This window comes from Shinella agrisoli, assembly GCF_046557955.1.
Classification (GTDB): Bacteria; Pseudomonadota; Alphaproteobacteria; order Rhizobiales; family Rhizobiaceae; genus Shinella.
The window spans coordinates 1-57671 of record NZ_JBJIEP010000028.1; the positions used below are offsets into that span (position 1 = coordinate 1).

At 65.3% G+C, this 57671-nt stretch carries 42 protein-coding genes, 1 tRNA gene and 1 pseudogene; 28 read left to right on the top strand and 16 right to left on the bottom strand.

Annotated elements, in window-relative coordinates:
- Positions 1 to 522, top strand: a pseudogene (locus ACIIOY_RS22975) (bifunctional methylenetetrahydrofolate dehydrogenase/methenyltetrahydrofolate cyclohydrolase); the annotation flags it as partial.
- Between the two features lie 131 nt (positions 523 to 653).
- On the opposite strand, the gene ACIIOY_RS22980 reads toward ACIIOY_RS22975, so the two are convergent.
- Positions 654 to 1682, bottom strand: coding sequence for a substrate-binding domain-containing protein (locus ACIIOY_RS22980; RefSeq protein ID WP_411036999.1), 1029 nt, complete (start codon positions 1680 to 1682; stop codon positions 654 to 656).
- A gap of 309 nt (positions 1683 to 1991) precedes the next feature.
- Here ACIIOY_RS22980 and ACIIOY_RS22985 point away from each other — a divergent pair, with 309 nt between their 5' ends.
- From ACIIOY_RS22985 to ACIIOY_RS23010, 6 genes are all read left to right on the top strand, one after another.
- On the top strand, positions 1992 to 3350 hold the full coding sequence (locus ACIIOY_RS22985) for an ABC transporter substrate-binding protein (RefSeq protein ID WP_411037000.1): 1359 nt from the start codon (positions 1992 to 1994) through the stop codon (positions 3348 to 3350).
- A gap of 192 nt (positions 3351 to 3542) precedes the next feature.
- Positions 3543 to 4553 (top strand): carbohydrate ABC transporter permease, encoded by a 1011-nt coding sequence (locus ACIIOY_RS22990; protein ID WP_411037001.1) that lies wholly within the window; start codon positions 3543 to 3545, stop codon positions 4551 to 4553.
- Position 4554: 1 nt separating this feature from the next.
- Complete coding sequence (locus tag ACIIOY_RS22995) at positions 4555 to 5700, top strand: carbohydrate ABC transporter permease (RefSeq protein WP_411037002.1); 1146 nt, start codon at positions 4555 to 4557, stop codon at positions 5698 to 5700.
- A 75-nt stretch (positions 5701 to 5775) separates the two neighbouring features.
- Entirely contained in the window at positions 5776 to 7428 is a 1653-nt protein-coding gene (gene bglA, locus ACIIOY_RS23000; RefSeq protein ID WP_411037003.1) for a beta-galactosidase BglA, read from the top strand.
- Between the two features lie 28 nt (positions 7429 to 7456).
- Positions 7457 to 8548: an ABC transporter ATP-binding protein gene (locus ACIIOY_RS23005; protein ID WP_411037004.1), complete on the top strand. Its 1092-nt coding sequence runs from the start codon at positions 7457 to 7459 to the stop codon at positions 8546 to 8548.
- Positions 8549 to 8675: 127 nt separating this feature from the next.
- Positions 8676 to 9089, top strand: a complete 414-nt coding sequence (locus tag ACIIOY_RS23010) for a hypothetical protein (protein WP_411037005.1) — start codon at positions 8676 to 8678, stop codon at positions 9087 to 9089.
- 29 nt (positions 9090 to 9118) lie between these two features.
- On the opposite strand, the gene edd is transcribed toward ACIIOY_RS23010, so the two are convergent.
- The 5 genes from edd to ACIIOY_RS23035 all read right to left on the bottom strand — a co-directional run bounded on the left by edd (position 9119) and on the right by ACIIOY_RS23035 (position 16161).
- Entirely contained in the window at positions 9119 to 10939 is a 1821-nt protein-coding gene (gene edd, locus ACIIOY_RS23015) for a phosphogluconate dehydratase (RefSeq protein WP_411037006.1), read from the bottom strand.
- Between the two features lie 120 nt (positions 10940 to 11059).
- Positions 11060 to 11758 carry a 6-phosphogluconolactonase gene (gene pgl, locus ACIIOY_RS23020; RefSeq protein ID WP_411037007.1) on the bottom strand — a complete coding sequence of 233 codons (699 nt, stop codon included), beginning with the start codon at positions 11756 to 11758 and terminating at the stop codon, positions 11060 to 11062.
- Positions 11759 to 11767: 9 nt separating this feature from the next.
- Positions 11768 to 13240, bottom strand: a complete 1473-nt coding sequence (gene zwf, locus ACIIOY_RS23025) for a glucose-6-phosphate dehydrogenase (RefSeq protein ID WP_411037008.1) — start codon at positions 13238 to 13240, stop codon at positions 11768 to 11770.
- Positions 13241 to 13336: 96 nt separating this feature from the next.
- A complete protein-coding gene (locus tag ACIIOY_RS23030; protein ID WP_411037009.1) occupies positions 13337 to 14623 on the bottom strand; it encodes an NAD(P)/FAD-dependent oxidoreductase in 1287 nt (428 codons plus the stop codon).
- 98 nt (positions 14624 to 14721) lie between these two features.
- Complete coding sequence (locus ACIIOY_RS23035; protein WP_411037010.1) at positions 14722 to 16161, bottom strand: glutamine synthetase family protein; 1440 nt, start codon at positions 16159 to 16161, stop codon at positions 14722 to 14724.
- Positions 16162 to 16328: 167 nt separating this feature from the next.
- Here ACIIOY_RS23035 and ACIIOY_RS23040 point away from each other — a divergent pair, with 167 nt between their 5' ends.
- The 4 genes from ACIIOY_RS23040 (at position 16329) to ACIIOY_RS23055 (ending at position 22564) form a co-directional block, all read left to right on the top strand.
- Complete coding sequence (locus ACIIOY_RS23040) at positions 16329 to 17510, top strand: BaiN/RdsA family NAD(P)/FAD-dependent oxidoreductase (RefSeq protein ID WP_411037011.1); 1182 nt, start codon at positions 16329 to 16331, stop codon at positions 17508 to 17510.
- Positions 17511 to 17673: 163 nt separating this feature from the next.
- Positions 17674 to 17811: a hypothetical protein gene (locus tag ACIIOY_RS23045; protein WP_411037012.1), complete on the top strand. Its 138-nt coding sequence runs from the start codon at positions 17674 to 17676 to the stop codon at positions 17809 to 17811.
- Between the two features lie 243 nt (positions 17812 to 18054).
- Complete coding sequence (locus ACIIOY_RS23050) at positions 18055 to 20583, top strand: methyl-accepting chemotaxis protein (protein WP_411037013.1); 2529 nt, start codon at positions 18055 to 18057, stop codon at positions 20581 to 20583.
- A 133-nt stretch (positions 20584 to 20716) separates the two neighbouring features.
- Entirely contained in the window at positions 20717 to 22564 is a 1848-nt protein-coding gene (locus ACIIOY_RS23055) for a methyl-accepting chemotaxis protein (protein ID WP_411037014.1), read from the top strand.
- Between the two features lie 33 nt (positions 22565 to 22597).
- On the opposite strand, the gene ACIIOY_RS23060 is transcribed toward ACIIOY_RS23055, so the two are convergent.
- On the bottom strand, positions 22598 to 22765 hold the full coding sequence (locus tag ACIIOY_RS23060) for a hypothetical protein (protein WP_411037015.1): 168 nt from the start codon (positions 22763 to 22765) through the stop codon (positions 22598 to 22600).
- 161 nt (positions 22766 to 22926) lie between these two features.
- On the opposite strand from ACIIOY_RS23060, the gene ACIIOY_RS23065 reads away from it, so the two are divergent.
- Positions 22927 to 23799, top strand: coding sequence for a LysR family transcriptional regulator (locus ACIIOY_RS23065; protein ID WP_411037016.1), 873 nt, complete (start codon positions 22927 to 22929; stop codon positions 23797 to 23799).
- Positions 23800 to 23855: 56 nt separating this feature from the next.
- Here the strand turns inward: ACIIOY_RS23065 and ACIIOY_RS23070 are convergent, their stop codons facing one another.
- Positions 23856 to 24095, bottom strand: a complete 240-nt coding sequence (locus tag ACIIOY_RS23070; RefSeq protein WP_023516665.1) for an SMc00767 family acetate metabolism repressor — start codon at positions 24093 to 24095, stop codon at positions 23856 to 23858.
- A gap of 48 nt (positions 24096 to 24143) precedes the next feature.
- The gene (gene aceA / locus ACIIOY_RS23075) at positions 24144 to 25433 is read right to left on the bottom strand and encodes an isocitrate lyase (protein WP_411037017.1); all 1290 of its coding nucleotides are present in this window, start codon (positions 25431 to 25433) and stop codon (positions 24144 to 24146) included.
- Between the two features lie 218 nt (positions 25434 to 25651).
- Between aceA and ACIIOY_RS23080 the strand changes: the two genes are divergently transcribed.
- The 5 genes from ACIIOY_RS23080 (at position 25652) to ACIIOY_RS23100 (ending at position 31306) form a co-directional block, all read left to right on the top strand.
- The gene (locus ACIIOY_RS23080; RefSeq protein ID WP_411037018.1) at positions 25652 to 27067 is read left to right on the top strand and encodes a helix-turn-helix domain-containing protein; all 1416 of its coding nucleotides are present in this window, start codon (positions 25652 to 25654) and stop codon (positions 27065 to 27067) included.
- A gap of 187 nt (positions 27068 to 27254) precedes the next feature.
- Positions 27255 to 28346, top strand: coding sequence for a polyamine ABC transporter substrate-binding protein (locus ACIIOY_RS23085; RefSeq protein WP_411037050.1), 1092 nt, complete (start codon positions 27255 to 27257; stop codon positions 28344 to 28346).
- A gap of 79 nt (positions 28347 to 28425) precedes the next feature.
- Complete coding sequence (locus ACIIOY_RS23090) at positions 28426 to 29568, top strand: ABC transporter ATP-binding protein (protein WP_411037019.1); 1143 nt, start codon at positions 28426 to 28428, stop codon at positions 29566 to 29568.
- A gap of 4 nt (positions 29569 to 29572) precedes the next feature.
- Positions 29573 to 30484, top strand: coding sequence for an ABC transporter permease subunit (locus ACIIOY_RS23095; protein ID WP_411037020.1), 912 nt, complete (start codon positions 29573 to 29575; stop codon positions 30482 to 30484).
- A 3-nt stretch (positions 30485 to 30487) separates the two neighbouring features.
- Positions 30488 to 31306 carry an ABC transporter permease subunit gene (locus tag ACIIOY_RS23100; protein WP_411037021.1) on the top strand — a complete coding sequence of 273 codons (819 nt, stop codon included), beginning with the start codon at positions 30488 to 30490 and terminating at the stop codon, positions 31304 to 31306.
- A gap of 8 nt (positions 31307 to 31314) precedes the next feature.
- On the opposite strand, the gene ACIIOY_RS23105 is transcribed toward ACIIOY_RS23100, so the two are convergent.
- The gene (locus ACIIOY_RS23105; protein ID WP_411037022.1) at positions 31315 to 33159 is read right to left on the bottom strand and encodes an AsmA family protein; all 1845 of its coding nucleotides are present in this window, start codon (positions 33157 to 33159) and stop codon (positions 31315 to 31317) included.
- 179 nt (positions 33160 to 33338) lie between these two features.
- Here ACIIOY_RS23105 and ACIIOY_RS23110 point away from each other — a divergent pair, with 179 nt between their 5' ends.
- The gene (locus ACIIOY_RS23110; RefSeq protein WP_411037023.1) at positions 33339 to 35291 is read left to right on the top strand and encodes an acetoacetate--CoA ligase; all 1953 of its coding nucleotides are present in this window, start codon (positions 33339 to 33341) and stop codon (positions 35289 to 35291) included.
- A gap of 237 nt (positions 35292 to 35528) precedes the next feature.
- Here the strand turns inward: ACIIOY_RS23110 and ACIIOY_RS23115 are convergent, their stop codons facing one another.
- Complete coding sequence (locus tag ACIIOY_RS23115) at positions 35529 to 37106, bottom strand: ABC transporter permease (RefSeq protein WP_411037051.1); 1578 nt, start codon at positions 37104 to 37106, stop codon at positions 35529 to 35531.
- Between the two features lie 191 nt (positions 37107 to 37297).
- Positions 37298 to 40783 carry an ATP-binding protein gene (locus tag ACIIOY_RS23120; protein ID WP_411037024.1) on the bottom strand — a complete coding sequence of 1162 codons (3486 nt, stop codon included), beginning with the start codon at positions 40781 to 40783 and terminating at the stop codon, positions 37298 to 37300.
- A 245-nt stretch (positions 40784 to 41028) separates the two neighbouring features.
- Between ACIIOY_RS23120 and ACIIOY_RS23125 the strand changes: the two genes are divergently transcribed.
- The 6 genes from ACIIOY_RS23125 to bcsN all read left to right on the top strand — a co-directional run bounded on the left by ACIIOY_RS23125 (position 41029) and on the right by bcsN (position 49476).
- On the top strand, positions 41029 to 41478 hold the full coding sequence (locus ACIIOY_RS23125) for a phasin (protein ID WP_411037025.1): 450 nt from the start codon (positions 41029 to 41031) through the stop codon (positions 41476 to 41478).
- Positions 41479 to 41625: 147 nt separating this feature from the next.
- A tRNA-His gene (locus ACIIOY_RS23130) sits at positions 41626 to 41702 on the top strand.
- Between the two features lie 291 nt (positions 41703 to 41993).
- A complete protein-coding gene (gene bcsA / locus ACIIOY_RS23135; RefSeq protein WP_411037026.1) occupies positions 41994 to 44255 on the top strand; it encodes a UDP-forming cellulose synthase catalytic subunit in 2262 nt (753 codons plus the stop codon).
- Entirely contained in the window at positions 44248 to 46599 is a 2352-nt protein-coding gene (locus tag ACIIOY_RS23140) for a cellulose biosynthesis cyclic di-GMP-binding regulatory protein BcsB (protein ID WP_411037027.1), read from the top strand. The genes bcsA and ACIIOY_RS23140 overlap by 8 nt, the downstream gene beginning before the upstream one ends.
- Positions 46596 to 48545, top strand: coding sequence for a hypothetical protein (locus tag ACIIOY_RS23145; RefSeq protein ID WP_411037028.1), 1950 nt, complete (start codon positions 46596 to 46598; stop codon positions 48543 to 48545). Before ACIIOY_RS23140 ends, ACIIOY_RS23145 begins: the two co-directional genes overlap by 4 nt.
- A gap of 7 nt (positions 48546 to 48552) precedes the next feature.
- On the top strand, positions 48553 to 49476 hold the full coding sequence (bcsN, locus tag ACIIOY_RS23150; RefSeq protein ID WP_411037029.1) for a cellulose biosynthesis protein BcsN: 924 nt from the start codon (positions 48553 to 48555) through the stop codon (positions 49474 to 49476).
- Positions 49477 to 49479: 3 nt separating this feature from the next.
- Here bcsN and ACIIOY_RS23155 read toward each other — a convergent pair whose 3' ends face one another.
- Positions 49480 to 50361 (bottom strand): LysR family transcriptional regulator, encoded by an 882-nt coding sequence (locus tag ACIIOY_RS23155; protein ID WP_411037030.1) that lies wholly within the window; start codon positions 50359 to 50361, stop codon positions 49480 to 49482.
- A 105-nt stretch (positions 50362 to 50466) separates the two neighbouring features.
- Here ACIIOY_RS23155 and ACIIOY_RS23160 point away from each other — a divergent pair, with 105 nt between their 5' ends.
- From ACIIOY_RS23160 to ACIIOY_RS23170, 3 genes are all read left to right on the top strand, one after another.
- Entirely contained in the window at positions 50467 to 51963 is a 1497-nt protein-coding gene (locus ACIIOY_RS23160; protein WP_411037031.1) for a CoA-acylating methylmalonate-semialdehyde dehydrogenase, read from the top strand.
- A 135-nt stretch (positions 51964 to 52098) separates the two neighbouring features.
- The gene (locus ACIIOY_RS23165; protein WP_411037032.1) at positions 52099 to 53184 is read left to right on the top strand and encodes a YjgN family protein; all 1086 of its coding nucleotides are present in this window, start codon (positions 52099 to 52101) and stop codon (positions 53182 to 53184) included.
- On the top strand, positions 53174 to 54250 hold the full coding sequence (locus tag ACIIOY_RS23170) for a M48 family metallopeptidase (RefSeq protein ID WP_411037033.1): 1077 nt from the start codon (positions 53174 to 53176) through the stop codon (positions 54248 to 54250). Before ACIIOY_RS23165 ends, ACIIOY_RS23170 begins: the two co-directional genes overlap by 11 nt.
- A 49-nt stretch (positions 54251 to 54299) precedes the next feature.
- Here ACIIOY_RS23170 and ACIIOY_RS23175 read toward each other — a convergent pair whose 3' ends face one another.
- Positions 54300 to 55343: a Fe(3+) ABC transporter substrate-binding protein gene (locus ACIIOY_RS23175; RefSeq protein WP_411037034.1), complete on the bottom strand. Its 1044-nt coding sequence runs from the start codon at positions 55341 to 55343 to the stop codon at positions 54300 to 54302.
- 181 nt (positions 55344 to 55524) lie between these two features.
- Here ACIIOY_RS23175 and rirA point away from each other — a divergent pair, with 181 nt between their 5' ends.
- A complete protein-coding gene (gene rirA / locus ACIIOY_RS23180; protein ID WP_411037035.1) occupies positions 55525 to 55989 on the top strand; it encodes an iron-responsive transcriptional regulator RirA in 465 nt (154 codons plus the stop codon).
- Between the two features lie 12 nt (positions 55990 to 56001).
- Here rirA and ACIIOY_RS23185 read toward each other — a convergent pair whose 3' ends face one another.
- Both ACIIOY_RS23185 and ACIIOY_RS23190 read right to left on the bottom strand, forming a co-directional pair.
- Positions 56002 to 56415, bottom strand: a complete 414-nt coding sequence (locus ACIIOY_RS23185) for a response regulator (RefSeq protein WP_411037036.1) — start codon at positions 56413 to 56415, stop codon at positions 56002 to 56004.
- Between the two features lie 130 nt (positions 56416 to 56545).
- Positions 56546 to 57265, bottom strand: a complete 720-nt coding sequence (locus ACIIOY_RS23190; RefSeq protein WP_411037037.1) for a helix-turn-helix transcriptional regulator — start codon at positions 57263 to 57265, stop codon at positions 56546 to 56548.
- Between the last annotated feature and the right edge of the window lie 406 nt (positions 57266 to 57671).

The following is a 57671-nucleotide window of genomic DNA, read 5'->3' on the forward strand; positions in this document are numbered from 1 at the left end:
GCCGGCAAGGTGGCGACGGGCGATCTCGACGGCGGCCTCGTCTCCTGCACGCCGGCCGGTGCCATGGTCTTCGTGCGCCGCACCCATGGCAACGACCTGTCCGGCCTCAACGCCGTGGTGATCGGCCGTTCCAACCTCTTCGGCAAGCCGATGTCGGCGCTGCTGCTCGCCGCCAATGCGACGGTGACGACCGCCCATTCGCGCACGAAGGATCTCGCCGGCGTCTGCCGCAACGCCGATATCCTCGTTGCCGCCGTCGGGCGTCCGGAAATGGTGAAGGCCGATTGGGTGAAGCCGGGCGCGACGGTGATCGACGTCGGCATCAACCGCATTCCGGCGCCGGAAAAGGGCGAAGGCAAGTCCCGCATGGTGGGCGACGTCGCCTTCGAGGAATGCGCCAAGGTCGCGGGCGTCATCACGCCGGTTCCCGGCGGCGTCGGCCCGATGACCATCGCCATGCTGATGGCCAACACCGTCATCGCCGCCTACCGCAAGGCCGGACGCACGCCGCCGAGGTTCTGATCGCTTGCAGGCCTGGAGGCGGGCGCGATAGCCGGGCCCGCTTGCTCCTCCATCGTCAGGCCGGGCCCGGCCCGAGGATGACGGCGTGTGCGGTAAACGGCTTCCCGCCCCTCGGGTACCCCAAGGCGTTCTCACCTTCCCGCCGGCGCCGGCCCGGTCGAGGCGCGCACGATGAGGTCGGTCTTCCAGAGCTCCTGCTGCGGCAGGGTCTCGATCTGGAGGATTCCGGCGATCAGCCGCCGGGCGATGCGCTGGCCGGCGGCGCGCAGCGACGAGCGGGTGGTCGTCAGCGGCACCATGAAGTTCTCCGGTTTCAGCATCGGCAGCACATCGTCGTGGGCGATGAGGGAAATGTCCGTGCCGAGCTTCAGCCCCGCCTGGTTGATCGCCCGCACGGCGCCGAGCGCCAGCACCGTGCTGGAGCAGAGCACGGCCGTCGGCGGCGTCTCGAGCTGGAGGAAGCGCTCCATCGCGCGAAAACCGTGTTCGTCCGTCATCTGCGAGTGGTGCACGCACTCCTCGCGCAGTTCCAGGCCGTTCTCGGTGAGCGCACGCACGACGCCTTTCTTGCGGCGGATGGCGAAGGCGAGGTATCCGGCCCCGTTGATGAGGGCGAAATGCCGGTGGCCAAGCTGCACGAGCAGGCGCGCCGCATCGTAGAAGGCTCCGGTATTGTCGATGTCGAGGAAGGGATAGTCCGTCGGTATGCCGATGGAGCGCCCATGCACGACGAAAGGCATCTTGAGCGATTTCATCATGGCGATGCGCGGGTCCTTCTCGCGCATGTAGGCGAGGAACAGCCCATCCACATTGCCGCTCGCCACCAGCCGCCGGCAGGTCGCCGCTTCGTCCTCCGGGTGGCTCGGATTGATGACGAAATGGAAATCGTGCTTGACCGCCTCGTCGCCGAGGCCTGCGAGGAATTCGCCGAAATGCACGTCGGACTCGATCCCGTCGGCCGTCGGCATGACGAGGCCGATCGAGCCCGCCCGTCCGGTCGCAAGACGCTGAGCCGCCCGGTTCGGCCGGTAGCCGGTCTCCCGCACGGCTTCCAGCACGCGCCGGCGCGTTTCGGCATTGACCTCCGGATAGCCGTTCAAGGCCCTGCTCACCGTCGTCTGAGATAGGCCCAGCAATTGCGATAACTGCTTGAGATTCACATGCTTAGCTTTCCTGAAACATTCGAAGCGCTTTGGATACCCGGCTTTTGTTCCCTGAATTTTCTCCAAAGCGCTTTCGGCATCTAACATCAGCAAAACTGGCAGGAAAAGCGGTTTTGCCCGTTTTGCGCCGCAAAACTACGCTGCACTGCGTCAGTCGTGGCGTTTTGCGTTCAAATGATTTGGAGGCACTTGACGAGGGTGAGGGGGAAATGGGATGAAAGGAAATCCAAAGCGCTTTGAATTTTGGGGTATTTTAGAGAATTCCTGCCCCGGCTGCGGGCGGGTTTGCTATGGGAGGCAAATCAGGTGAAAAAGTCTTTGTTGATGACGGCCGCGCTCGCTCTCGTGATGGCGGGCAGCGTTGCTGCCGCCGACTTGAAGTTCAAGCCCGGCGAGGATTCCAAGTTCAACTGGCAGAGTTTTGAGGATTTCAAGAAGGCCAACGATCTCAAGGGGCAGACGCTCACCATCTTCGGCCCCTGGCGCGGCGAGGACGAGGCGCTGTTCAAGGTCGTCTATGCCTATTTCACCGAGGCGACGGGCGTCGAGATCAAGTATTCGTCGTCGGAAAACTACGAGCAGCAGATCGTCATCGATACCCAGGCCGGCAGCCCGCCGGACGTCGCCATCCTCCCGCAGCCCGGCCTGATCGCCGATCTTGCCTCCAAGGGTTACCTGACGCCGCTCGGCGACGAAACCAAGCAGTGGCTGCTCGACAACTATGCCGCCGGCCAGTCCTGGGTCGATCTTTCCACCTACAAGGGCAAGGACGGCAATGCCGCGCTCTATGCCTTCCCCTACAAGATCGACGTGAAGTCGCTCGTCTGGTACGTGCCGGAGAACTTCGAGGACGCCGGCTACGAAGTGCCCAAGACCATGGAAGACCTCAAGGCGCTGACCGAGCAGATCGTCGCGGACGGCGGCACGCCCTGGTGCATCGGCCTTGGTTCGGGCGGCGCCACCGGCTGGCCGGCGACCGACTGGGTCGAAGACCTGATGCTGCGCACGGCGACGCCGGAAACCTACGACAAGTGGGTCCGCAACGAGATTCCGTTCACCGACGCGGCCGTGGTCGGCGCGCTCGACGAGTTCGGCTGGTTCGCCAAGAACGACAAGTTCGTCGACGGCGGTGCGGCAGCGGTCGCCTCCACCGACTTCCGCGACAGCCCGAAGGGCCTCTTCGCCTCTCCGCCGAAGTGCTACCTGCACCACCAGGCATCGTTCATCCCGTCCTTCTTCCCGGAAGGCACGGTTGTCGGCGAGGACGCGGACTTCTTCTACATGCCGCCCTATGCCAGCAAGCCGGAGCTCGGCAATCCGGTTCTCGGCGCCGGCACGCTCGCCATGATCACCAAGGATACGCCCGCCGCGCGCGCCTTCATCGAGTTCCTGAAGACGCCGATCGCCCATGAGGTCTGGATGGCGCAGACCAGTTTCCTCACGCCCTTCAAGAGCGCCAACAAGGACACCTATGCCAATGCGCCGATGAAGAAGCAGGGCGAAATCCTGCTCAATTCGACGACCTTCCGCTTCGACGGTTCCGACCTGATGCCCGGCAAGATCGGCGCAGGTGCGTTCTGGACAGGCATGGTCGACTTCGTCGGCGGCAAGTCCGCCGCCGAAGTCGCGGACGGTGTCCAGAAGGCCTGGGACGCAGTGAAGTAAACCTGGCAAACCGGCCGGCATCCGCCGGCCGGTTTTCCCAAGCATGCCGACGTGCAGCCGGACCATGCGGGTGCAAGGCCGCGTGAGCGGTCGGTGTGGGCCGGGGCCAGCCCAAGCGCCTGCGGGCCCACGCGCATCCGGAGCGGCACGAAGAAAGAGCGGTAGGGGAAGCATTCCTGGGGAGGGACTGCCATGCAGCAATTGTTATTCGCCGTCTTCACGATGGTGGCGGGCGTGCTCGCCTGCATCGTCTATTTCTTCGGAACGAACTGGCTGCTCGACAGGATGTTCCCTTCCAAGGGGCTGACGGGCGCCCAGGCTTCCCGTAACCTTCGGATTACCAATGCCATCCGGCCCTGGCTGTTCATGGCGCCGGCGCTCTTCGCGCTCGCGGTCTACCTCGTCTATCCCGTCTTCGAGTCCGTGCGGCTCTCCTTCAACGACCGGTCCGGCCAGCAATTCGTCGGCCTCAGAAACTATGTCTGGATGCTGGGCGACGGCGAGTTCCGCCAATCGATCTTCAACAATTTCCTCTGGCTGCTGGTGGTGCCGGCGCTTTCCACCTTCTTCGGCCTCGTCATCGCGGCGCTCACCGACCGCATCTGGTGGGGCAATATCGCCAAGACGCTGATCTTCATGCCGATGGCGATCTCCTTCGTCGGCGCCGCGGTCATCTGGAAGTTCGTCTACGACTACCGCTCCGAGGGCACGGAGCAGATCGGCCTCCTGAACGCCATCGTCGTCGCCTTGGGCGGCACGCCGGAGGCGTGGATGACCATTCCCTTCTGGAACAACTTCTTCCTCATGGTGATCCTGATCTGGATCCAGACCGGTTTTGCCATGGTCATCCTCTCGGCGGCGCTGCGCGGCATTCCGGAAGAGACGATCGAGGCGGCCGTCATCGACGGCGCGAACGGCATGCAGATCTTCTTCAAGATCATGGTGCCGCAGATATGGGGCACGATCGCCGTCGTCTGGACGACGATCACCATCCTCGTCCTGAAGGTCTTCGACATCGTGCTCGCCATGACCAACGGCCAGTGGCAGACGCAGGTTCTGGCGAACCTGATGTTCGACTGGATGTTCCGCGGCGGCGGCGATTTCGGGCGCGGCGCGTCCATCGCCGTCGTCATCATGATCCTCGTCGTCCCGATCATGATCTGGAACATCCGCAACGCCACCAAGGAAATGGAAGGCCGCTGAGATGATTGCTACGTCCCGTTCGCCGCTCATCGTCGTCGTCCACCTCTCCGTCCTGCTGATCGTCGCTCTCTGGACGCTGCCAACCGCGGGCCTCCTGATCTCGTCGCTGCGCGACAAGGACCAGCTCGCCGTCTCCGGCTGGTGGACGGCGCTGTCCACCTCCTCGCAGAACCTCACCGGCCGCGCCGCCTCGCCGGAGGCGCAGGTCGAGCGGGACGGCAAGTTCGTGATTTCCGGCAACCTGCTGGAAGGTGGCGACACCAAGGTTTCCGCCTTCGGTTTCCGCCCGATGCAGCCAGCCGCTTTCGAGGCCGGCACGACGGCCGATATCGTTGACGGCCAGACGCTGACCGTCAACGAGGACGGCAGCTACGAGATCGTCTCGCCGACCCGCATGGAGGGCACGCGCGGCCAGCGCATCTTCTACACCGCCGCCGTCCCGCCGCGCTTCACGCTCGACAACTATCGCGAAGTGCTCGGCGCGGCTGGCATCGGTGCCTCCTTCATCAACTCGCTGACGGTCGCGATCCCGTCCACCATCATCCCGATCCTCGTTGCCGCCTTCTGCGCCTATGCGCTGGCCTGGATGCCGTTCCCCGGCCGGGCGATCCTGATCGCTGTCGTCGTCGGCCTGCTCGTCGTGCCGCTGCAGATGTCGCTGATCCCGCTGCTCCGGCTCTACAACGGCGTCGGGGCGTTCTTCGGCGTGCCGGCCAAGACCTATGTCGGCATATGGCTTGCCCATATGGGTTTCGGCCTGCCGCTCGCCGTCTATCTCCTGCGCAACTACATGGCCGGCCTGCCACGCGAGATCATGGAATCCGCCCGCGTCGACGGCGCTTCGGATTTCGACATCTTCGTGAAGATCATCCTGCCGCTCTCCTTCCCGGCGCTCGCCTCCTTCGCCATCTTCCAGTTCCTGTGGACGTGGAACGACCTGCTCGTCGCCATGGTCTTCCTCGGCACGGGCAATGACGAGCTGGTGCTGACCGGGCGCCTCGTGAACCTGCTCGGCTCGCGCGGCGGCAACTGGGAAATCCTCACGGCCTCCGCCTTCATCACCATCGTCGTCCCCCTCATCGTCTTCTTCAGCCTGCAGCGCTACCTCGTGCGCGGCCTGCTGGCGGGTTCGGTCAAGGGCGGCTGACAAGGCAATCCCGGCAAGAGTGCGAAGCGGCTTGCATCCGGCATAAACCAAGACTTCAAGACAGGACAAACAGGAATGACGACGTCGAGTTCAACGCTTCTTGTGCCGGACAAGGACTGGTGGCGCGGCGCGGTGATCTACCAGATCTACCCGCGCTCCTTTCAGGACACCAACGGCGACGGGATCGGCGACCTGAGGGGCATCACCGAGCGCCTCGCCCATGTCGCCTCCCTCGGGGCGGATGCGATCTGGATCTCGCCGTTCTTCACCTCGCCGATGCGGGATTTCGGCTACGACGTCGCGGACTATCTCGACGTCGACCCGATTTTCGGCGAGCTTGCCGATTTCGACGCGCTGATCGCGGAGGCGCACCGCCTCAACATCCGCGTCATGATCGACCTGGTGCTGTCGCATACCTCCGACAGGCATCCCTGGTTCGTCGAAAGCCGTTCCAGCCGCTCCAATCCGAGGGCGGACTGGTATGTCTGGGCCGATTCCAAGCCGGACGGCACGCCGCCGAACAACTGGCTGTCGATCTTCGGCGGTTCCGCCTGGCAGTGGGACCCGACGCGCCTGCAATACTACATGCACAACTTCCTGACGTCCCAGCCGGACCTCAACCTGCACAATCCCGAGGTCCAGGACGCGCTGCTCTCGGTCGCCCGCTTCTGGCTGGAGCGCGGCGTCGACGGTTTCCGCCTCGATACGATCAACTTCTACTTCCACGACAAGCAGCTGCGCGACAATCCCTCGCTCGCGCCCGAGCGCCGCAACGCGCAGACCGCGCCGGCCGTGAACCCCTACAATTACCAGGAACATATCCACGACAAGAACCAGCCCGAGAACCTGGAGTTCCTGAAGCGGTTTCGCGCGCTCATGGAGGAGTTCCCGGCCATCGCCGCCGTCGGCGAGGTGGGCGACAGCCAGCGCGGCCTGGAGATCGCCGGCGAATACACGTCCGGCGGCGACAAGATGCACATGTGCTACGCCTTCGAGTTCCTGGCGCCCGATCCGCTGACGCCGGCCTTCGTCGCCGAGACGCAGCACGCGCTGGAAAAGGCTGCGCCGGAGGGCTGGGTCTGCTGGGCCTTCTCGAACCACGACGTGGTGCGCCATGTCAGCCGCTGGGGCGGCGGCGTCACCGACCACGACGCCCACGCCAAGCTGCTCGCCAGCCTCCTGCTGTCGCTGCGCGGCTCGGTCTGCCTCTACCAGGGCGAGGAGCTTGCCCTGCCGGAAGCCGAGCTCGCCTACGAGGACCTTCGGGATCCGTACGGCATCCAGTTCTGGCCGGATTTCAAGGGCCGCGACGGCTGCCGCACGCCGATGGTCTGGGACGGCCGCCAGCAATCCGGCGGCTTCAGCCTCGGCAAGCCCTGGCTGCCCGTTCCGGCTGCGCACCTGGAGCGCGCCGTCAGCGTGCAAGACGGCGACGAGGCTTCGGTGCTCTCGCACTACCGGCGCTTCCTCGCCTTCCGCAAGGAGCATGTGGCGCTGGTCAAGGGCGAGATCGAATTCCATTCGGCGGAGGGCGCGATCCTGTCCTTCGTGCGCACGCACGGCAATGAGAAGGTCTTCTGCGCCTTCAACATGAGCCCGGTCGCGCGCCTCGCCGACCTGCCGCCCGGCACGCTGGAAGTGCTGGAAGGCCACGGGTTCGAAAGCGTGATGCATGAGGAAAACATAGAGCTTCCGGCCTGGAGCGGGTTCTTCGCCCGCTTTGCATGATCGGTCGAAACTTTTAGGGGAGAGAGACATGGCAGGGCTGGTACTCAAGGATATCCGCAAATCCTACGGCGCGGTGGACGTGATCCACGGCATCGATCTCGATATCAAGCAAGGCGAGTTCATCGTCTTCGTCGGCCCGTCGGGCTGCGGCAAGTCGACCCTCCTGCGCATGATCGCGGGCCTCGAGGAAATTACCGGCGGCGACATGCTGATCGATGGCGAGCGGGTCAACGACGTGCCGCCGTCGAAGCGCGGCATCGCCATGGTCTTCCAGTCCTACGCGCTCTATCCGCACATGACCGTCTACGACAACATGGCCTTCGGCATGCGCATCGCCGGGGAGAGCAAGGAGGAGATCGACCGCCGCGTGCGCTCGGCCGCCGACATCCTCCAGCTCACCAAATATCTCGACCGCCTGCCCAAGGCGCTCTCGGGCGGCCAGCGCCAGCGCGTCGCCATCGGCCGCGCCATCTGCCGCGACCCGAAGGTTTTCCTCTTCGACGAGCCGCTGTCGAACCTCGACGCGGCGCTGCGCGTGGCGACCCGCATCGAGATCGCGAAGCTCTCCGAGCAGATGGCCGACACGACGATGATCTACGTGACGCACGACCAGGTGGAGGCGATGACGCTCGCCGACCGCATCGTCGTGCTTTCCGCCGGCCATATCGAACAGGTCGGCCCGCCGCTCGAGCTCTACGAACGCCCGGCGAACCTCTTCGTCGCCCGCTTCATCGGCTCGCCGGCCATGAACATCATCCCGGCCAAGATCACCGCGGCGGGCGAGACGACGTCGCTGGAGCTGACCGGCGGGCGCGTGTGCTCCGTGGACATCCCGACCGCGGCTTCCGAGGTCGGCAAGATCGCGAGCTTCGGCGTGCGGCCGGAAGACCTCCAGATCACGACGGGCGACGATTTCCTTTTCGAGGGCACGGTGTCGATCGTGGAGGCGCTCGGCGAGGTGACGTTGCTCTATATCGAGGGCCTGGTGCAGGGCGAGCCTATCATCGCCAAGATCCCCGGCATCCTCGACGTCAAGCGCGGCGACAAGGTCCGCTTCACGGCGGACAGGGCGAAGCTTCACCTTTTCGATGCGGCGGGGACGAGCTATCGCCTGTCTTGAGGCCCGGCAGTTCCCGCGAAAGCGTAAGGCGGCCAAGCGGCAGGATTTGGTCCTGCCGCTCAACCCGATGTTAAGCGTTGCTCCCTAGGCTTTTCCGGAGAATGGCAGTGCCGGGGACGTCGGGCAGATGGGTATTCAGGATTCCGTATCGCGTAGCAATTACCTGAACAAGGAAGAGTCCTTCATGTACGATCGGGAAAAGACCTTCCCGATGGAGGACACCTGCAACGAAGCGCGCATCGAGTTCACCGAGAACGGCGGCCTCGTCAACCTCGTTTCCCGCCGCGGCTTGATCCTCAAGCTGTCGAGGAGCGGCGCCGTCATCACCATGACGTCGAAGTTCAAGCTTCCCCGGAATTTTTACCTCGACATCGTCAGCGCCCGCATTCCCATGATCGGCTGCCTGACGCAGCGCGTCTATCCCAACGACGTGGTGGAGGCCCGCTTCCTGCGCCTGCTCTCCGACAAGGACCTGCAGCGCATCTTCGTCTACTCGACGCACCGCAACCACCAGGGCCGGACGCTGGACATCTATAGCTGAGAAAGAAGGGCGGAACGCCCTGCCTCTCTTCATGCAAACAGCACGCTCGCTCCGTGGTCGGCCGGTCCCGCGATGGCGCGGAAGGGGGCGAAGAGTTCGCGGCCCATGCCGAATTCATTGCCGGAAAGATCGGCCGTCGCGGGCGGGCGGGCGGAAAATTCGGCGGCGTCCACCAGAACCTCGATCGTGCCGTTGACCGCATCCAGCCGGATGATGTCGCCCTCGCGGATGCGGCCGATCGGGCCGTTGTCGACCGCTTCGGGCGTCACGTGGATCGCGGCCGGAACCTTGCCGGAAGCGCCCGACATGCGCCCGTCGGTGAGAAGCGCCACGCGCTGGCCGCGGTCCTGAAGGATGCCGAGCACGGTGGTCAGCTTGTGCAGTTCCGGCATGCCGTTCGCCTTCGGCCCCTGGAAGCGCACGACGGCGATGAAGTCGCCCGTCAGCTCGCCGTTCTTGAAGGCGGCGTTGAGCTCCAGCTGGTCGTGGAAGACCTTCGCCGGCGCCTCGATGACGTGGCGTTCCGGCTTCACGGCCGAAATCTTGATGACGGCGCTGCCGATATTGCCGGTCAGCATCTTCAGGCCGCCGGTCGGCTGGAAGGGGGTCTCGATGCTGGCGAGGATCTTCGGATCGTGGCTGACCTTCGGCGCCGGCTCGCGGCGCACGGTGCCGTCTTCGCCGAGCTTCGGGTCGATCGTGTAGGCCTGCAGGCCCTGGCCGTAGACCGTGCGCACGTCGTCGTGCAGCATGCCCTGCTTCAGGAGCTCCTGGATGAGGAAGCCCATGCCGCCTGCCGCATGGAAATGGTTCACGTCGGCAAGGCCGTTCGGGTAGACGCGCGCGAGCAGCGGCACCACGTCGGAGAGGTCGGAAATGTCCTTCCAGGTCAGCACGATGCCGGCGGCGCGCGCCATGGCGATGAGGTGCAGCGTGTGGTTCGTCGAGCCGCCCGTGGCGTGCAGGCCCACGACGCCGTTGACGATGGAGCGCTCGTCGATCATCTCGCCGGCCGGCGTGAACTCGTTGCCCTGCGCGGTGATGGCGAGCGCGCGTTTTGCCGCTTCCTTGGTGAGGGCATCGCGCAGCGGCGTGCCGGGATTGATGAAGGAGGCGCCGGGCATGTGGAAGCCCATGATCTCCATCAGCATCTGGTTGGAGTTGGCGGTGCCGTAGAAGGTACAGGTGCCGGGGCCGTGGTAGGACTTCGATTCGGCTTCGAGCAGCTCGGCGCGGCCGGCCTTGCCCTCGGCATAGAGCTGGCGCACGCGGGCCTTCTCGTCGTTCGGCAGGCCCGAGGTCATGGGACCGGCGGGAATGAAGACGGCGGGCAGGTGCCCGAAGGTCAGCGCCGCGATGGTCAGGCCCGGCACGATCTTGTCGCAGACGCCGAGATAGACGACCGAGTCGAACATGTTGTGCGACAGGCCGACGCCCGCCGCCATGGCGATGAGGTCGCGCGAGAAGAGCGAAAGCTCCATGCCCGGCTGGCCCTGGGTGACGCCGTCGCACATGGCCGGCACGCCGCCGGCGACCTGCGCCACGCCGCCCGCTTCCCGCGCGGCCTCGCGGATGAGCGCCGGATAGGTCTCGAACGGCTGATGGGCCGAGAGCATGTCGTTGTAGGAAGTGATGATGCCGAGGTTCGGGACGCGGTCGCCGGCGAGCGCGTCCTTCTCGGCGGGGGAACAGACGGCAAATCCGTGCGCGAGGTTGCCGCAGGAGAGCACGGCACGGTGCACGCCCTTGGAGGCGGCGGCGCGCACGCGGCCGAGATAGGGTTCACGCAGCGGTTTCGAGCGTTCGACGATGCGGGCTGTAATGGCTTCGATGCGTTTGTCGGCGGACATGGGAGTATCCTGACTCTCTCGATTGCATTTTTTCACGGCAAGGCGGGCGGGAGAGCTGCGCCATCCGCGGGTAACCGGCGTCTTGCGCCGGGTAGAGCCGGCATCGGCCGGCGGGGCCTTTCAGGGCGCCCAGTAGATATCGACCGGCGTTGCCGCACGCCGCAGAATGGCCCGGATCGGCATCTCGGCTTCCCGCCCGTCCCCTGTCGCGGCGGCAAGGACGTCCTTCTTGCCCTCGCCCTCGATATGCAGCACCAGAAGGCGCGCATCCTGAAGGCTCGAAAAGGTGAAGGTGAGGCGTGTCTCGCCCGCGCCGTCCGCCTCCATGGTGATCACGCCGCGCGGCGTCTGCGCCGAGATCGCCTCGGCAAGCCGGCTGCCGCCCGGGAAGAACGAGGCCGTATGGCCGTCCGTTCCCATGCCGAGGATGACGACGTCGAAGGGTGCCCCGAGCGCGGCGGCATCCGCCGACGCGATCTCCGCCGCCTCTTCCGCGCTGTCGGCTTCCCGGAAGAGCGGCAGGAAGTTCGCCGCCTTCGCCTTGCCCTGAAGCAGGTTTTCGGCGACGAGCAGGTGGTTCGAGCGCGGGTTGTCCGCCGGCACGAAGCGTTCGTCGACCAGCGTGATCGTCACCTTGGGCCAGTCGATGTCGCGGGCGGACAGGGCCTTGAAGAAAGCCTTCGGCGTCGAGCCGCCGGATACGGCGATGGTGGCCTTGCCGCGCGCGGCGACGGCCTCGGCAAGCGCGGTGGAAACCCGCTCCGCAAGCCCCTCGGCCAAGGCCGCGCCGTCCTTGAATTCATGCAGTCTCGCGCTCATCGGCCTTCCTTACGTTTCATGCCAGGTGCGGCCGTCGCGCTCGATGAGGGCGATGGCCTGGCTCGGGCCCCAGGTGCCGGCGGTATAGCCCTGCACCTGCTGGCCGGTCGCTTCCCAGGCTTTCAGGATCGGGTCGACCCAGCGCCAGGCGGCCTCGACCTCGTCGCGGCGCATGAAGAGCGTCTGGTTGTTGCGGATGACGTCGAGCAGCAGGCGCTCGTAGGCGTCGGCATTGCGCGCGTCGAAGGCTTGCGCGAAGCTCATGTCGAGCGAGACGTTGCGAAGGCGCATGCCGCCCGGGCCGGGGTCCTTGATCATCAGCGACTGCTTGACGCCTTCGTCAGGCTGGAGGCGGATGATGAGCTGGTTGGCCTCGATGCGGCCGGCGGAAGGGTCGAAGATCGAGTGCGGGATCGGCTTGAAGGTGATGACGATCTCCGACATGCGCGTGGCAAGGCGCTTGCCCGTGCGGATGTAGAAGGGCACGCCCGCCCAGCGCCAGTTGCCGATCTCGGCCTTGATGGCGACGAAGGTCTCCGTGTTGGAAACGCCGCCTTCCAGCTCTTCGAGATAGCCCTTGACGGGGCCGCCCGCCGAAGCGCCGGCGCGGTACTGGCCGCGCACGGTGAGGCGCTCGACATTGTACTGGTCGATCGGCTTCAGCGCGCGCAGCACCTTGAGCTTCTCGTCGCGCACCGCTTCCGCATCCATGGAGGAGGGCACTTCCATCGCCACGAGGCAGAGAAGCTGGAGGATGTGGTTCTGCACCATGTCGCGCAGCGCGCCCGCCTTGTCGTAGTAGCCGGCGCGGCTTTCAAGGCCGACCGATTCGGCGACGGTGATCTGCACATGGTCGATATGGGCGGAGTTCCACAGCGGCTCGTAGAGCGCATTGGCAAAGCGCAGCGCCATCAGGTTCTGCACCGTCTCCTTGCCAAGATAGTGGTCGATGCGGAAGATCTGCTCTTCGCGGAAGACCTTGCCGATCGTGTTATTGAGCTCGTTGGCCGAGGCGAGGTCGCGGCCGATCGGCTTTTCGACGACGATGCGGGTCTGCTTGGTGATCAGCTTGTGGTCGCGGATCTTTTCCGAAATGTCGCCGAAGATGGCGGGCGCCACGGCGAGGTAGAAGGCGCGCACGCGTTCCTTGCCCTCGTCGAGGAGATCCTTCAGCTTGTCCCAGCCCTGTTCCGACTTGGCGTCGACGGCGACGTAGAACAGCCGGTCGCAGAAGGTCTTGACCTCGGCTTCGTCATATTCGCCCTTTTTCAGGTGCTCCTTCAGCGCATCGACGGCGAACTTGCGGTATTCCGCGTCCGTATAGGCGGTGCGCGATGCGCCGATGATGCGCGTCGGGTCCGAAAGCTGGCCGGCGAGCTGCCGGTGGTAGAGGGCCGGAAGGAGCTTGCGTTCCGCAAGATCGCCGGTTCCGCCGAAGACGACATAGTCGAAGGGTTCAACGGGAATGATCTGGCTGCTCATCGGATATCTCGATCTCGTTCTGTTGCCGGGTGTTATAATCTAATCGATTTAAAAACGCCAGAGTGCAACGCAACAAAATCGGCGCACCGGGCGGGGTCAGAGCTTGTCGCGCAGCGCGTACCACGTCATGGCCAGGAACAGAAGCGGCGAGCGGAATCGCGCTCCGCCGGGGAAGGCCGGGATTTTCAGGGCCTTCAGAAGATCGAGTTCGCGGCTGCCGCCGGTCACGTCGTCGGCATAGAGCTTGCCGCAATAGTTCGACAGCATGACGCCGTGGCCGGAATAGCCGCCGATCGTCGTGATGCCGGGCATGACCTCGCGCACATAGGGCTTGCGCGGCATGGTGATGCCGACCGAGCCGCCCCAGGCATGGGTGATCTCGATGCCCTTGAGCTCGGGATAGACCTCTTCGATCTGCCGGCGGATCGGGGCGGCGACGTCGTCCGGATTGTCGGACGTATAGGCCTCGCGCCCGCCGAACAGCAGCCGTCCGTCGCGCGTCTTGCGGAAGTAGCGCACGACGAACCGCGTGTCGGCGATGGATTCGCCGCCGGGGATGACCGTCGGGAACCTGTCGAGCGGCGGCGTCGCGCCGATGAAGGAGCGGATCGGCATGACGTGGGCAGCCGTGTTCGGCTCCAGCTTGCCGATATAGGCGTTGCAGGCGATCAGCGCCTTGTCGGCGCGGATGGTGCCGCGTGCGGTGGTGATCACCGCCTTGCCGCCCTCCCGCTCGATCTTGAGGGCCGGGGTCTTCTCATGAAGGTTCGCCCCTGCGGCTTGCGCCGCGCGGGCGATGCCGACCAGCAGCTTCATCGGGTGGATGTGCCCGGTGCCGGTGTCGCGGATGCCGAAGAAGAAACGCTTCGAGCCGACGCGTTCCTCCGTCTCCGCCCGGTCCATGTAGCTCAGGTGAGGGTAGCCGTAGCGGGTCGCCGCGATCTCGACATGATCCCGGAAATCCTTCTCGTAGCTTGCCTTGTGGCTCACGTTGAGCTGGCCGGGAACGTATTCGATGTCGAGGCCGTGGGCGTGCGCGAAATCGTGGATATGGCGCTTGGCGCTTTCCGCGAGGTCGAACAGCGCCTTGGCGCGCTCATAGCCGAGCTCCGCCTCCAGCGTTTCCGCTTCGGCGCGCTGGCCGGTGCCGAGCTGTCCGCCGTTGCGGCCCGAGGCGCCGTCGCCGAAGCGGTGTGCCTCGATGAGCGTGACCCGCACGCCCTTCTTCGCGAGATTGTAGGCCGCCTGCAGGCCCGTGAAGCCGCCGCCGACGATGGCGACGTCGGTCTCGGCGGAACCGTCGAGGGGGGCATATTCGGGGCGGTCTCCGACGGTCGCCTCGTACCAGGAGATGCCGGGGGAAATCGGGCTTTGCCAGGGCATTGCACACACTCGTTTTCAAGAGGATGCGGCGGCGCGCCGGGACGCCGCCCGCTCTCGGGATCTGATCTCTTTGGGGGCGGCCCGGGCCGCCGCGCCGCTCACACGTTGAGCAGCAGGAATTCCCGTTCCCAGGGGCTGATCACCTGCATGAAGGTCTCGAACTCGCCGCGCTTGACGCCGGCATAGAGGCCGATGAACTCCGCGCTCAGCACCTCCGCCAGCGCTGGATCGGATTCGAGCAGCGAGACGGCTTCGAGCAGGCCGCGCGGCAGGTCGATCGATCCCTCGTTGGCGGTGTCCTCCGTGGGGGCGGTCGGCTCGATCTGGTTCATGATGCCAAGCAGGCCGCAGCCGAGCGAGGCCGCGAGCGCCAGGTACGGGTTGGCGTCAGAACCCGGCAGGCGGTTCTCGATGCGCCGGGCGGCGGCGTCCGATACCGGCACGCGGAAGGCCGTCGTGCGGTTGTCGTAGCCCCAGGCATTGTTCACCGGCGCCGACATGTCGGGCGTCAGGCGGCGATAGGAGTTCACATAGGGCGCCATCATCACCAGCGTCTTCGGCACATAGGCCTGCATGCCGCCGATGAAATGGAAGAACTCCTTCGAGGGCGATCCGTCCGGATCGGAGAAGACGTTCTTGCCGGTTTCGATGTCGACCACCGACTGGTGGATGTGCATCGCCGAACCCGCCTGGCCCTGCATGGGCTTTGCCATGAAGGTGGCGTAGATCCCGTGCTTCAGCGCCGCCTCGCGGATCGTGCGCTTGAACAGGAAGACCTGGTCGGCCAGCTCGATCGGATCGCCGTGGCGCAGGTTGATCTCGAGCTGCGCCGGTCCCTCCTCATGGATCAGGGTGTCGATTTCGAGGCCCTGCTTCTCGGAGAAATGGTAGATGTCGTCGATCAGTTCGTCGAACTCGTTGATGCCGGCGATGGAATAGCCCTGGCCGCCGAGGATGGAACGGCCGGAGCGGCCCTTCGGCGGATGCAGCGGATAGTCCGGGTCGTCGTTCATCGCGACGAGGTAGAACTCGATCTCGGGCGCCACGACCGGCTTCCAGCCGCGGTCACGGTACATGTTGATCACGTTCTTCAGCACGTTGCGCGGCGTGTAGGGCACGCTTTCGCCGGTCGAGCCGACGATGTCGCAGATGACCTGCGCGGTCGGGTCGGTCTCCCACGGCACCACGGAGAGCGTGGACAGGTCCGGCACGAGCTTCAGGTCGCTGTCGCGCGGCTCATAGCGGAAATTGCCGGTCTCCTCCGGATAGTCGCCGGAAATCGTGTGGCGATAGAGCGCCGAAGGAAGGGCCAGCGAGGTGTTCGAGGTGAATTTCGACGACGGCATCATCTTGCCGCGCGGAACGCCCGCAAGGTCCGGCGTGATGCACTCGATGTCCTCGATGCCGCGGGCGCGAAGCCAGTCTGCGGCGTCCTTCCAGGTCTTTACCCCGCGCGGCACGCTGATGGCGGGAGGGATTTTGGTGGAGCGTGCGGCCTTCTCGATGGTGGGGGTAACGACTTTCTTCCTGGACGGCATGAGACACCGGGTTTGGTTGACGATGCGCCATCATAGCCGCTGTTTAACCCTTGGCTAGCTCCCCCCTGGGGGTAGAAAACGCGATTTTTCAGGAATTTGTGCGTGAAGCGTCGGTTGACTTTCGCCCGCGATGGCCGAAAGGAAGGCGCAAAGCGGGGATGTGATACGTGGCAGAACGGCGGGACGTCGTCATCATCGGGGCAGGTGCGGCGGGCATGATGTGCGCCGTGGAGGCGGGCAGGCGCGGGCGCCGCGTGCTGGTGCTCGATCATGCGCGTGCGCCGGGCGAGAAGATCCGCATCTCCGGCGGCGGGCGCTGCAACTTCACCAACATCCATGCCGGGCCGAAGAATTTTCTCTCGGCCAATCCGCATTTCTGCAAGTCGGCGCTCGCCCGCTACACGCCGCGCGATTTCCTGGATCTCGTCGAACGGCATCGCATCGCCTGGCACGAGAAGACGCTGGGCCAGCTGTTCTGCGACAATTCGGCGAGGGACATCATCGCGATGCTGCTTGCGGAGATGAAAGCCGCGGGTGCGGAACTGCGCCTCTCCACGCCGATCAAGGCCGTCGAGCACGACGGTCGTTCCTTCCGCGTCCTGACGGAAAACGGCGTCGTGGAGGCTGCGTCCCTCGTCATCGCGACGGGCGGGAAATCGATCCCGAAGATGGGTGCGACGGGCTTTGCCTATCGCATTGCCGAGCAGTTCGGCCTGCCGGTGGTCGAGACCCGCGCAGGCCTCGTGCCCCTGACGCTCGATCCCGCAACGCTCGCCGCTCATGACGGCCTGCCGGGCGTGTCGGTCGACGTCATCGCCCGCCACGGCAGGACGGCGTTCCGCGAAGCGGCGCTTTTCACGCACCGGGGCCTCAGCGGTCCCGCTATCCTGCAGATCTCCTCCTACTGGCGGGAAGGAGAGGAGATTTCCCTGCATATCCGCCCCGACGTGGATTTTGCCGCGGTCATCGCCGCCGCCCGGCGGCAGAACGGCCGGCAGGCATTGCAGACCGTGCTTGCCGAGCACATGCCGAGGAAGCTCGCCCAGCTTTTCGTCGCCGATCTCGGCATCGATGGGCCGCTCGCCGAGCAGCCGGGCCGCCGCATCGACGCGCTCGTCCAGAGGCTGAGGGATTGGCGGCTGTGCCCGCCGGGTTCGGAAGGCTACCGCACGGCGGAAGTGACCCTGGGAGGCGTCGACACGGCCGCGCTCGATTCCCGCAGCATGGCGGCAAAGGCGGTGCCGGGCCTCTACTTCATCGGCGAGGCGGTTGACGTGACCGGCTGGCTCGGCGGCTACAATTTCCAATGGGCCTGGGCTTCGGGCCATGCGGCGGGTCGGGATGCCTGAGATCGCACCGGTCTTTACCGTCCGTTAAGGCCTTGGAGCGGATGCTGCCCGAATGTCGGCGCTCCCTGGAATCCGGCCTCAAGGCGGATGGCGGAAGCAACATGATGTGGGCCGGCTGGCCGGATCATCCGGATTGCCTGTATCCTGTAGAGGAGTACGCCGCATGCCTGCACGAAACCGTTCCGCCCGCGCCGTCGCCATCGCCGCGACTGACGAAAGCCGCCGCCGGCTCGTTGCCGTCGCCGTCAACTGCCTGCTTGCCGCGACGCTCGTCGCCGGTCTTGCCGCCGTCGCGCTCTGAAACCGTCCGATCGATAATAAATCGTTTTAAAAAGGTGATGGAATCTTAAAGATTCCAGCCGATTATCTCCGGATAGGGTTCCGGATGCCGCGTCGCCATGAGGGATGCTGACACGGCCGGCAATGATTGCTCCCCCGGATTGGCGGTATTGCGACCGCATGAAAGTCGGTAATCCGGCGTCCGAATCCTTGGGAGGCCCGCACAAGGGCAGGGGTGGAGAACGCCGACAACGGATGTTCCGCCATGTTCATTGATAAGATTCTCGCGCGCTTCAAGATTCAGACCAAGGTTCTGGTCTTCATTCTGCCCTTCGTGCTCAGCATCTGTGCCGTGGGCTTCACCGGGCTTTACGCTTCCGGTCTCCTGCAAGGCCGCATGGAGATTTCCAACAGCGTCCTCCAGTCGCTGAGCGGCTTCAAGGACGTCTATGCCGGAATGAACCGCTTCCTCCAGAACACGAGCGAGGAGAGCCGTGATGCCGTCAATGAGCGGCTGAAAACCCAGGTTTCGGTTCTGCGGGCGACCATGGACGGTCTCACGCCGGACGTGGACGCGTCCAAGCTGCTGGAAGCCCAGACGCAGACCAAGGACATCGAAGCGCGCATGGAAGGGCTCTGGCTGCTCTATGTCCGCGAGACCAAGCTGCATGAGGCGATGACCAAGAACCTCAACTATCTCGCCGCCGAGCAGGTCAAGATCCTGGAGGAGGCGACGAAGCTCCAGCGCTCGGTGCGGCAGGACGAGAATACCGCAAAGAGCATGCTGCGCGAGGCGGAGCGGCTGACCAATGCCAGCAGGTTCTTCGCCGATTTCCTTTCCGATTTCACCAAGGGCGCGACGCCCGACGACCAGTTGAAGCTCGTCAAGGAGCGTTATCCTTTCATCTCGAAGAACGAGCGCTCCATCGCGACGATCCTGCCGAAGAGCCAGAAGGTCGTCTCCGTCACCATCCGCAACACGGTCGACGAGCTCGGCGGTTTCCTGTCCTCCTCCGACCCGGCGGCCGTCACCGTTCCGGACATCGCGCGCCGCGTGAACCGCTTCCGCCAGGTGGCCATCCAGCTCCAGGGCGCTGCCGGCGAAAAGATGCGCGAGGCGACCCGCATCTTCGGCGAACTCGACGAGCCGATCATCAAGTCGGAAGCGATCCTCGCCGCCACGCGCAAGCTGGTGAACTCGATCTACGACATCCAGATCATCGCCGCGCGCTTTCTCGGCCAGACGTCGGAGGAAAACCGCACCAAGCTGCTCAGCAACATTTCCATCATGCGCAGCGACATGAACAGCCTGCGCGGAAGCGCGAGCGGCCTTGTGTTCTTCGACAAGGTCGACGAAACGCTGACGCCGGTGCTCGAGCGGATGGATGCCGACAGCGACGCGCTCGTCAGGATCAGCACCCAGCGCGCTGCCGACTTCGACGCCGCGGGACAATCGATCGACACGATCTGGAACCTCTTGAGCCAGTTCGCCGAAGAGCAGAAGACCAGCGCCGGCACCGAACGCGAGAAGGCGAACCAGGTCTCGATCCTTGCGACCGTCGCCGGCATCGCGATCGCGGTCCTCGCCGGCATCGCGCTGGTGCTGACGCTGAAGGGGCCGATCAGCCAGATCACGGGCGCCATGCGGCGCCTCGCGGACGGCTTCCTCGATACGGGTATCTCCGGGGAGGGCCGCGCCGACGAGATCGGCGACATGGCCCGCGCGCTCGGCGTCTTCAAGGAGAACGCCCTGTCGAAAATCCGCATCGAGGCCGAAAGCGAGCAGCAGCGCGCCGCGGCGGAAGCCGAGCGCGCCCGCAACGACGCGGAAAAGCAGTCTCTCGATCAGCAGATCGACTTTGCCGTGAACGCGCTTGCCGCCGGGCTCGGCCGTCTTGCGGCGGGCGACCTGTCGCGCCAGATCGAGACGCCCTTCACCGGCCGCCTCGAGCAGCTCCGCCAGGACTTCAACGTCTCGCTCGTCCGTCTGCAGGACACGCTGGGCCAGATCCGCACCAATGCGCTGTCGATCCAGCGCAGCGGCGCGGACATGCTGCAATCGGCCGATGCGCTTTCCAAGCGCACGGAATCGCAGGCGTCGTCCCTTGAGGAAACCGCCGCCGCCGTCGAGCAGATCACCGCGACCGTCCGCTCCTCGGCCGAGCGGGCGCATGAGGCCAACCTCGTCGTCGGCACGACGAAGCGCAGCGCCGACAGCTCCGCCGAGGTCGTCAGCAACGCGATTGCCGCCATGGGCCGCATCGAGGGCGCCTCGCGCCAGATCGAGCAGATCATCGAGGTCATCGACGACATCGCCTTCCAGACGAACCTCCTGGCGCTCAACGCAGGCATCGAGGCCGCCCGTGCGGGCGAGGCCGGCAAGGGCTTTGCGGTGGTCGCGCAGGAAGTGCGCGAGCTCGCCCAGCGGTCGGCAAGCGCCGCCCGCGAGATCAAGGGCCTCATCGAGAAGTCGACGAGCGAAGTGAGCGCCGGCGCGCATCTCGTCCAGGAGACCGGGGCGGTTCTTGCCGCGATCAGCCAGCAGATCGTCACCGTCAGCCAGCATGTGGACATGATGGCCACGGCGAGCCGCGACCAGGCGGCGGCGCTTCAGGAGGTCAACGGCTCCGTCAACCAGATGGACCAGATGACCCAGCAGAACGCGTCGATGGTGGACCTGACGACGGCGGCCAGCCGCAAGCTCGCCAACGAGGCCGACACGCTGATGATGCTGGTCGAGCAGTTCCGCCTGGAGGCGGACGAGCACGATCACGGCGCCTACCGCGCCGCCTGACGCTGCCTGCCGTTAACTAGAAAAGGCCCGGATTTCCGGGCCTTTTTCTTCTAAAGCACCACATATTGCGGCGCGTTTTCAGCTTTTCTTATATATTTGATTTCTATCATTCCCGGACCAGAGGAGTCCGACAATGAGCAAGATATTCCGATCTTCCGTCGCCTATCAGTATGCGGCGATGACATTTGCTTTCATCTTCCTCAGTGCTGCCGTGATCGTCGGCGTCATGCACTACAATCTCAGGAGCTATGTGCTCCAGGATGCGGCGAACGATGCCCGCGACGCCACGCGCAGCATGGCCGTGCTCTACGATGCCGCCATCGAGGACGCTTCCATGGAGCTGAAGGACGGCGGGCTCGTCGCGGTCCAAAGCGAGGCGATGCCGGCGCTTTCGAACCACGATCTCGTCGACCGCACGGCCAGCTCCATCGCCGGCGTGGCGACGGTCTTCGCCAAGCAGGGTTCCGACTATGTGCGCATCTCCACGAACGTGAAGAAGGAGGATGGGACGCGGGCGACCGGGACGAAGCTCGCCGCCGATCATCCGGCGCAAGCGGTGCTTGCCAAGGGCGCGCCGTATTACGGGCCTGCGCAGCTTTTCGGCCGCGAGTTCATGACCGGCTACTTCCCGGTCAAGAATGCGACGGGCGCCAATGTCGGCCTTCTGTTCATCGGCATCCCCATGGAAGTCTATTTCCAGAAGATCCATGACCTGCAGCTCCGTGCGATCCTTGCCGGCGTCGTCTCGCTCCTCCTCTTCGGCTGTCTCGCCTATTTCGCCGTCCGGCGCGCGACGAAGCCGCTCAAGGCGCTGATCGGCGCCGTCGGCGCCATTGCCGAGGGGCGGCTGGATACGAACGTGCCGAGCCGCGACAAGGCCAACGAATTCGGCCAGATCGCCCGGGCCCTGGAAGTCTTCCGCGAGAACGCGCTTCGCAAGATCGAGGTGGAGGAGGCGGCCCAGCGCCGCAACGAGGAGGCCGCGGCGGAACGGGAGCTGACGGACGCCGAGAAGCGCGAGACCGACCGGCAGATCGACTTCGCGGTCAGCCAGCTCGCCGCGGGGCTCGGCCGCCTGGCCCAGGGCGATCTTTCCGAGACCATCGACACGCCTTTCTCCGGCCGCCTCGAGCAGTTGCGGCAGGATTTCAACAGTTCGCTCGCGCGGCTTCAGGATACGCTCGGCAGCATTCGCGCCAATGCCCGGGCGATCCAGTCGAGCGGTGCCGAGATGCGCCGCTCCGCCGACGACCTGTCGCGCCGTACCGAATCGCAGGCCGCCTCGCTGGAGGAGACGGCCGCCGCCGTCGACGAGATCACCGCCACGGTCCGTTCGTCCGCCGAACGTGCCCAGGAGGCCAATGCCAAGGTCGCCGAGACCAAGGCGAGCGCGGACAATTCCGGCACGGTCGTTGCGAGCGCCATCGAGGCGATGAAGCGCATCGAGGACGCCTCGCGGCAGATCGAGCAGATCATCGAGGTCATCGACGACATCGCCTTCCAGACCAACCTGCTGGCGCTCAACGCGGGCATCGAGGCCGCGCGCGCCGGCGAGGCGGGCAAGGGGTTCGCGGTCGTGGCGCAGGAGGTGCGCGAGCTCGCCCAGCGCTCCGCGGAAGCCGCCAAGGAAATCAAGGGGCTGATCGACAAGTCGACGCAGGAGGTCAGCACCGGCTCGCATCTGGTGCAGGAGACGGGCGCCGTGCTCGCTTCGATCAGCCAGCAGATCGTCGGCATCAGCGATCATGTTGCGATGATCGCGACCGCCAGTCGCGACCAGTCCGCGGCGCTTCAGGAGGTCAACGGCTCCGTCAACCAGATGGACCAGATGACCCAGCAGAACGCTTCCATGGTGGAGCTGACGACAAGTGCCAGCCGCCATCTGGCAGGGCAGGCCGATGAGCTCATGGCGCTGATCGCCCAGTTCCGCTTCGAGGCGGAAGGGCAGGCGGCGCCGGCCGGCGCGTCGTGGGCCGCCTGAGCTTGCGCGGCATGTGGCGAGGGAAAGGCCCGGTCAAGCCGGGCCTTTCGTCGTTCCGGCCCCGTGCAGGGACCGCATGATGCGGCGGAACCAGGCGCGCACCGGCCTTGCTTCGCGCAAATGGTCGAACTCGTGCTTCCGGCGGCACCGGCTCTTCTGCGAAAGCTCGAAGAGCATGGCAAGACCGAACATGTCCAGCATCTCTGTCTCCTTTTGAAAGGCAACGGCAAGCCGTGGCGCCGGGAGGCGCGCGTCTGGCCGCTGCTGAAGGTGAAGGCGCCGCTCGCGCCCCATGTGCCAAGTCAGATTATCCTTCAAAAACGCATTTCCGAACGGCGAAAAGCGTATTATGTTTTTCATTCATGAAAGACATGTCCTGGGATTCCTATCGTCTCTTTCTGGAAGTTGCCCGTCGGGGCGGGCTCACCGGGGCCGCGCAGGTCTGCGGCCTCAGCCCCGCGACAGTGGGCCGGCGCGTGCTGCAGCTGGAGGCAGCGACGGGCCGCCCGCTCTTCTCCCGCAGCCAGACCGGCTACCGGCTGACCGGCGAGGGGCGGGCGCTGTTCGAGCAGCTCCTTGGCATGGAGGCCATCGCCCGCGGCGTCGAGAGCTGGCGGCAGGAGGGGCAGGGGACGAGCGTCGTGCGGCTGATGGCCGGGACCTGGGTCACCTGGCTCGTCTGCGAGAACATCTCGGCGGTCTGCACCGAGCGCGATCCCTTCCGCCTCGACCTTTCCGTCTCCGAGCGCCGTGCCATGCTGGCGCACCGCGAGGTCGATATCGCCCTGCGGGCCGTCGAGCCGACGGAGCCGGCCCTGATCGTCCGCCATGCAGGCGAGGTGGCCTATGCGGCCTACCGGCAGAGGAATTCGTCGGATGCGCTTTATGGACGCTGGCTGGCGGTGAGCGAGGAGGATGCGGTGTCGGCCTATCTGCGCTGGCCGCATGAGCGGGCGGATGGGACGGTCGCCATCATCGTCAGCCGGCCGCGCTCGCTGCTCGATCTGGTGCGCGCCGGGGCGGGGCTGGCCGTGCTGCCCTGCTTCGTCGGCGACCTCGACCCGGGGCTCGAGCGGGCGGGCGAGGAGATCCGCGAATTACGCCACCATCAATGGATCGTCGCCAACAGCGAGGACCGTCACCGGCGCGACATCCGCATGGTCTCCGACCGGCTGTTCCGGCTCCTGAAGAGCCACGCGGACCTTCTTGCCGGCAAACGGCCGAGCCGGACATGAAAATCCCCGGCGCGCAGGGGGCGCCGGGGATTTCTCTTCGACTGGATCTGCCGTGGTCAGCCGCGACCCTGCGTCACGATGACGGGGATCAGCAGGTCGCCCCAGTTGCCCTCTCCGCCATGGTGGCGGGCGGAGCGGACGAGTTCGACGGATACGCCGGCCTCGACCGCCTTCATGACGGACTGGTTGAGGCGGTGCAGGTCGTTGGCGACCATGCGGATCATGGCCTGCTGGTCTGGGGTCATGGCGGAAGCCTGTTCTTCCGCCCGTTCCTTGACGCGGGTCTGGACTGTCATGGCATTTCTCCTCTTGTGTCGGGGTTCTTGAAGGGGTGACGCTCAGGATTATTCGGCGGCCGGGCGGAACTGCTCGTGCTCGGTCGATTCCTTCATGGCGGTCGTCGAGGACTGGCCGCCGGTGATGGCCAGCGAGACGGCATCGAAGTAGCCGGTGCCAACCTCGCGCTGGTGCTTGGTCGCGGTATAGCCGTTGGCCTCGGCCGCGAATTCCGCTTCCTGGAGTTCCGAATAGGCCGCCATCTGGCGGTCCTTGTAGCCGCGGGCGAGCTCGAACATGCCGTAGTTCAACTGGTGGAAGCCGGCGAGCGTGATGAACTGGAACTTGTAGCCCATCGCGCCGAGCTCCCGCTGGAACTTTGCGATCGTCGCGTCGTCCAGGTTCTTCTTCCAGTTGAACGAGGGCGAGCAATTGTAGGCGAGCAGCTTGCCGGGATGGGCCTTGTGCACGGCTTCGGCAAACTTCTTCGCCTGCTCGAGGTCCGGCTTGCCGGTCTCCATCCAGATCAGGTCGCAATGCGGCGCATAGGCGATGGCGCGGGCGATGCACGGTTCGATGCCGTTCCTGACCTGGTAGAAGCCTTCCACCGTACGGCCCTTGTCCTTGTCGACGAAGGGCTGGTCGCGCTCGTCGATGTCGGAGGTCAGCAGCTTTGCGGCCTCCGCGTCGGTGCGGGCAACGATCAGCGTCGGAACGCCCATGACGTCGGCGGCAAGGCGTGCGGCGTCAAGGTTGCGGATGTGCGCGGCGGTCGGGATGAGAACCTTGCCGCCGAGATGGCCGCACTTCTTTTCCGACGCCAGCTGGTCCTCGAAGTGGACGCCCGCCGCGCCCGCCTCGATGAAGGCCTTCATGATCTCGAAGGCGTTGAGCGGGCCGCCGAAGCCGGCTTCCGCATCGGCGACGATCGGAGCGAACCAGGTCTCGACCGAAAGGCCGTTGCCTTCCGCCGTCTCGATCTGGTCGGCGCGCTGGAGCGTGCGGTTGATGCGCTTGGCGAGTTCCGGGGCGGCGTTTGCCGGATAGAGCGACTGGTCGGGATACATGGCGGACGCCGTATTGGCGTCGGCGGCGACCTGCCAGCCGGAGAGGTAGATCGCCTTGAGCCCGGCGCGGACCATCTGCATGGCCTGGTTGCCCGAGAGCGCGCCGAGCGCGTTGACGAAGTCCTCCTCGTGGATGAGCTTCCACAGACGGTTCGCACCGTTTTCGGCCAGCGTGTACCTGATCTGCACCGAGCCGCGCAGCCGTTCGACCGTCTCGGCGGTATAGGGCCGCTCGATGCCGTCGAAGCGTCCCTCGGGCGCGCTCGGGACAAGGTTGTAAAAATCAGTCATAGTATCCTCCGGTGCGATGTCTGTGGATCGGGTGCTTTTATCCTGCTGCCCGATTTCATGTGACATTATTTACATCGCACTGCACAACAAGGCGAGTAAAAACCGGAAAATCAGCGGGATAATCGGGTAATGATGTCTTGTCTTTGACAGGCTGGCTCTGTAAAAAAGTAAAAATTGTAAAGTTCCCCGTTGAAAGGGTCGTGTAAAGGATTTGACATATGGCGGAGAACAAGATCTTTGCCGGCCCGAAGGTCCGGCGTATCCGCAACACGCTCGGCCTTACCCAGACGGCGATGGCGGAAGGCCTGTCGATCTCGCCGTCCTATCTCAACCTGATCGAGCGCAACCAGCGGCCGCTGACGGTGCAGCTCCTCCTGCGGCTCGCTTCCGTCTACAAGGTGGATCTCGACGAGCTTCAGGGCGAAAGCGCCGGCAACGCGCGGCAGCTCCGCGAGGTTTTCGCCGATCCGCTTCTCGCCGGCGAGCTGCCGGGCGATCACGAGCTGGTGGAGATCGCCGATGCGGCGCCGAATGTCGCGAGCGGCATCCTCAAGCTCTATCGGGCCTATCGCGAGCAGGCCGCCCGCCTCACCGACCTAACCGACCTGCTTGCCCGCGAAGGCCGTGCGACCACGCTTTCAAGCGCGCTGCTGCCGATGGACGAGGTGCGCGACAGGCTGGAAAGCCGTCCCAACTATTTCGGCGCGATCGACGAGGCGGCGGAGCGCTTCCACGCGGCGCTGGCGCCGGGAGACGAGCTTGCCGCCGCGCTGAAGGGATGGCTGCGCAAGGAGCATGGCGTCGTCGTGCGGCTGCTGCCGGTCCACACCATGCCGAACCTGCGCCGCCGCTTCGACCGGCACTCCATGCGCCTCTTCCTGTCGGAGCGCCTGTCGCCCTTCGACCAGCTGCGCGAGATCGCGATGGAGACGGTGCAGCTTGCGCTGCAGGACGAAATATTTGCCGAACTCGACCTGCTCGCCTTCTCGACGGCGGAGGCAAGGCGCATCGCCCGCTTCGAGCTGGCGCGCTACGCCGCCCACGCCCTGATGATGCCTTACGAGGCCTTTCATTCCACGGCGCAGCGGGTTCGCTACGATGTCGACGTGCTGCGCTCGCGTTTCGGCGTTTCCTACGAGCAGGCTGCGAACCGGCTGACCATGCTGCAGCGGCCCGGCAAGGCGGGCGTGCCCTTCTTCATGCTGGAGATGGACAATGCCGGCAACCGCTTCCGCCGGGCGGGCGCGCAAGGGTTCCCGCAGGCCCGCTTCGGCGGCGGCTGTCCCAAGCTCGGGGTGCATTCCGCCTTTTCGCAGCCGGGCCAGATCCTCGTCGACCGCGTGGAAATGCCGGACGGTGCCGCCTTCCTGACGATCTCCCGCACGCTCGAAGGGCCGCAGGGGTTCTTTGCCGAGCGCGTGCGCCGCACCGCGCTGCTTCTCGGCTGCGATGCCGCCCATGCGGAGGATACCGTATACGCGGAGGCGGTGCGGCGGGACGGAGCGGTCGCCGTCGGCGCGGCCTGCCGGCTTTGCGAGCGGCAGGGCTGTCTTGCCCGCGCCGAGCCGCCCGTCACGCGCCCGCTCGGGCTCGATGAAATGGTCGCCGGCCTCAGCCTTTTCGACTTCCAGTGAGATTCTGCTTGATTTCCGCCGGAGATGCCGCTTGAAATATGATAGGAATGGGAACAATGTGATATAAAATTTCGCCCTATGTTTGCGTAGAATGCAGCTTGTCGCCTCTTGAAAAACATCCATAATCGGCGACTGTTCTTCATACGAACTCATAGGCCCGCGAAGGAAACTGGGAGATAAATCAATGATAAGACGTACTCTTTTGGCGACTGCGGCCTTTGCCGCGCTGCTTGGCGCCGGCGGCGCGTCCGCGCAGGAAAAAGTCGTTAATGTCTATAACTGGTCCGACTATATCGACAGCTCGATCATCGACGATTTCACCAAGGAAACCGGCATCAAGGTCGTCTACGACGTCTATGACTCCAACGAGATCCTCGAGACGAAGCTGCTTGCCGGCGGCACGGGCTATGACATCGTGGTGCCGACCAACACCTTCCTCCAGCGCCAGATCGCGGCGGGCGTCTACCAGAAGCTCGACAAGTCCAAGCTGCCGAACCTCAAGAACATGTGGGACATGGTGGCCGAGCGCATGCAGCCGTTCGATCCGGGCAACGAATACTCGATCAACTACATGTGGGGCACGATCGGCCTCGGCTACAACAAGGCCAAGGTCAAGGAAGCCCTCGGCACGGACGAGATCGACAGCTGGAGCGCGATCTTCGACCCGGCCAACGCCGAGAAGCTGAAGGATTGCGGCATCAACATACTGGATTCGCCGACCGACATCATCCCGGTCACGCTCGCCTATCTCGGCCTCAATCCCGATAGCCATGAGCCGGCCGACATTGCCAAGGCCGAGGAAGCGCTGCTGAAGATCCGGCCCTTCGTGCGCAAGTTCCACTCGTCTGAATTCATCAACGGCCTTGCCAACGGCGACATCTGCATCGCCATCGGCTGGTCGGGCGACGTCTTCCAGGGCCGCGACCGCGCGGAAGAGGCCGGCAACGGCGTCGAGGTCGGCTACGTGATCCCCAAGGAAGGCACGCAGATGTGGTTCGACCAGATGGCGATCCCGGCCGATGCGCCCCATGTCGAGGAAGCCCATGCCTTCCTCGATTACATCATGCGCCCGGACGTCATCGCCAAGGCATCGACCTACATCCACTACGCCAACGGCAACAAGGCCTCGCAGGCCGTTCTGCCGGAAGAGATCCTGAAGGACCCGACCATCTATCCGGATGAGGCGACGCTGGCGAAGCTCTTCACCAACACGACACTGGACGCCAAGACGCAGCGCCTGTTCACGCGGACCTGGACCAAGATCGTGACCGGCCAATAACCGGTCCGACACGAATTGCCCGGAAGCCTCTTCCGGGCAATTTCATTTCGGCTGCCAAGAAAAGAGATGGGGACAGGCAATGAAATCTCTCGGCAATATCCGTCGCTCCTTCGCTCCGTGGACGGATCCGGACGCAAAACCGTTCATCACGTTCCGCAATGTCACGAAGAGGTTCGGCGATTTCACGGCTGTCGACGATCTCACGCTCAATATCTATCATCGCGAGTTCTTCGCGCTGCTCGGGGCCTCGGGCTGCGGCAAGTCCACGCTCCTGCGCATGCTCGCCGGTTTCGAGCGGCCGACATCCGGCGAGATCATCCTGGACGGCCAGGACATCGCCGGCATCCCGCCCTACAAGCGGCCGGTCAACATGATGTTCCAGTCCTACGCGCTCTTCCCGCACATGACGGTGGAGAGCAATATCGGCTTCGGCCTCAGGCAGGACGGCATGCCGAAGAACGAGATCGCTGAGCGCGTCGCCCAGATGCTGAAGCTGGTGAAGCTCGAAAAGTTCGCCAAGCGCAAGCCGCACCAGCTGTCCGGCGGCCAGCGCCAGCGCGTGGCGCTCGCCCGCTCGCTCGCCAAGCGCCCGAAGGTGCTGCTCCTCGACGAGCCGCTCGGCGCGCTCGACAAGAAGCTGCGCGAGGAAACCCAGTTCGAGCTGATGGACCTGCAGCAGGAACTCGGCCTCACCTTCGTGGTCGTGACGCACGACCAGGAGGAGGCGATGACCATGGCCGACCGCATCGCGGTGATGAGCCACGGCAAGGTCATCCAGGTGGCGACGCCCGCGGAAATCTACGAGGCTCCCAACTCGCGCTTCGTGGCCGATTTCATCGGCGACGTGAACATCCTCGACGGCAAGGTTTCGGCAAGCGGCAACGGCAGGATCGAGCTTGTCGCCAATGACGGCTTCACCATCCGCACCGCCACGGCCAATGCGCCGGCACCCGGCAGCGCCGCGGGCTTCGCCATACGCCCGGAGAAGCTGAAGGTGACGCGCGCGGCCCCTGCGGACGCCTCCGTCAACGCGGCATCGGGCGAAATCTGGGACATTGGCTATCTCGGCGACATGACCGTCTTCCACGTCAAGCTCGACAGCGGCAAGGTGGTGAAGGCCTCCATGCTGAATGCCCAGCGCGAGGTGGAGGATCCGATCGCCTATGACGAGAAGGTCTGGGTCTCCTTCGGCGAAACCGCCGGCGTCGTATTGAAGGATTGATCGGATGAGCAAGCTCGGCTCCGCCATCTTCAGCCGCCTTGTCATCATCATTCCCTATGCCTGGCTGCTGTTCTTCTTCCTCATCCCCTTTTTCATCGTCTTCCGCATCTCGCTTTCGACCACGGCGATCGCCCAGCCGCCCTACGAGCCGGTCTTCGCCTTGTCCGACGGTCTTTCCGGCATATGGGAGAAGATCGGCCAGCTCAGCTTCGACAATTTCGTCTGGCTGACCGAGGACTCTCTCTACATCAACGCCTATCTGTCGAGCCTGTGGATCGCCGGGGTCTCGACCTTCATCACGCTGCTGATCGGCTATCCCATCGCCTACGGCATGGCGCAGGCGCCGCGCTCCCTGCGCCCGACGCTGCTGATGCTCGTCATCCTGCCGTTCTGGACGAGCTTCCTCATCCGCGTCTACGCCTGGATCGCCATCCTGAAGCCGGAAGGGCTGCTCAACCAGTTCCTGATGGGCATCGGTTTGATCGATTCGCCGCTGATCATCATGAACACCAACTGGGCGATCTATATCGGCATCGTCTATTCCTACCTGCCGTTCATGGTCCTTCCGCTCTACTCTGCGCTGGAGAAGATGGACAATACGCTGATCGAGGCGGCACAGGACCTCGGCTGCCCGCAGATCTCCGCCTTCTGGAAGGTGACGTTCCCGCTCTCCATTCCCGGCATCGTCGCGGGCTGCATGCTCGTCTTCATCCCGGCCGTCGGCGAGTTCGTCATTCCCGACCTTCTCGGCGGGTCGCAGACGCTGATGATCGGCAAGACGCTGTGGAATGAATTCAACGCGAACCGCGACTGGCCGGTTTCGGCCGCCGTCGCGACGATCCTGCTGCTCATCCTGGTCGTGCCCATCGTGTTCTTCCAGAATGCGCAGGCGAAAGCCGAAGAGCAGGGGAGGTAGGCCATGAGCACCTGGTCCCGCTTCAACATCGCCTCCGTCGTCCTCGGCTTCGCCTTCCTTTACCTTCCGATCGTCCTGCTGGTCGTCTTCTCCTTCAACGAGTCCAAGCTCGTGACGGTGTGGGCCGGCTTCTCGACGAAATGGTACGTTTCGCTCTTCAACAACCAGGGCCTTATCGACGCGGCCTGGGTGACGATCCGCGTGGCGCTGGTCTCGGCGAGCGTGGCGACCGCGCTCGGCACGATGGCGGCGCTGGCGCTCGTGCGCTACACGCGCTTCCGCGGCCGGCTGCTCTTTTCCGGCATGGTCTATGCCCCGCTCGTCATGCCGGAGGTCATCACCGGCCTGTCGCTGCTGCTGCTCTTCGTCGCCATCGGTTTCGACCGGGGCTTCTGGACGGTGACGCTCGCCCACATCACCTTCTCGATGTGCTTCGTGACGGTGGTCGTGCAGTCGCGGCTGCTCTCCTTCGATCGTTCGATCGAAGAGGCGGCGATGGACCTCGGGGCAACGCCGGTGAAGACCTTCTTCGAGGTGACGCTGCCGATCATCGCGCCGGCCGTGCTGTCCGGCTGGATGCTGGCGCTAACGCTTTCGCTCGACGATCTCGTCATCGCGAGCTTCACCTCCGGCCCCGGCGCCACGACGCTGCCGATGAAGATCTACAGCCAGGTGCGGCTCGGCGTGACGCCGGAAATCAACGCTGCCTGCACGCTGCTCATCGGCCTCGTCGCCGTCGGCGTCGTCATCGCCTCGATCATGACGAAGCGCCGCGAGGTGCAGCGCCTGCGGGACGAGCGGGCAGCCTTCGCCGGCCGCTGATGAAAGCGCTACTGGCGGGGAGGCTGCCCCGTCAGGATGGAAACCGGCGAGATCACCGGTTCCGGCCAGGAACCGCCGACGAAGAAGCTGATGGCCGGCTTGACGGCAGCGTTCCCCGCCTGCGGGCGGTCGGCGAGCGTGCCGGCCAGCGCCACGCTGCCGGTGCGGTAGGGGATCATGCCCGACAGCGTCAGCAGCTTCTCGTTGCCTTCGATTTCCGCCTTGGTCAGCTCGGCAAGGCCGCGGTCCAGCCGGGCCTCCACGTCGGCGCGCACGAAGTCGAAGGAGCCGTTGGCGGCTTCGGAAAACCGGAAGAACGCATTTCGCGCCGCCCGCTCCTCGAAGGCCTGGCGATTGAAATGGGTGAGCGTGCCCGGCCCCATGCGCAGCCGGAACCGGCCGGACATGTCGGACACCGTCGTCGCCCACAGCGGCCGGTCCGTCGAAAGCTCGAAATCCGCCGAGCCGATGCCGGAAGGCAGCGGGCCGGGCAGGGCAAGCGCGCTGACGACGCCGCCGATATCCACGTTGCTCAAAGACATCTGCAACTGGCCGCCGCCGCGAAAGCCGTTCTCGGCAAGGGCGATGCGCCCGGTCATGCGGCCATCCATGAACGTGCTGTCGCCGATGTCGAAGGAGGCGCGGCCGTTCTCGATGCGCATCCCGGCCGCAAGGTCCTGCAGGGAGAAGGGTGCGAAGTCGGCGGTCTTGGCGGAAAGGCGCAGGTCCATGCCGAACTGGTGGATGAAGGCCGTGTCGATCGTCGGCGCGTTCTGGTCGGTGCCGGGCAGCGGCGAGAAAGCCGAAAGGAAGGCGCGAAGGTCGATCCTGTCGAAGGCCAGCGTGCCGTCGACCTGCGGCACGCCCTCGGGCGGCATGCCGATGTCGAGAACGCCGGTCGCCTGCGCGTTGTCGAGCGTCAGCCGGACATTCTCGAGCTTGGCGGAATAGCCCGAGGTCGTCACGTTCGCCTCGACATTCACCTGGCCGATATTGCCGACGGCGGGAATATCCTTGCCTTGCCAGGCGAGCAGGTGGCTGAGCGACGGGGTGGAAAGCTGCATGGCGCCGGACACGAAGGCGTTGCCGGAGAGGTTGGCGGTGCCCTCGAAACCGACCGTCGTCGGATCGGCCGAAAGATTGGTGCGGACCGTGGCGTCACGCCCGGCAAGCAGGGAAAGCGGCTGGTCGCAGCTGAAGGACCAGCGGGCCACCTCGCCATTGACGGCGCCGGAGAGCGAAAGGTCGAGGCGCTGCCGCAGCGCCGGCCAGGTGATGCTGCCGTTGACGCCGGTGAAGCGGTACGGCTCCGCATCGCCTCGTGCTATGTCGAGAACCCCGTCACGGATGGAGATGGTGCCGATGCGCTCGTCGGGCAGGTCCGCCGCGGGCTGGCCTTCGGGCGCCCTCGCGGTCGCGTCGATCGCCTGCATCAGCCAGCCGCTGTGCCGCCAGTTGAGCACGCCGTCGGTGCTCCAGCCGACCCGGATGGCCGGCCGGACGAGCTCGAAGTCGCTGAAGGCCGGTCGCCCGCGCACCGCGCCGAGAAGATCGAAGGTGGCGGATATGGTCTCGATGGACGCAAGTTCGCCGCTCGCCCCATCTTCCTCGCCGCCGAGGATGCGCACGTCGCCGAGCGTGACGCGCGGATAGGGCCAGAAGGCGAATTCGGCGTCCTTGCCGATGTGGACCTCTGCGCCCGTCCAGTTCTCCAGCGTCTGCTCGATGCCCCGCTCCACGGTCTCCGTCTGCACGAGGAAGGGAAAGGCGATGCGCAGCGCGCCGGCAATGAGGAGAACGACGAGGAATGCCCCCGCAAGGTGCTTCGGTCGTAGGAAACGGGAAAGGGGCATTCGGCGCGGCTCCTCTGCCGGCAGCGTTCTCATCTCAAGCAGAACGGGGATAGGCGCTCGTGCGGAAGAAATCAAATGCCGGCATGGCGGAATTGCGTTCGGCGACGCCGCGATCCAGCGTTCGCCGCTTTATACCGCGGCGCAACATGCTATACGGATGCCATGGAGTGGAGGAAAGCATGACGTCAGAAAAGCCCCTGTGGGAACCTTCGGCAGAAACCCTGGCAAAGAGCCCGATGGCCCTGTTCATGAAGGCCGCGGGCCGCATCGCCGGTCGTGATTTTACGTCCTATGACGCGTTGCACGCCTGGTCGGTGGAAGACCGGGCGACCTTTTGGACCGCCGTCTGGGACGAATGCGGCGCCATCGGCGAAAAGGGGGGTACCGCGCTCGAAAACGGCGAGCGTATGCTGGAGGCCCGTTTCTTTCCCGAGGGGCGTCTGAACTTCGCCGAGAACCTGCTCAGGAAGACCGGCCCGGCCGATGCGGTGATCTTCCGCGGCGAGGACAAGGTCTCCTATCGCTGGTCGTGGGACGAACTGCGCGCCCGTGTCTCCAGGCTCCAGCAGGCTTTCGCCGCGATGGGCGTCGGCGAGGGCGACCGCGTCGCCGCCATGATGCCGAACATGCCGGAAACCATCGCCTGCATGCTCGCCGTCGCCTCGCTCGGCGCCATCTGGTCCTCCTGTTCGCCCGACTTCGGCGAGCAGGGCGTGCTCGACCGTTTCGGCCAGATCGAGCCGAAGCTCTTCATCGCCTGCGACGCCTACTGGTACGCCGGCAAGCTCCAGGACGTTTCCGCCAAGGTGAAGGCCGTTGCCGGCAAGCTCGGCGCGCCGGTCGTCGTGGTGCACTACGCCGGTGACGCCGAGGCGCTCGCCGCCGCCCTGCCGGATGGCCGCACGCTCGATGCGATCATGGCGCCCTACGAGGCGAAACCGCTGGCCTTCGCGCAGCTTCCGTTCCGCCATCCGCTCTACATCCTCTTTTCCTCCGGCACGACGGGCGTGCCGAAATGCATCGTGCACTCGGCCGGCGGCACGCTGCTCCAGCACCTGAAGGAACACCGGCTGCACTGCGGCCTCGTCGAGGGCGAGCGGCTGTTCTACTTCACCACCTGCGGCTGGATGATGTGGAACTGGCTGGTCTCGGGCCTTGCCGTCGGCGCCACGCTCTGCCTCTTCGACGGTTCGCCCTTCCATCCGGACGGCAATGTGCTCTTCGACTATGCGCAGGCGGAAAGGTTCGCGGTCTTCGGCACCTCCGCCAAATATATCGACGCGGTGCGCAAGGGCGGCTTCACGCCGCGCACGACGCATAATCTCTCCGGCCTGCGCCTTCTGACCTCGACGGGATCTCCGCTCTCGCCGGAAGGCTTCTCCTTCGTCTACGAAGGCATCAAGCCCGACGTGCAGCTCGCGTCGATCTCCGGCGGCACGGACATCGTCTCCTGCTTCGTGCTCGGTATTCCGCTGAAGCCGGTGTGGCGCGGCGAGATCCAGGGGCCGGGCCTCGGCCTTGCCGTGGACGTCTGGGACGAGGAGGGCCGTCCGGTGCGTGGCGAGAAGGGCGAGCTTGTCTGCACCAAGGCCTTTCCCTCCATGCCGGTCATGTTCTGGAACGACCCGGAGGGCGCCAAGTACCGCGCTGCCTATTTCGAGCGCTTCGACAATATCTGGTGCCACGGCGATTTCGCCGAATGGACCGGCCACGGCGGCATCGTCATTCACGGCCGCTCCGACGCCACGCTCAATCCCGGCGGCGTGCGCATCGGCACCGCGGAAATCTACAATCAGGTCGAGCAACTCGAAGAGGTCGTTGAAGCCCTCTGCATCGGCCAGGAATGGGACGACGACGTGCGCGTCGTGCTCTTCGTGCGGCTCGCCCCCGGCAAGGTGCTGGACGAGGCGCTGGAAAAGACGATCAGGACGAAGATCCGCACCGGCGCTTCGCCCCGCCACGTGCCGGCGAAGATCATAGAGGTTGCCGATATTCCCCGCACCAAATCCGGCAAGATCGTGGAGCTCGCCGTGCGCGAGGTCGTGCACGGGCGGCCGGTCAAGAACAAGGAAGCGCTCGCCAATCCTGAGGCGCTGGAGCTTTTCGCCGATCTGGAGGTGCTGAGGTCGTAAGTTAACGATTTCCGGCCCGGCGGGTTAACCAAGTTTGCGAAGTTGTGAACGCGGGCTCTGTGCCGGAACGGGCCGGGTAAGGAATTGTTAATCCGCAATGACGCAAGGTCGTGCCAACTTGAGCGCGCCCGATGACGGGCGTTCCGGTCGCAACGACCCCGATGGCATGAAGCCGTTCACTCCCGCTTTTGTTGGACAGCATTCAGACTATCGGGGCGGCTTTTGCCGCCCCCTTTTTTAACCATTCTTTCCGTCGAGCGAGCGCGAGACGAGGAAGACGGGGATGAGCCCGACCGCGACGATGATGACGGCCGGCACCCCCGCATCCTCCACCTTCGCCCGCGATGCATCCTCGTAGACGAGCGTTGCCAGCGTGTTGAAGTTGAACGGGCGCAGCATGATCGTCGCCGACAGTTCCTTCATCGTCTCGATGAAGACGAGCAGCGCGGCTGTCAGCGTCGCGGGCCGCATCATCGGCAGGAGCACGCTCCAAAGCGTCTGGCCGCTCGTGCGCCCCAGCGTGCGGGCCGCCATGTCGAGATGGGGCGAGAGCTTGTGGAAGCCCGCGTCGATGGTGCCCTCCGCCATGGTGAGGAAACGCACCGTGCAGGCAAAGATGATGGCAAAGCCGGTGCCCGAGAGAAGGAGGCCGGTCGAGATGCCGAACTCGGCGCGCAGGAAGGCATCGAGCGCGTTGTCGAAATTGGCGAGCGGTATCAGCACGCCCATCGCCAGCACCGTACCCGGCACGCCATAGCCAAAGGAGGCGAGGCGCCCGGCGGCGGCATTCAGGCGTGAGCGCGTCGTGCGCGCGGCATAGGCGAGCAGGAAGGCAAGGACGACGGCGATCAGCGCCGTCGATGCCGAGACGAGCACGCTGTGCCAGAGGGCGGAGAGGAGGCGCGTCGAGGCGAACTGTTCCAGCCGGCGGGCCGCATAGCCGCCGAGCACGAAGACGGGAATGGCAAAGCCGATGACGGGCGGCATGAGGCAGGCAAGGCTCGCGGCCCACTTCTTCCAGCCATCGAGCTTGAGGCGTACGGAATCGTGCACGGCGGCGGTGGTCTTCTGGCTGGCGAAACGCTGCCGGCGGCGTGCGGCGCGTTCCACCATCATCAGGCAGATGACGAAGACGAGCATGATGCAGGCGATCTGTGCGGCGCCGGCCAGGCTGCCTCGGTTGAGCCAGGTGTCGAAGATCGAGAAGGTGAGCGTCTGCACGCCGAGATATTCCACCGCGCCGATGTCGTTCAGCGTTTCCATCGCGACGAGCGTCAGGCCCACCATGATCGCCGGCCGCGCCATGGGGATCTGGATCTTCGCGAACACCTTCAGCGGCCCGGCGCCGAGGGTGCGCGCCACGTCCGCCGCCGCGCGCCCCTGCATCAGGAACATCGAACGGGCGGAAAGATAGACGTAGGGATAAAGGACGCTGGAGAGGACCAGCATCGCCCCGCCGGTGGTGCGCACTTCCGGGAACCAGTAGTCCCGGCTCGTCTGGAAGCCGAAGAGGGCGCGATAGCCTGTCTGCACCGGCCCGGTGAAGGAGAAGAACTCCGCAAAGGCATAGGCCCCGAGATAGGCGGGAATGGCGAGCGGCAGCACGAGCACGCCGGAGAGCAGGCGGCGGCCCGGAAAGTCGCAGCTTGCCACCAGCCAGGCCGTGAAGACGCCGACGACCGCCGTGATCGTACCCACCCCGGCCAGGAGGATCAGCGTGCGCAGCGTGGCGCGCGGAATGACGTTGCTCATGAGGTGCGGCCAGTTGTCCGTGCCGCCCGCCGCGGCGATGACGACGATGGCGATCGCCGGCATCAGCACGATGGCTGCCGCGAGCACCGCGGAGGCGGAAAGAAGCGGGTGGCGGGCGGCACCGGTAAGGCGGCGCCGGCCGCGCGCCGGCACGCTTCGGGACAGGACCTGCAAGGCGTTACCTCGACGGACCGGCCGTGCCGGAAAGGCAGGGCCGACGGAAAAGATGCTCCTGCCGGTCTAGACCAATCGGCTCAATCTGCCAACACGCGCGGCGAGGGAAAGATCACCTCGACGAGCGTGCCTTCGTTCGGCGTCGAGCTGATCGCGAAGTTCGCCCGGTTGGCGTCGACCATCGCCTTGGTGAGCGGCAGGCCGAGGCCGGTGCCGTCGCCGCGCTTGCGCGCGCCGGTCGTCACCTGCCGGAAGGGCTTCATCGCCTGTTCCAGCTCGCTGCGCGTCATGCCGACACCGGTATCGCGTATGCGCAGCACCACGCTGCCGTTCGCCTCATAGGCGGTGGAGACGACGATCTGGCCGCCGGACGGAGTGAAGCGAATGGCGTTCGACAGGATGTTGAGGGCGATCTGCTTGATGGAGCGCAGGTCGGCGACGATCTGCGGCACGTTGGCCGAAAGCGAGGTTCGGATGATGACGCGCTGGGCATTGGCCTGCGGCTGCACCAGCGAGACGGCCTCCGAAATCGTCTCGTTGAGGCCGACCGCCGTGAATTCCAGCTCCATCTCGCCCGCCTCGATCTTGGAGATGTCGAGCAGGTCGTTGACGATGTCGAGCACGTGGCGGCCGGAGCGGCCGATGTCGTTGGCATATTCGATGTAGCGCGGGTGGCCGATGGGCCCGAAGCGCTCCGTCGCCATCATGTCGGAAAAGCCGATGATGGCGTTGAGCGGCGTGCGGATCTCGTGGCTGACGCGCGCGAGGAAATCGCTCTTGTGCGCGTTCGCCGTCTCGGCCGCCCGCTTGGCGTTGCGCAGTTCCTCTTCGGTGCGCTTCCACTGCGTGATGTCGCGGATCACGGCGCAGTAGCCGGAGGAGGAGGAAAGGCGCCCCATGGTCATGAAGAGCGGAATGAAGCCGCCGGAGGCCTCGCGGCCGATGACCTCGCGCCCGTCGTTGAGCACGCTCGCGACGCCATGGCCGGAAAGGCCGGCGAGATAATCGAGCACGGCCTTCTGGCTTTCATGGGCAAACAGCATGGCGAAGGGACGGCCCCGCGTCTCGTCCTCGTCATAGTTGAAGAGGGCGCTCGCCGAGCGGTTCATCGAGCGGATGTCGCCGTCCTGGCCGACGACCACGACACCGTCGGTCGCGGTCTCGAGGATGGAGCGCAGTTCGCTGACCTCTACGCGCAACGCCGCCGCTGCGGCCTGGTCCGCGTTCCGCTCATCGGTTTCCGTGGGCGGCGGCGCCGTTTCGACCAGAGAGAGCGCCGGCTTTTCCTGGACCGGCGTCAGCGCCAGCATCAGCGCCGTGCCGTCCTCCCAGCGGATCGACTGGAGGCGGGCGCGAACGGGGCTCGTGCTCTCGCCGTCGGCATGACGGAGCGCCATGGTTCCGCCGCCGTCCTCCGCCTCCTCGTCGGGACCGGCCAGCAGGATGTCGAGCCCGCCCGAGGCTTCGAGGTCTTTAAGGTTGGAGTAGCCGGTCAGGCGGAAGAATTCCGGATTGGCATGGATCAGCCGGTCGCCGACATGCACCAGCAGCGCGACGGGCAGCGCATCGACCACCGCGGCGGTCAGGCCGTAGTCCATCTGGGTGCGCGGCGGCGCGATGGCCGAACGCTCGGCCGCGTGATCGGCGGCCAGGAGGTCGTCGGCATGCGGGCCGACTTCGAGGCCGGGCATTTCCGTATCGGTCTCCCCGGCGGCGGGCTCGATGCCCGCCTCGACGGCGTCCGTGGGGTCCTGCGGCAAATCGCCGGCTGTTTCCGCAGGCTGTTCCGCCGTGGCGTCGGCCGGTGCTTCGTCCATCGGATCGCCCGCCGGGCGGTCTTCGGGCTTGCGCTTGCCGAAAGTCTCGCCGAGCTGGCGGGCGATCTCGCGGAAAGCCGCCTGTTCGCCGGTCGAGAGGCCATCGAAGAGGCCGCCGCGACCCCGCCGTGTTTCGAGCTGCACGACCTTGTCCGACTGCCGGCGGGCCGGGTTTTCGACGAGGCGCAATGCCGGGCGTTCGCCGCGGAAGGCGTCGTGCTCGTCGCCGGCGGGCATTTCGGAGGCGTCATCCGTTTCGCCGGCCTCGTTGGTTTCGATCGGCTCGTGCGAAGCCGGTGCCGCGTTCGCGTCGTCAGACGTTTCGTCCGGCAGGAACGGCGTTTCGCCTGCCTCATCCTCGGCCGACGCGGTTTCGTCCGCAGTTTCCACCGTCTCGCCGAGCGCCAGGCCGCGCGCGTGGATGTCCACGGCCGCATCGGCGATGCGCACGATGCCGAAGCCGCGGAAGCCGTCGAACTCGCGGTTGCGCGAATAGGTGGGCAGGGCGGCGAGGTCGACCGGCACGACAAGGCTGGTGCCCTCGACCGGCCAGAGGATCGTCTTGCCGGACCAGGTGTCGCGGCGGCGCAGGAGGTCGCCGATCCTGCCGTCCGGATCGAGATCGAAGCGGGCGGCGACATCGCTGAAGCGTTCGCCGGAGATCGCTGCGGCATGCGGGCCGACCGCGGCGGCGAACTCCTCCGAAATCTCGCTGAACCGGCCCTCGGCATCGATCTTCCAGACGAAGCGGATCGGCCGGCCTTGCGGATTGAAGGCGAAGCCCGACTTCTGCCGGGTTGTCGAGACCGTGCCGGCGTCGACGGCCGCCTCTTCGCTCTCCGCCGGCGTTTCGGCCGCGGCGGTTTCTACGTTGCCGGCCTCGGCGTCGCTGGTGCCCACCGGGCCTTCTTCCACGGGGGCGCCCTCGATCGCCGTTTCTTCCTCGACGTCCGCCGGCTGTGTCTCGGAGGTCACCCCGGCCGCTTCGGCCGGTGCTTCCTCCCGCACCATGGGGTCTTCCATGACGGAGGAAATCGGCCCGGCGGCAGGCTCGGCGTCGTCCTCATTGGGGTCGAGATGGCCGAGAATGGTTTCGACGGCGAAGAGCAGGTAGAGCGCCGGGTCATTGGAGATGCGGCCGATGGCGGCGGGCAGATGGCCGCGGCCGGTGGCGACGGGACGCTTGACGAGATGCTCGGCGCTGCGTCCGGCGGCATCGACAAGCGCGCGCCGCGTCTGCGGGCTGATGATAAGGCCGTCGAAGCCATCCGAAGCGGCGACGACCAGGCCCTCGCCGTCGAGGACCGCCATATGGGTATCCGGATCGTCGAAGCCGGCGAGCATGGCATTCGCCACGTCTTCTCGGCTCTGGCTGTCGGTGCCGACCGGTGCGCTGAAGAGGATCGCCTCGTCGCCGGGGCGGATGGTGACGCCCTCGACGGCTGCATTCACCGGCGTGCTGCGGAAGCCGCTGCCGATACGCATGAGGAGGGAACGCCGCTCGCCCGGCGCCTGCACCTGCCGCGCCGTTGCGGCGAGCTGGCGGAAGGCGACGTCGGTGCGGTCGGGGCCGGCGTCGAGGAAGTCGTAGATGTTGTCATGGCCAAAGAGGGCAGCGCCCCGGCCGTTCGACCAGAGCACGCGCGCCATGTCCTTGGAAAACAGCACCACCGCCTCGCCCCGGGCGAAGGGCAGGCGCACCCGTTCATGGACGGCGACGTCGATAAAGGGATACTGCTTTGCGGACATGTTCAGGCCTGCATCTTCCTTCCGGCGCCCCGGTCTTCAATTAACGCTTTATTAATAGCGGCGCATAGGCGGAGGGTCCAGCGCCGGCCCCTCGCAACCCAAGGCTTTCAGGCGGAAGGGTTAACGGCCGTTAGAGTTTATTGTGCATCGCACAAAATTGTTGCATTGCGAAAAGAAATCGCCTATATGGAAGCCATCCAAGAACACGGCGCCTCTAGAGAGGGCCAAACCAAGGAGCGCAGACAATGGCTACCAAGAAGACCGACGACGTATTTTCCATCGCATCCATCGACCCGGCCAAGCTTTCCGAGAGCTTCCGCGAGTTCGCCGAAAAGGGCGCCGCACAGACCAAGGAAGCCTATGCCAAGATGAAGGAAGCCGCCGAGGACGCCACGAAGACCGTTGAAGCGACGCTCGAAAGCGCGCAGGCCGGCTCCGTCGAACTCGGCCTCAAGGCCATCGAAGCGCTTCGCACCAATGCCGAAAACTCGCTTTCACATATGGAAGCCCTGCTTGGCGTGAAGTCCGTTTCCGAGCTTTTCGAGTTGCAGACCGCCTTCCTGCGCAAGCAGGCCGAAGTCGCCGTCGAGCAGGCCAAGACCCTTCAGGAAACCTCCAAGAAGGTTGCCGAAAAGGTCGCTGCCCCGGGCAAGTCGGCCGCCGAGAAGGCCATGAAGTCCTTCAAGAGCGTCTGAACCGCCGCATAGCGCGGGCTTGGACCCTATGGTAGAATGGCCGGGTGATCGTCCGGCCGTTTTCGTTTTCAGGCTCCTGCAAAAAACGCTTGAAAAAAGGTGCGGCTGCCCGTATGTGACGCACCAAGCGCGCCGGACGCGCCTTGTGCGGTTGTAGCTCAGTTGGTTAGAGCGCAGGTTTGTGGCACCTGAGGTCAGTGGTTCGACCCCACTCAACCGTACCACCTCTCCTTTATTCCGTAAGATGAATGTTCTGCTGCGGAAATCTGATTCCTGTACGCATCTCTGTCGGGCTTGCCGCCTCGCTCATCGGTAACCTCATCGTGGCGAGGACACAGCCGCCGGTTCATCCCTAAGAGGCTGTAAACCCTTCATTTACCACGCCAGCGGCGCCATTCCCGATTTGGCACTGTATTAGGAATCCGTTGACCAATGAATCCCTAGGGTCGGTTCGTTCCCATGGTGGGGAACCGGTCCGCATGACGCGCCGCCGCGATGCAAATGGGGTTCTTCAAATGCACATGACGTGCGTCAAGTGGCTGGCGGTTCCTGCCGGCATGTCCGGGCTGTTCCTTCTCTGGCTGCCGATCAGCCTCCAGGCCCAGCTCATTCTCAGTTTCGCCGTGCTCGGCGTGATGTTCCTGGCGATGACGCGCCCCAAGAGCACCACCCTGCGGCTCGTCACCTTCACCTTCGCCGGCATTCTGGCCATGCGCTATGCTTTCTGGCGCACGACCGAGACGCTGCCGAGCATCCACGAGCCGCTGAACTTCATCCCCGGCCTCATTCTCTACCTTGCCGAGATGTACTGCCTCGCCATGCTGGCGATCAGCTTCTTCATGCTGGCCGATCCCTTGAAGCGCAAGGCGCCGGAGCCTGGCGAGGCGGCGAGCCTGCCGACCGTCGATGTCTTCATCCCGTCCTACAACGAAGAGCCGGAGCTTCTGGCCGGCACGCTCGCGGCGGCCAGATCGATGCTCTACCCGAAAGACAAGCTGAACGTCTATCTCCTGGACGACGGCGGCACCGAGGCCAAGCGCAACCACAAGGATCCGCGCATCTCGATCGCCGCGATCCGCCGCCATGAGCAACTGAAGGCGCTCTGCGCCTCCCTCGGCGTCATCTATCACGCCCGCAAGCAGAACGACCACGCCAAGGCCGGCAACCTCAACGAGGGCCTGAAGGTCTCGAACGGAGAGCTCGTCGTCGTCTTCGACGCCGACCACGCGCCGGTGCGCGGGTTCCTGCGCGAGACCGTCGGCTTTTTCGCGAAGGACAAGAAGCTCTTCCTCGTCCAGACACCGCACTATTTCCTCAACCCCGATCCTCTGGAAAAGAACCTCCAGACCTTCGCGCGCATGCCGTCCGAAAACGAAATGTTCTACTCGATCCTGCAACGCGGGCTCGACAAGTGGAACGCCTCGTTCTTCTGCGGCTCGGCGGCGGTGCTGCGCCGCTCGGCGCTCGCGGCGGCGAACGGCTTTTCCGGCCAGTCGATCACCGAGGACTGCGAGACGGCGCTGGCGCTCCATTCCAAGGGCTGGCACAGCCTCTATGTGGACAAGCCGCTGATCGCCGGCCTCCAGCCGGAGACCTTCGTCTCCTTCATCGGCCAGCGCGCGCGCTGGTGCCAGGGCATGCTGCAGATCCTGATCCTCAACCGGCCGTTCCTCGCCAGGGGCCTGACGCTCGCGCAGCGCATCTGCTATGCCGGCATCAACCTCTTCTGGCTGTTCCCGCTTTCGCGGCTCGCCTTCGTGTTCTCGCCGCTGCTCTACATCTTCTTCTCGCTGGAGATCTACCAGGCGAACATCCTGGAATTCGCCTCCTATGCGGTGACCTACCTCATCGGCTCCTTCGCCATGCAGAGCTACCTCTACGGCCGCGTGCGCTGGCCGTGGGTGTCCGAGCTTTACGAATATGTGCAGTCGGTGATGCTGTTCGGCTCCATCGTCAGCGTGGTCCGCAATCCGAGGAAGCCGACCTTCAACGTCACCGCCAAGGGCCAGACGCTCGACCGCAGCATGCTCTCGCCGCTCGCCCGGCCCTATTTCATCATTTTCTTCGTCCTCCTGGCGGCGGCGCTCTATTCCGGCTACCGCTTCCTGACGGAGCCGGTCGCGACCGAGCTGCTGACGATCGTCGCCGGCTGGAACCTCATCAACCTCGGCCTTGCCGGCGCGGCGCTCGGCGTCGTCGCCGAACGGCGGGAGCTGCGCCGCAACCAGCGCCTGCCGGTCAAGCGCCATGCGCTGATGAAGGTCGACGGCAAGCTCAGCAACATCATCATCCAGGATGCGTCCTTCGGCGGCGTCTCGGTGGAGTTCGTCGAGGCGGCACCGCAGGTCGATCTGGAAAATCCGTTGGAAGCAACGATCCAGCTGCGCCGCGCAGGCCAGGTCATCGCCTTCGACGTGATCTGCCGCTCCAGCCGCAGCGCGGGCGATGGGGCCGTCTACGGCTTTGCCTACAAGGAGCGCACGCCGGAAACCTTCATGGCGATCGCCGAACTGATGTATTCCGACCAGGCCGTGCTGCAGGAACGCCTCACCCGCCGGCAGGTGCGCCGCAGCTTCTTCTGGGGCACCTCGCGCTTCATGCTCTGGAGCATCCGCGAGACGCTGCGCGCGCTCCGGTATTCCGCCGGCCTCGTCCGCGAAGGCGCCGTCAAATCCTTCGCCGACGCGCCCATCGTCGTGAAGGAGAACAATGCCCAGATTTCCGGCCGCGCCGCCGAGCTGCCGCCGGTCCTGACAGGGAGCCAAGCCTATGGCTAAGACACGCTTTTTCGAGACCCTGGCTATCGCCTTCCTCCTCGCCTCTGCCGGTATCGGCCGGGCGGAAGGGCTGGTGGCGGACTCCGTCAAGCCCCTGCTCGACGGGACGGCGCTCACCGGCGGCCTGCTGCCGCAGCCCGTCGAGGCGAAGAGCGCCGTGCAGCCGGAAGGCGCGATCGCTGGCCATCTCGTGCCGTTCGAGCAGCCGGCCGATGCCTATACGCTTTCCGGCGAAGACGACGTTGCCATCTTCACCTTCGCGCTCGACGGCCCGCAGGTCTCGGCGGGTGGTACGCTGAACCTTGCCTATGTCAACGCCGTCTCCGTCCTGCCCGATACGGCGAAGGTGGATGTCGAGATCAACGGCCACGATGCCGGCAGCTTCGCGGTCGCCTCGCCGAACGGCGTCAGGACGGAGAAGCTCCGCGTCGCGCCGGAATGGCTCAAGGCAGGCCGCAACGTGGTGCGCCTGCGCGCCCGGCAGCACCACCGCGTCGATTGCTCGCTCGATGCGACCTACGAGCTCTGGACGAAGTTCGACCCGGCGCTGACCGGCTTCGCCTCGGCGGTGCCCTCCGACTTCACCGATTTCGACAGCCTGCTCGCCGTCCGCCGCAACGCGGCGCACCGCACCGACCTCCGCCTCGTCATTCCCGGCGCGCTGACCGCCGAGGCGTTGAACGAGGCCGCGCCCGTCCTGCAGGCACTGGTCCTCTTCCTGAACCGTGACGACGTGACGGTTTCGGTCGCCGACAAGTCGGGCGCGGGACCGGGTATCGACATCGTCATGGCGATGGATCGCAGCGGTGCGGCCGCCCTTGCCGACCTCGGCCTTTCCGCCGTGCCGCGCGGCCTTTCCGTACAGCCCGGTGTCCCGGCAGGCCGCGCGACGGTCGTCATGCGCGCTGCCGGTCCCGGCGACGTCAATGCGGCGGTGCTGGCAGCCGTGAAAGGGCCGATGGCCGACGGGCTGAAGTCGGGCATCTTCGAGAAGGGCAGGGGCGTGCTGGCCGTCGAGGCCGGCGAACGGCGCACGCTGAAGGAGACGGGCTACGAGACCCGCGTCTTCTCCGGCCGCCTTTCGCGCACCGATTTCGCCGTCGAGATGCCGGCGGATTTCTATCCGGCCGAATATGCCACCATCGACCTGCGCCTCCATGCGGCGACCTCGCCGGGGCTGGCGCAGACGGCCCAGCTTCTGGTGCGCGTGAACGACAAGGTCGTGACGAGCTACCCCTTCCGCAATCGCGAGGGCCAGCAGTTCGACGGCAAGCGCATCGAACTGCCGCTGCGCGCCTTCCAGCCGGGCCTGAACCGGGTCGAGCTTCTCGCCGAACTGCCGGTGGCGGCCGATGCCGCCTGCCGCCCGCAAGAGCGCGACGACGGCAAGCCGCGCTTCATTCTCCTCGACACGACGGCAATCGAGGTGCCGGCGCTCGCCCGCGTCGGCCGGCTGCCCGATCTGGCGGCGCTCGCCGGCAAGGCCTACCCCTATGGCGGCGGCAAGCCGTTCGACCTCGTCATCGACCGGGCGGACACGCAGTCGGTCGGTGCGGGCCTGACGGTGCTGTCGCGCCTTGCGCTTTCCGCCCGCGCGCCGCTGAACGCGAAGATCGCGATCGGCACGCCGGTGCAAGGCGCAGGCCGCGACGCGCTGGTCATCTCCTCGCGGAACGATTTCGCCGAACTCGGCCCGGCGAACAAGGCCGCCTTCCCGAGCGCGTCGGACGTTTCCGCCTCCCTGGCCGACCTCCTCAAGCCCGACCCGGTCGTCACCGCCTCGGTTTCCGGCGGCGCTTCCGGCAACGAGGCGGCCGACCTCTTGCAGGCCTTCCACAATTCGACGGCGCCGCCGCAGGAGGAATTGTCCTTCGGCTCGCGCGCGCAGCTCTGGCTCTCCGCCGCCTCGAGGAGTTTTGGCCGTTGGCTGAGCTACGAGCGCGCGGACGCCCGGACGGTCCCGCACGGTGAGGGCTCGCTGGTCACGCTCTCGCAGATGCGCGCGCCGGACGGGCTTGCCACTTGGACGGTGATCAAGGCCAATTCCCCGCGCGATGTGGACGCCGGCGTGCAGCGGCTCGTCGAGCCCGCCGTCTGGCGGGGCCTCCAGGGCGGCACGGCCTCCATCGAGACGGCGGGCCTGTCGCTGGTCAGCCTGCCGGCGGCGGAACGGTACGTCGCGGACCTTTCGGACCGCAGCCCCGGCAACCTGCGCCGGGTCGCCGCCGCGTGGTTCTCCGACAATTTCCAGATCTACGTGCTGCTCGTGCTCGCCTGCCTCGGCGTCTTCGCCGCCTGGCTCGGGCTGACGGTTCCGCGCAAGGGTGTGAGGTCCGATCGATGAGAACAGTTCTCCTCTCCGCCCTCCTGCTCGGCTGCACCGCGCTTTCGCCGGTGGCCGCGGAACCGAAACCGGCGCCCGATGCTGTCGAGCTTGCCGCCCTCTATTACTATGCCGAGCAGAAGCAGCAGGACCGGCTCGAGGCGGAGACCAGCCGCCTGCGGCTGAAATATCCGGATTTCGTGGTGCCGTCCGATGTCTATTCGCCCGCCGCAAGGCAGGCGGATGAGAGCACGCTCTGGGCGCTTTACGAGAAGAACGATTTCGTCGGCATCGAGGCCGAGATCGGCCGGCGCCGCTCGGAAAATCCCGAATGGAGACCGAGCGAGGATTTTTCCGGCAAGCTCGCCCGCCGCAAGCAGCGCGTCGAGATGACGGCCGCGGCCGCGCGAAAGGACTGGACGGGTGTCATCGAGGCGGCCAGGACACTCGATCCTTCGAGCGAAACGGAGGTCGACCTCGTCTGGATGCTGCTCGATGCCTATGCCGAGACGGGCGCCAGGGATGCGCTGACGAAGGCCTATCGCGGCCTGCTCTTCCGCGAGGAGGCCAAGCGCCTGCCGGACCGGCAGATTCTGACGACCCTGCAGAAGTCGACGCGGGATTTTTCCTCCGAGGATGTGCGCAAGGCAATGGGCGTTCTGGCCGCCTCGCCGTTGCTGCAGGCCGGCTTGCAGCCGATCGAGCTCGACCTGACGCGCAAGGACGTCGCGGGCTTCAACGCCGACGAAAAGCGCCAGACGCCGATCGCGGAAAGCGAGGTCCTCAAGCTGCGCACCGTTGCGGAAAAGGACGGGCGCCTCGAAGACCTGTCCCTGCTCGGCTGGTACGACCTGAAGCTCAAGGCACCGGACCGCGCCGAGCACTGGTTCAAGGCCGCGCTCGCCAAGCGCCGCGACGAGGAGAACGCCAAGGGCCTCTATCTGTCGCTTGCGGCGCAGAACAGGCAGGACGAGGCATATGCCGTGGCGCAGGACTATATCGAGGAGTTCTCCGACGACCCGGAATTCCTGATGAATGCGCTGTCGCTGCGCTTTTCCAAGCCCGACCAGCCGGATGCGGACGTGAAGACCGTGACCGCCTATGGCAATGCCATCATGGCGACGTCGAGCGCCGATCACGCGGAAATCCTCGCCTGGTACGCCTACAATTCGCGCCAGTACGAGGCGGGAAAAGCCTGGTTCCTGAAATCGCTCGATTGGGAAAGCGCCCCGGCCCGGGTAAAGGGCCTCGCCCTCAGCCTGCTGCGCCTTGGCGAGAAGAAGGAATATGCCGCGCTGGAGGAGGAGTATCGCGACATCTACCCGGGCATCTGGGAGGAGATAAAGGTCGCCACCCCGCCGAAGGGGGCACGCCGCACCGCCGTCGAAATGCCCGCCGCGATGGCTTCTTCCGCAAGAGGCGCCGGTTACCTCGCGCATTTCAGGGCGAAGCGCTATGGCGCCTGCATCAAGGACATTTCGGCCATGGAGACGCGCGGCGCGGTCTCCGCCGATGCCATGCTCATCAAGGGCTGGTGCCATCTCGAGCTCGGCCGCCTTGCCGAGGCCCGCAAGGGCTTCGAGGCTGCGCTCGGCAACAGCCGCACGCAGCAGGACGCGGCCTATGGCGCGGCGCTCACGCTGCTGCGCGGCCGCCTGACGGACGATGCCGAGGCGATGGTCGCCATGTATCCGTTGTCGGAGAAGCGCGAGCGCGAGGTGCGCGCCGAAATCTACTGGCAGCGCGCCCGCTCGGCCTTCGACCACAGGCAGTACCAGCGCGTGCTCGACGCCCTGAATGCGCGTGCAAGCCTTGTCGCCGAGCCGGCGGACCTCAGCCAGCTTCGCGGCTGGGCCTATTATCACCTCGGCAACCGTGCGCAGGCGCGGGCCGTGTTCGCCCGGCTCAACATGCATCTCTACGATCCGGCGGCCGCACGGGGCCTTGCCGTTTCCTCTACCCGATAGGACCTCCATGCGCTGGCTGATCCTCGCCGCCCTTTCCCTCCTCGGCACCGGCTGCACCGCCGTGCACGACCCTTTCCTCGAGACGGGCGCCATCCGGCCGGATGCGCCGCCGATCTCGACGGAGGTGTCGCCGGAATTCGCCGCCGCCTATCTGCCGTCGGTCTCCGGCCGCATCGAAAGCGTGCGCCAGACCGTGCGGGACAATTATTTCGAACAGGCGATCGTCTATTCCAATGCGACCGCTTCGGCCGGCGAGAACGTGCTGACCGTCCGTGTCGGCACGCCCTCCGAGGGGGCGGGTTTCCTGCGTGCCCCGACGCGCCGGGCCGTTCTTGCCGAGATGCGGCAGGCTCTGCCGGGCATCGCCATGACGATCAATGCGGCGGCCGGCCAGAACGCCCATGGCGTCTATGGTTATGCGACAGGCCCTCTCGGCGCCTCGGGAAGCTGCCTTTATGCCTGGCAGTTCGCCAAACGTGTCTCGCCGCTGCGCGAGACTGCGATGGGCCGGCTTGAGACCGGCAGCTACTCGGCCCAGGTGCGCCTGCGCTTCTGCCATCCGGCTATCCCGGAGGACCGCATCGCATCGCTGATGGCCGGCATGCGCCTGAAGCCGATCACGCGCGACACTTTTGCCATGCTGCAATATGCCGGCGGCAGCGGTTTCACGCGCGGCCAGCCGGCCTTCGCCGTTGCAGAGCCGGCGGCCGTCGAGGAAAGCGTGGAGATCGTGCCGCGCCGCATGCCGAAGCGCCGGGCCGTTGAGGAAAGGAGGGTCGAGGAAGCGGTCGCCGTGCGCGTTCCCCTGCCGGAAGAGATCGCCGGGAAGAAGGTCGCCATCGCCGGAAAGCCGGCTGACGGGAAAGCCGTGGAGCGGACCGGGACCGTGCTGGTGCCGATGCCCGTGACGGCTTCGGCCGCCGTCGACTGACGCTCAGAGAAAGATGTCGTGTTCCTGCCGCACGAGGTCCTGCACGAACTCGGCGACGGTGCGCACGCGCGTCAGGTCGCGGGCGCTTTCGTGCCAGGTCGTCCAGTAGGCGCGGCGGATCGAGGTGGCGGGCAGCAGCCGGACGAGCTCGCCGTATTGCCGGGCGATATAGTCGTGCAGGATGCCGACGCCGGCGCCGGAGCGTACGGCCTCCGTCTGGCCGGTGGCGCTCGAGATCTCGAAGCTCGCGTCCCAGCTTCGCATGATCTCGCCGGTGAAATTGAGCGAGGCCGTGAAGATCAGGTCTTCCACATAGCCGACCCGCCGATGCCCTTTCAGGTCCTCGACGGTTTCCGGCGTGCCGTTCTCCGTGAGGTAGTCGCGCGAGGCATAGAGCCCGAGCGTATAGTCCGTCAGCTTCGAGGAAACGAGCCGTCCCTGTTCCGGCCGCTCCAGGGTGATCGCGATATCCGCCTCGCGCTGCGAGAGCGAGAAGGAGCGCGGCACCGGCACGAGCTGGATTTTCAGCTCCGGATGCCGCGCCGTCAGCCGGCCGAGGCGGGGCGCGAGGAAGGAGACGCCGAAACCGTCCGGCGCGCCGATGCGTACGGTGCCGGCGACCGCGGTGTCGATGCGGCCGATGCTCGCCTGCACGGCCAGCATTTCCGTCTCCATCCGCTCGGCGGCGCTGAGGAATGCCTCGCCCTCCGCGGTGAGGTCGCAGCCGTTCGTGCGGCGGATCAGGAGGCGTGTCTTCAGCGCCTCTTCCAGGGCACTGACGCGGCGGCTCAGCGTCGCGTGGTTGACGCCGAGGCGGCGGGAGGCGGCGAGCAGCTGCCCGGTGCGGGCAACCGCCAGGAACATGCGCGCATCATCCCAGTTCATCGTGGCCTCCGGCTTTAATTTTTGCACAACGGTTCCTTATCCGAGGTGATTGAGTTGTGCAAATTGAAGTGCGATGATCCGTTCACAACAAAGGAGGAACTTCCCATGCGTGAGATCGGACACTTCATCAACGGCAAGCAGGTTCCCGGCACCGGCGGCCGCACGGCGGACGTCTACAACCCGGCGACGGGCGAGGTGCAGGCCAAGGTCGCGCTTGCGAGCGAGGCGGACCTGCAGGCCGCGGTCGACGCCGCCAAGGCCGCGCAGCCGAAGTGGGCCGCCACCAACCCGCAGCGCCGCGCCCGCGTCTTCATGAAGTTCGTCGACCTTTTGAACCGGAACATGGACGAGCTGGCCGTGATGATCTCCAAGGAGCACGGCAAGACGGTGGAAGACTCCAAGGGCGACGTCATCCGCGGTCTGGAAGTCTGCGAATTCGTCATCGGCATCCCGCATCTTTCCAAGAGCGAGTTCACCGAAGGCGCCGGCCCCGGCATCGACATGTACTCGATCCGCCAGCCGGTCGGCATCGGCGCCGGCATAACGCCGTTCAACTTCCCGGGCATGATCCCGATGTGGATGTTCGCTCCGGCGATCGCCTGCGGCAACGCGTTCATCCTCAAGCCTTCCGAGCGCGATCCGTCCCTGCCGATCCGTCTTGCCGAGCTGATGATCGAGGCCGGCCTGCCGGCGGGCATCCTCAACGTCGTCAACGGTGACAAGGCCGCCGTCGACGGCATCCTGGCGCATCCGGATATCGCCGCCGTCTCCTTCGTCGGCTCCACCCCGATCGCCCGCTATGTCTATGGCACGGCGGCTGCGAACGGCAAGCGCGCCCAGTGCTTCGGCGGCGCCAAGAACCACATGATCATCATGCCCGACGCCGACCTCGACCAGGCCGCCAACGCCCTGATGGGCGCCGGCTACGGTTCTGCCGGCGAGCGCTGCATGGCGATCTCGGTTGCCGTTCCGGTCGGCGAGGAAACCGCCAACCGCCTGATCGACAAGCTGACGCCGATGGTGGAAAGCCTGCGCATCGGCCCCTATACGGACGAGAAGGCCGACATGGGACCGCTCGTCACCAAGGAAGCCCAGGCGCGCGTCAGGAGCCTCATCGACAAGGGCGTCGAGGAAGGCGCCAAGCTCGTCGTCGACGGTCGCAACTTCAAGCTCCAGGGCTATGAGGACGGCTTCTTCGTCGGCGGCTGCCTGTTCGACAACGTCACGCCGGACATGGAAATCTACAAGACCGAGATCTTCGGCCCCGTCCTTTCGGTCGTCCGCGCCAGGAACTACGAGGAAGCCCTCGACCTGCCGATGAGGCACGAATACGGCAACGGCGTTGCGATCTACACCCGCGACGGCGACGCTGCCCGCGACTTCGCCAGCCGCATCAACATCGGCATGGTCGGCGTCAACGTGCCGATCCCGGTTCCGCTCGCCTATCACTCCTTCGGCGGCTGGAAGTCCTCTGCTTTCGGAGACCTCAACCAGCACGGCACGGACTCCATCAAGTTCTGGACCCGGACCAAGACCGTGACGAGCCGCTGGCCCTCCGGCATCAAGGACGGTGCCGAGTTCATCATGCCGACCATGAAATGATCCTCCCGGATCGCCCATGAAAGAGGCTCCCTGCGGGGAGCCTCTTTTTGCATTGCCACTTTTTTGTGCTTTGCGAAGAATAGCCGCGCAGGCCGGCCCGTTATCCCCCTGTTCTATGCATCGAAGGGGGCAAACATGTCTTTGGCAGGATCGCCGCATTCCGCGGGACAGGCGGGCGGCTTTCACCGCATTACCTTTACCGGCAAGGCGTCGGAATATTTCGGCATCTGGATCGTCAACGTGCTGCTGACGATCATCACGCTCGGCATCTATTCCGCCTGGGCGAAGGTCCGGCGCAATCGCTACTTCTACGGCAATACCGTTCTGCTCGGCCGATCGTTCGAATATCACGCGAAGGGCCTGCAGATCCTCATCGGCCGCCTGATCGTTCTTGGCGCCTTCATCGCGCTCAACGTGATCGCGACGCTGGTGCCGGTGCTCGTGTTGCTGCCGACCATCGTCGTGCTGATCGCGCTGCCATGGCTCGTCGCCAAGGGCCTGCGTTTCAGCGCGCGTGTGACGAGCTACCGGAACGTTCGCTTCGATTTCGTCGGCGGCGCCGGCGGCGCGTTCAAGGCCTTTATCCTCGGCAGCCTGCTCGCCGTCATCACGCTCGGCATCCTGACGCCGCTCGCCAGCCGCTGGGTCGCGCGCTACGTCGGCTCGAACCTGCGCTACGGCGGCAAGGCCTTCGATACGGATCCCGGGCTCGGCCCGCTCTATAAGGCATGGCTGCTGTCGGCCGCGATCATTGTCGCCGGGTTGCTCGTCGTCGGCGCGGTGGTCGCCGTCAACTTCGATACGATCGCGGCGATGATGGACCCTGCGGCAGGCCAGGGGACCTTCTCCGTATGGCACCTGGTCATCCTCTTCGCCTATGTCGGAATCTTCGTTCTTTTCGGCGTGGCGGGCCTGTTCTATCGTGCGGCGGTACGGAACATCACCTGGTCGGCGACGACCTTCGACGGCCAGCATCGGCTGCTGAGCGACGTTTCGCTCACGCGCTACGCGTGGATCGCCATCTCCAACGTCGTCGTGACGCTGCTGACCTTCGGCCTGATGCGGCCCTGGGCGGCGGTCCGCATGGCACGCTATACGTGGGAGCATACAGGCATTACCTTTACCGGCGACGTCGGCGAGCTGTTCAGCAAGATCGAGGAACAGGGCTCTGCCGTCGGCTCCGAGTTCATGGACTTTGAAGGTTTTGACTTTGGCTTCTGACAATGCCGCAATCGCCGGCGGGGAATGGCACCCCGCCGGCTCCAGCCGATCGGTGGAGGCCCGGCTCGTCGAGCGGGCCGGCGAAATCGCGGCCGTACCGGTCGGGGATGACAAGCCGCTTGCCGGCGCAGGGCTCTCCTGGGTGGAGATTTCCGGCCGCGTCGGCTCCATTCCCCGCCGGGTGATCTTTCCCGACGGTTCCATCTTCGAGACCTGGGACAATGACGGCATCGACCGCTATCTCGCCACGCGGGGCAAGGGCGGCGCCGGCTTCGTGCACTGGCTGGAACAGTTCCGCCTGCGCCTCATCGTCATCGTGCTGCTGGCCTTTGCGCTGGGCGGCGCGGTTTACCGCTGGGGCGTGCCGGCGCTCGTCGAGGTCGCGATCTGGACCACGCCGCCGATCGTGCCGCAGCTGATGGCGCAGGGCACGCTGGAGGCGCTCGACAAGACGACCTTTTCGCCGACCAAGCTGCCGGACGACCGCCGCAAGGAGATCGCCGACGGCTTCGCGCGCATCGCTGCGCAGTCGCCGCGCGGCGCCGGCGCCTACAACCTCAACTTCCGCGATGGAGGCGTGATCGGGCCGAATGCCTTCGCGCTGCCGGACGGCACGCTCGTCGTCACCGATCAGCTCGTCGAGATGGCGGGCACCGACATGGAGATGATCGTCGGCGTGCTGGCGCACGAGATCGGCCATGTCGAACTGGAACACAGCCTCCGGCAGTTCTATCGCGCCGCCGGCATGACCGGCCTCATCATGCTGATCGCCGGCGACGTCGGCTCGGCCGCCGAGGACGTGCTGGTGCAGGGCGGCGGCCTTCTGGCGCTCTCCTATTCGCGCTCGGCGGAGGCGGAGGCCGACCGGCGTTCGGTCGAGCTGATGGCCAAGGCGGGCTACGACCCGACGGCGATCGCCCGCTTCTTCGCGCTCCTGGAAGACAAGCTCGGCGACAAGTCGGGCACCACTATCCTCTCCACCCATCCGGGCACGCCGGAGCGCAAGAAGGACATCATCGACTACGCCCGGATCATCTCCGGCCAGTCCGACCCCGACCTGCAATAACGAAAACGGCGGCCGATGGCCGCCGTTCTGCTCTGAGGCGAAGCTCGCCTTACTGCGACGGGCCGTCGTTGTAGCCGACCTTGTCGACCAGTTCGGAGGCCTTCTTGCGGTTCGCCGCGATGTCGACGAGCGGCAGCGGGTCGGGCTTCAGCGTGCCGAAGGACTTCACGATCTCGGAAGGTTCCGCACCCGGCAGGACCGGATATTCGAACACCTGCTCGGCATAGATCTTCTGCGCGGTGCCGGCGGAGAGGAATTCCATCAGCTTCAACGCATTTTCCTTGTTCGGTGCATTCTTGGCGAGCGCCATGCCGGAGACGTTGACATGCGTGCCGCGGTCGTTCGCGTTCGGGAAGAGGACCTTGATGGCGGCAGCCCAGTCCTTCTGCTCCGGCTCCTTCTCGTTGGTGATCATGAGGCCGACATAATAGGAGTTGCCGAGCGCCAGGTCGCATTCGCCGGCGAGGATCGCCTTGGCCTGGTCGCGGTCTCCGCCGTCCGGCTTGCGGGCAAGGTTGTTCTTCAGGCCCGTCAGCCATTCTTCCGCCTTGGCTTCGCCGTGCTGGGCGATCATCGAGGCGATCAGGCCGATATTGTAGGAGTGCTGGCCGTCACGGGTGCAGATCTTGCCTTTCCACTTGGGGTCGGCGAGTTCCTCGTAGGTGATCTCGTTCTGGGCGACGCGCTCCTTGGAGGCGTAGACGACGCGTGCGCGGGTGGTGAGGCCGAACCAGTTGCCGTCCGGATCGCGGTACTGGGCCGGAATGTCCTTGTTGATGACGTCGCTCTGGACCGGCTGCGTGACGCCGCCGTCCTTGGCTTCCGTCAGGCGCGCGATGTCGACCGTCAGGATGACGTCGGCCGGCGAATTCGCGCCCTCGGCCTGAATGCGCTCGACAAGGCCCTTGTCGAGGAAGAGCACGTTGGCGGTGATGCCCGTTTCCTTCTTGAACTCGTCGAGCAGCGGCTGGATGAGGTCCGGCTGACGATAGGAGTAGATGTTGACTTCACCCTCTGCGTAAGCGGGTAGCGCGAGCGCCAGGCCGGCGGTCGAAAGGGCAAGGGCGGCAAGCGAAGTCTTCGGCAGTTGCATCGGTTCCTCCTATCGGATTTATTCTTGACTGCTAAAGTTGTGTTTACCGGCTTGCCCCCGGCAGTCAACCGTGTCACCACTGGCATAACATGAATGTGATTTTCCGCTTTTTTGGAATTGTTCCAAACTGCGATCCGTCCTATATGTCGTAAGACCTGAAAAACCGGATTCGGAGTTCCCGATGCGACTGACGAAACAAACCAACTATGCCGTGCGCATGTTGATGTACTGCGCGGCCAATGGTGAAAAGCTCAGCCGCATCCCGGAGATCGCCAGGGCTTACGGGGTGTCGGAGCTGTTCCTGTTCAAGATCCTCCAGCCGCTGACCAGGGCGGGTCTCGTGGAGACCGTGCGCGGCCGCAACGGCGGCGTGCGCCTGCCCAAGCCCGCGTCGCAGATCACGCTGTTCGACGTTGTCCGGGTGACGGAGGATTCCTTCGCCATGGCGGAATGTTTCGAGGCGGGCGAGATCGAATGCCCGCTCGTTGACAGCTGCGGCCTGAACTCCGCGCTGCGCAAGGCGCTGAACGCCTTCTTCGAGGTACTCCAGCAATATACGATCGACGACCTCGTCAAGGCGCGTCCGCAGATCGGCATGCTGCTCGGTCTCGAGAACGCGCCGGTCGCCCAGCAGCCGGCGGCCTGACGCTGCTCCTGCCTATATTCCGGCGCCGGCCCCGGCGTCGCGCTTCACATATTCCTGCAGGATGAATTCGATGGCCGTCGGATCGAGTTCCGCCTTGTCGATCCGGAAGTCGACGCCGTAATCTTCGATCTTCTGGAAATAGGCGTCGCTGATCGATGACGAGATGACGCCGACCGGGCCGATATAGCCGGCGCGGCGCAACTCCGGCACGGTCTCGCGGAAATCCGCCTGCGGCTGGAGCCGGTTGTCCATCAGGATCATGTCGAGCCCCACGCCGGACGAGCGGATGAAATCGAGCGCGCCCTCCACCGTCTCCACATAGTGCAGCGTGATCGCATAGCTCGTCACCTTGCGCATCAGCGCACTGAGAATGACGTTTTCCGCGGGATCGTCATCGACGAGCAGGATGTGCACTTGTGCTGTCATGATGGTAGGTGAACCTATTGCATCCGGGAAGCGGCGGGCCTCGAAAAGCCGCGGCTACTCTCATCCAGGCTGCGAATATTAACAAGTCCCTAACTCTGCTATCCGTAACGTTGCGGACCGGTTCGCGATGCTACTGGATGATCTGTTCGCGGATCGCCTTGGCGACCATCTGCGTGCGGTTGACCACGTCGAGCTTCTTCAGGATCGTCGCCGTGTGCGAGTTCACCGTATGCTCGGAGACGGAGACGATGAGCGCGATCTCGCTCGCCGTCTTGCCGTAGGAGATCCAGCGCAGGATTTCCGTTTCCCGTGGCGTCAGGCCCATGCCCGCCTTGTTGGCGAGAACCTGCCGGTGGAAATAGTCGAAGGCGCAGCTCGCCTCGTAGCAGATCTCGAAATGCTCGTTGCGGCCGATGTCGTCGCCGTCGCCGAGGAAGAGCACGACGTAGCGCGTGCCGGTGACCGAATGGACCGGAACCGACAGCGCCATGTCGAACCCGATCTGGTCGAGGAAGTCGGCTCCCTCGGCAGAGCCGTTCTCCGCCATGTCCGCGCTGCGCCAGACCGCCGGGATCGTGGACTTGTAGAAGCTCTTGAAGAGCGCGGAGTCGTTGAGGCGATGGCGCTTGTCGTATGTCTCGGCAAGGCCGGCCGGAAGATCGTGTAGCATCAGGCGGTTGGCGAGCAGGCTGTTCTCGTGCTCGTTCGTCAGCTGGAGCACGCCGAAGTGCTCGAAGCCGTGGCGCAATGCCATCGTGTGGAAGATACGAAAGAAGTCGACGCGATTGAGAGCCTTCTCCAGATCGCCTTCGAAATCGTACCTCCTGAATTGCTTGCTCAATACGGGCACGTGGCCTCCACCCCCAGATTCCACGCGACACAATCTAGCGCCGCAATCCCCGGCGGCAAAGGGTTTTGCTGGACAATTTCGCGCCGGCGCGGCGTTTTCTCGCCACGCGGCACGCTAACCGGCTGGTGCGGAAGGGGAAAATGAAAGAGGGCTTGCCCCTTTCCTTCGTCGTTCCCTCATGGCACGGCCGCCGTGCCGCAGATGAGGATTGACGATCGCGGCCGGGCTGATTCGCAATGGCTTTTGGAGCGGTTACTAATGCTGTGGAGATTAATGTTCCGGGGATTTTTCCGTTTGGACAAATTTGTCCGCGGACTTATTGCAATCCTGCGGCAAATGTCGTTCCATCCGCGCACGGCCGGGGCTGGATGTGCGCCCGTGCCCGCAACAAGAGAACAAAAAAGCA

Coding starts and splice junctions, on each gene's coding strand:
- ACIIOY_RS22990 (WP_411037001.1), top strand. CDS start 3,543: ATGCAGCAATTGTTATTCGCCGTCTTCACGATGGTGGCGGGCGTGCTC.
- ACIIOY_RS22995 (WP_411037002.1), top strand. CDS start 4,555: ATGATTGCTACGTCCCGTTCGCCGCTCATCGTCGTCGTCCACCTCTCC.
- bglA (WP_411037003.1), top strand. CDS start 5,776: ATGACGACGTCGAGTTCAACGCTTCTTGTGCCGGACAAGGACTGGTGG.
- ACIIOY_RS23005 (WP_411037004.1), top strand. CDS start 7,457: ATGGCAGGGCTGGTACTCAAGGATATCCGCAAATCCTACGGCGCGGTG.
- ACIIOY_RS23010 (WP_411037005.1), top strand. CDS start 8,676: ATGGGTATTCAGGATTCCGTATCGCGTAGCAATTACCTGAACAAGGAA.
- edd (WP_411037006.1), bottom strand. CDS start 10,939: ATGTCCGCCGACAAACGCATCGAAGCCATTACAGCCCGCATCGTCGAA.
- pgl (WP_411037007.1), bottom strand. CDS start 11,758: ATGAGCGCGAGACTGCATGAATTCAAGGACGGCGCGGCCTTGGCCGAG.
- zwf (WP_411037008.1), bottom strand. CDS start 13,240: ATGAGCAGCCAGATCATTCCCGTTGAACCCTTCGACTATGTCGTCTTC.
- ACIIOY_RS23030 (WP_411037009.1), bottom strand. CDS start 14,623: ATGCCCTGGCAAAGCCCGATTTCCCCCGGCATCTCCTGGTACGAGGCG.
- ACIIOY_RS23035 (WP_411037010.1), bottom strand. CDS start 16,161: ATGCCGTCCAGGAAGAAAGTCGTTACCCCCACCATCGAGAAGGCCGCA.
- ACIIOY_RS23045 (WP_411037012.1), top strand. CDS start 17,674: ATGCCTGCACGAAACCGTTCCGCCCGCGCCGTCGCCATCGCCGCGACT.
- ACIIOY_RS23050 (WP_411037013.1), top strand. CDS start 18,055: ATGTTCATTGATAAGATTCTCGCGCGCTTCAAGATTCAGACCAAGGTT.
- ACIIOY_RS23055 (WP_411037014.1), top strand. CDS start 20,717: ATGAGCAAGATATTCCGATCTTCCGTCGCCTATCAGTATGCGGCGATG.
- ACIIOY_RS23060 (WP_411037015.1), bottom strand. CDS start 22,765: ATGCTGGACATGTTCGGTCTTGCCATGCTCTTCGAGCTTTCGCAGAAG.
- ACIIOY_RS23065 (WP_411037016.1), top strand. CDS start 22,927: ATGAAAGACATGTCCTGGGATTCCTATCGTCTCTTTCTGGAAGTTGCC.
- ACIIOY_RS23070 (WP_023516665.1), bottom strand. CDS start 24,095: ATGACAGTCCAGACCCGCGTCAAGGAACGGGCGGAAGAACAGGCTTCC.
- aceA (WP_411037017.1), bottom strand. CDS start 25,433: ATGACTGATTTTTACAACCTTGTCCCGAGCGCGCCCGAGGGACGCTTC.
- ACIIOY_RS23080 (WP_411037018.1), top strand. CDS start 25,652: ATGGCGGAGAACAAGATCTTTGCCGGCCCGAAGGTCCGGCGTATCCGC.
- ACIIOY_RS23090 (WP_411037019.1), top strand. CDS start 28,426: ATGAAATCTCTCGGCAATATCCGTCGCTCCTTCGCTCCGTGGACGGAT.
- ACIIOY_RS23095 (WP_411037020.1), top strand. CDS start 29,573: ATGAGCAAGCTCGGCTCCGCCATCTTCAGCCGCCTTGTCATCATCATT.
- ACIIOY_RS23100 (WP_411037021.1), top strand. CDS start 30,488: ATGAGCACCTGGTCCCGCTTCAACATCGCCTCCGTCGTCCTCGGCTTC.
- ACIIOY_RS23105 (WP_411037022.1), bottom strand. CDS start 33,159: ATGCCCCTTTCCCGTTTCCTACGACCGAAGCACCTTGCGGGGGCATTC.
- ACIIOY_RS23110 (WP_411037023.1), top strand. CDS start 33,339: ATGACGTCAGAAAAGCCCCTGTGGGAACCTTCGGCAGAAACCCTGGCA.
- ACIIOY_RS23115 (WP_411037051.1), bottom strand. CDS start 37,106: ATGCCGGCGATCGCCATCGTCGTCATCGCCGCGGCGGGCGGCACGGAC.
- ACIIOY_RS23120 (WP_411037024.1), bottom strand. CDS start 40,783: ATGTCCGCAAAGCAGTATCCCTTTATCGACGTCGCCGTCCATGAACGG.
- ACIIOY_RS23125 (WP_411037025.1), top strand. CDS start 41,029: ATGGCTACCAAGAAGACCGACGACGTATTTTCCATCGCATCCATCGAC.
- bcsA (WP_411037026.1), top strand. CDS start 41,994: ATGCACATGACGTGCGTCAAGTGGCTGGCGGTTCCTGCCGGCATGTCC.
- ACIIOY_RS23140 (WP_411037027.1), top strand. CDS start 44,248: ATGGCTAAGACACGCTTTTTCGAGACCCTGGCTATCGCCTTCCTCCTC.
- ACIIOY_RS23145 (WP_411037028.1), top strand. CDS start 46,596: ATGAGAACAGTTCTCCTCTCCGCCCTCCTGCTCGGCTGCACCGCGCTT.
- bcsN (WP_411037029.1), top strand. CDS start 48,553: ATGCGCTGGCTGATCCTCGCCGCCCTTTCCCTCCTCGGCACCGGCTGC.
- ACIIOY_RS23155 (WP_411037030.1), bottom strand. CDS start 50,361: ATGAACTGGGATGATGCGCGCATGTTCCTGGCGGTTGCCCGCACCGGG.
- ACIIOY_RS23160 (WP_411037031.1), top strand. CDS start 50,467: ATGCGTGAGATCGGACACTTCATCAACGGCAAGCAGGTTCCCGGCACC.
- ACIIOY_RS23165 (WP_411037032.1), top strand. CDS start 52,099: ATGTCTTTGGCAGGATCGCCGCATTCCGCGGGACAGGCGGGCGGCTTT.
- ACIIOY_RS23175 (WP_411037034.1), bottom strand. CDS start 55,343: ATGCAACTGCCGAAGACTTCGCTTGCCGCCCTTGCCCTTTCGACCGCC.
- rirA (WP_411037035.1), top strand. CDS start 55,525: ATGCGACTGACGAAACAAACCAACTATGCCGTGCGCATGTTGATGTAC.
- ACIIOY_RS23185 (WP_411037036.1), bottom strand. CDS start 56,415: ATGACAGCACAAGTGCACATCCTGCTCGTCGATGACGATCCCGCGGAA.